Raw genomic sequence first — 51,610 nt, forward strand, 5'->3', positions numbered from 1 at the left:
ACGCCGCGGTGCTCGCCTGGAAGCCCTGGGTCGTCCCGGCGACCCGGGCGATCGGCGTTCTGTACGTCCTGCTCGCGCTGTTCGGGTGGCGCTCGAAAGAGGAAACGGGAAACGACTGAACCGGGCTACTCGACGGTGACGCTCTTCGCGAGGTTGCGGGGCTTGTCGATCGAGCGGTCGAGGCGGTTCGCGAGCCAGTAGGAGGCGAGCTGGAGCTGGATGTTCGCGAGGATCGGTCCTACCCGTCCATGCGTTTCGGGGATCGAGAGGACGTGATCCGCGTAGCGCTCGACGTCGGACTGGCCGTCGGTGACGGCGACGACGGGTGCGCCGCGGGCCTCGACCTCCTTGACGTTGCCGATGGTCTTGGTCGCCCGCTCGTCGTCGCCCGTGACCACGGCAAAGATCGGCGTGTTGCTCGTCACGAGCGCCAGCGGGCCGTGTTTGAGCTCGCCCGCGGCGAACCCCTCGGCGTGCTTGTAGGTGATCTCCTTCATCTTCAGCGCGCCCTCCAGCGCGACGGGGTAGTTGTAGCCCCGCCCGATGAAGAAGTAGGCGTCGCTGTCCTCGTACTCGGCGGCGATCTCGCGTGCATTCGACCCGTCGAGGATCGACTGGACGTGATCGGGCAGGTCCCGCAGGGCCGCGAGCACTTCTCGGCGCTCGCCGTCCTCGATGGCGTCCGCGAGCAGGGTCAGCGCGGTCTGCTGGCTCGCGAACGTCTTGGTGGCCGCGACGCCGATCTCCGGGCCGGCGCGGATGTACATCGTGTAGTCACACTCCCGGGAGGCCGAGGAGCCGACGACGTTGGTCACCGCGAGTGTCGTCGCGCCCGCCCGCCCGGCCTGCCGGAGCGCGCGCATCGTGTCGGCGGTCTCGCCGCTCTGGGTGACGCCGATCACCAGGGTGTCCTCGTCGATCGGCACCGAGGAGCGGTCGTACTCGCTGGCGAGGAACGTCTGGGTGTGGACGCCCCGCTCCCGGAGGGTGAGCTCGCCGTAGAGCGCGGCGTGATACGACGTTCCGCAGGCGACGAACTGCACCCGCTCGGGGGTGGGGAGGTCCTCGAGCTCCTCGATGGTGACCGTTCCCTCGAGCTCGTCGACCCGACCGCGAAGACACTGGCGCAGCGAGCGGGGCTGTTCGTTGATCTCCTTCAGCATGTAGTGGTCGTAGCCGCTCTTGCCGGCGTCCTCGGCGTCCCACTCGATGGTTTCTATCGAGGGGTCGAGCACCGTCCCGTCCGCGTCGGTGACGACGATCTCGTCGTCGCGCAGCGTGGCGAACTGGCCGTCCTCGAGGTAGATGACCTCGTCGGTGTACTGGATGAAGGCGGGGACGTCGCTCGCGAGGTAGGTGCCGTCGTCGGCCAGCCCGAGCACGAGCGGGGAGTCCTGGCGGGTGGCGTAGATCGTCTCCGAGCCGCGGAACACCGCCGCGAGCGCGTAGCTGCCCTCCAGCTGTTCGACGGCCTTGCGGAAGGCGGCTTCCTCGTCGAGACCCTGCTCGGTGTAGTGGTGGATCAGGTGGGGGACGACCTCCGTGTCGGTATCGCTCTCGAAGACGTAGCCCGCGGCCGAGAGCTCCTCGCGCAGGCTCTCGTAGTTCTCGATGATCCCGTTGTGGACGACCGCGACGGACGACTCGTTGTCGGTATGCGGATGGGCGTTGCGGTCGGAGGGCGGCCCGTGGGTGCTCCAGCGGGTGTGGCCGATCCCGACGGGGACGCTCGGGACGTCCTCCTCCTTGAGGATCGCCTCAAGCTCCTCGAGCTCGCCCTCGCTCTTATAGACCGAGATCGTCTCGTCGGCGAGCGCGACCCCCGCCGAGTCGTAGCCCCGATACTCCAGCCCCGACAGCCCCGTCAGCAGCACGTCGAGCACCTCCTTGTCGTATCCGTCGCCGGCGTAGCCGATGATTCCACACATTGTTATCGTACCTCCGTACCGTCCGTGATCGTTCCATCGATCCGTGCCCCCGATCGGATCGTCGCGTCCGACCCCACCATCGTCCCCGGGGCGAAGGTCGCCCCGCCGCCGACCTCGACCCGGTCGGCGAGCAGCGCGCCGAGGCGTTCGTGTTCGAACACCCGGTCGCCGATCCGGACGTCGCCGGGGCCGCCCGGGACGGTCGTGGCCGCCCCGATGTGGACGCCCTGGCCGGTGACGCAGTCGACGAGCGTCGCGTTCGGCCCCACCCTGGTGTCGGTATCGAGCAGCGAGCCCTCGACGACCGCCCCCGACTCGACGGTGACGTTCTCGCCCAGACAGCTGTAGGGCCCGAGGACGGCCCCCGGACCGACCTCCGCGTCGGCGCCGATCACGACCGGGTCGCGGATGGTCGCCGTCCCGTGGACGCTCGCGCTGTCGTCGATCCGCTCCTCGCGGCTCTCCCCGACGACCCCGGCCTTCGTCAGGTCGCGCGTCACCTCGAGCAGGTCCCACGGGTAGGTCGCGTCGACCCAGAGCCCGTCGGTGATCGTCCCACGAACCCCGTGCTCGGAGTCGACGAGCCAGGACAGCGCGTCGATCAACGAGTGCTCGCCGTCGCGGGGCTCGGCGCTGCGGATCGCCTCGAAGATCCGCGAATCGAGCCCGTAGACGCCGGCGTTGAGCCGGTACTCGCGCCCGTTCGTCGGGCGCTCGACGAGGTCGACGACCCGGTCGCCGTCCATGACGACGCCGCCGTAGTGCTCGACGCGGTTGTGATCGAGGACGCCGAGCGTGGCGGCCATCTCGGGAGTGGTGTTCTCCATCACGTCCTCGATGATCCGCGACTCGATGATCTGGTCGCCGTAGACGACGAGGAACGACTCGTCGAACTGCCCCTCGACCGCCAACAGTGCGTGGCCCGAGCCGAGCTGTTTCTCCTGGGTGACGTAGGTCAGGGGGACGTTCCGGTAGTTCGGGCCGAAGTGGTCCTGTACGCGGCTGCGGCCGTAGCCGACGACGACCGTGATGTCGCTGATCCCGGCCTCGATCAGGCCGTCGAAGACGTACGAGAGGATCGGTCTGTTCGCCGCGGGCAGCATCGGCTTGGGCCGATGGCGCGTCAGGGGGCGCAGACGGACCCCCTCCCCGGCGGCGAGGACGACCGCTGATGACGAGTCCATATACTTATCCATCGACGGACTGGCACTTATGTCTTTCATCCCACAACCCACGAACGCTGAACTCCCGTGGTGCTTCCCCGACGAAACGGGTGTTCGGTGGTTGATCGGACCATAACCGGTCGCCATCGCTCCGGCGTCGTGGCACGTCCCCGTTTCCCGATCCCGGGATCGCCGACCGTTCGGGCACTGCCGGCTCGAACAGGCTTTTCGGCCTCGGGCCCCTCCCTCGTGGTATGAGCGACTCCGACGTCCCCGAGACCGACGCCGAGTGGCGCGAGCGACTGACCGACGAGCAGTACCGGGTGCTTCGCGAGGAGGGGACCGAACGCCCCTTCACGGGCGAGTACGTCGACCGCTTCGACGACGGTACCTACCGGTGTGCGGGCTGTGGCGCACGGCTGTTCGACTCCGAGACGAAGTTCGACCACGGCTGTGGCTGGCCGAGCTTCTCGGACGCCGACGAGGACGCCGTCGAGTTCCGGGAGGACCGCAGCCACGGGATGGTCCGCACTGAGGTGGTCTGTGCGGAGTGTGGGGGCCACCTGGGCCACGTCTTCGATGACGGGCCCGAGCCCACGGGCCAGCGCTACTGCATCAACTCCGCGGCGCTGGAGTTCGACGATCAGTAAAGCGGCGGTTCCTCGCGCTCCTCGAGGACCCACTCGAGCTCCTCGATCGCGCGCAGCAACACCGCCTCCTGTTCGTCCTCCAGCGGCGAGGCCGGCGGGTCCTGTTCGTCGTAGGCCGATTCCAGCTCCCCGATACGCTCCCTGATCGCCTCGTTCGATCGCATGGAGGCCCTTCTCGAAGCGCGTACAAAACAACTACGACGGGGGATCGTACCGCCGCCAGAGCCACCCCAGTCCGGCGGTGAGAACGAGCATTCCCGCGAGCGCGTACCAGTAGTCGCCGTGGACCAGCGCGCTCGTGAGGTACAACGCCATGATCCCCAGACAGAGCGACAGCGACAGCCAGTAGGCCCGGTAGAACCCGAGGACGGTGCGAACCGACATTCCCCGGAGCTTCGGCCGCCGCCGGGATATACCCTGCGAGGCGTCCGACCGAACCGAGCGATTGAGGGGCCCGCGGGACATAGCGGGGATATGGTGGAGCTCTCGGGCAAGGCGGCGTTCGTCATCGTGCTGGTAACGGGCGTCGTCGTCCCCGGCGTGATGAACTACGTCCTCTCGGTCGTCCTCGGCCAGGAGGCGCTCGGGCGGCTCGTCTGGGTGCTCGGCTTCGGGCTGATGATCGGCGTGATCTGGTACGGCTGGCTGCGCCCGCTCGACTTCCAGGGGCCGGAACGCGAGCCCGAGGAGGCGGAGCGGAAGGTTAAAGATTGAATCGCTTCGAGTACCGGGTAGCATGATCGAGTTCGTCCCGCTAGACCTCTTCGACGACCTCATCCAGGACTACCACATCGGACAGGTTCTCGTGGGGCTGTTCGTCCTCGCCGTCCTCGGGTCGTTCGCGCTCTCGAAGAAGCTCCTCTCGCTGAACGTGATCCTCTTCGGGCTGCTGTTCCTGCTCATCCCCGAGGGGATCTCCTCGGTCGAGTACAAGCTCCTCGGGGTCGCGCTGGTCGTCATCGGGCCGGTCCTCTATACGACCGCCCGCAGCTGACCCGTTCGCCGTACCGTCCGCCGACAACGCGGGTGGTCCTCCACCCGCACACCCACTTACTCTCCCGCCGCCGACCCCAGCAGCTCGTCGTAGCGTGCGCCGGTCTGTTTCAACGTCTCCGTCGAGTAGAGCCGCTCGTGATCGAACGGGAGGTGCTCGCCCGCCAGTTCGTCGATCCGGGCGTCGACCGCCTCGGGCTCCCGGCCGTGGATCATGGTGAAGAGGTTGTACCCCCAGCCAAGCTCCTCCCGGCGGGGACGGTGATAACAGAGCGTGACGTACGGCAGGGCCCCGACCGCCCGACCGCGCTCGTCGAGCTCGTGGTCGGGGATGTCCCAGACGACCATACAGTTGGCGTCGAAGCCCGTCACGACGTGGTTGATCACGCAGCCGATCCGTTTGATACAGCCGTTCTCGAGCAGCCGCGAGACCGAGTCGATCACCTCGTCGGTCCCGCGTCCGATCGCCCGCGCCACGTCGGCATACGGGGTGAGCGAGAGCGGCAGCCCGTTCTGGATCCCGAGCAACACGGCGGCGTCGAGCTCCGAGAGCTCGCCCGTTGCCTCCTCGCTGATCGTCGTCGCCTCGACGCGCCCCGCCTCGGAGCTCGACTCGCGGGCGAAGCGGTCGGCGTTGACGACGGGGAACTCCAGGTCGATGTAGAAGTCGGTCAGCATCGGGAGGTTCAACACGGTGCAGCCGGTTCGTTCCTCGATCTCCGTGAGGATGCGATCGCGGGTCTCCCGGGAGCCCGCGGTGACGACGAACCAGGTGTTCCACTCGTGGTCCCGACGGTAGTTGTGGTTGACCTGCCGGTAGGAGTTGATCACGGCAGCGACCTCCTCGAAGCGCTCCTCGGGGGCCTTCACCGCTGCGAGCGTCGAGGAGCCGATCACCGGCGGGTTCAACACCGCGCCGAAGCGCCGGACGATCCCCCGCTCGGAGAGCGCCTCGACGCGGGCGAGCGCCTCGTCCTCGCTCACGCCGACCGCCTCGCCGATCGCCCGGAATGGGCGGGGTTCGACGGGCACGCCGCTCTGGTAGCCGTCGATGAGGGCGGCGTCGACGTCGTCGAGGTCGGCCCGCCAGTCGTCCTCCAGCGTCCTCATTGGTGGCGCTAGGGAGAGGCGGCAGGTATCGTTTTCGGGTCCGGCTCGCATGAGGGGTCCTCGACCGGCGAGCCGGGCGAATCCCGTCCGAGGGAACTGGAACGGAAGCGGTCGTCCTCGATCATCGACGGCGCGGTTGGAATCCGCTCGTGCGTCCAGAAACCGGGCCGAAGGCGAGCGTTTTTGCGCCCGCCGTCCCAAGACGCTCCTATGGCACAAGCGACCCAGGAGTACGGCGAATGGCCGCTCAAGCGGCTGATGAGCGAGGTCGTCGGCTCGGGACACAAGTCCGCCGACGACATGGACTACGACCAGGCCGCCGAAGCGTTCCGGCGGATCCTCGACGGCGAGCCCGACCACACCACGCTGGGGGCGTTCTGGCTCGCGAACCGCTGGAAGCGAAACACCGCCGAGGAACTGGCGGCCTTGACCGACGTGATGCGCGAGTCGGTTCGCACCGCGGAACCCGACTGCGATCCCGTCGACTGCGGGGCGAACTACGACGGCAAGCACAGCTCCGCGCTGTTGGGCGTCGCCGCGGGCGTCGTCGCCGCCGGCGCGGGCACGCCCGTCGTGACCCATTCGGGCGACCGGGTTCCGACCCAGAAGGCGACCGCCTACAAACACGTCCTCGACGCGCTCGACGTCCGAACGGAGATCAGTCCGGAGGAAAGCGCCGAGATGGTCGACGAGACGGGCTTCGGCTTCTACTACCAGCCCGAGTTCAACCCCGGGATCGGGAACCTCTTCGAGCGCCGGGACAACATGGGCGTGCGCACGTTCGTCAACACCATCGAGACGCTCGCGAACCCCGCGAACGCCGACGTCCATCTCGGGAGCTTCTATCACCTCCCGTTCGCGAAACGCATCGTCGAGACCTTCGACCAGAGCGACCAGCAGCTCTCGCGGGTGCTCATGTTCCAGGGGATGGAGGGCTATGACGACGTCCGACCCGGCCTGACGAAGGTCGCCGAATGGGACTCGGGCGAGTTCTCCGACTTCGAGATCGAGACCGGAGAGTACGGCATGGACTTCGAGAGCGAGGACCTCGAGGTCGAGGACGTCGAAAGCGACTCCGCGCGGATCACCCGCGAGGTCGTCGCCGGCGAGCGCGAGGGCCGCTTTGCGGACGCGGTCGCGCTCAACGCCGCGCTGCGGATCTACGCCCGCGGGGACTGCGAATCGATCGACGAGGGCCTCGATCTGGCCCGCGAATCGATCGACGACGGCAGCGCCGAGGCGGTGCTCTCGGAGCTGCAGGCGTTCTGAGCACCGACAGCGTATTCGGTCCCGGCCGACTCCTCGTCGGTATGAGCGAGCCGCCGGGGATGGCCGTCGGGATGGAGATCGAGTACTGGGTGGTCGACTCCGACGGGCGGCCGTGTGCCGGCGAGGAGGTCGTCGCCGCCCACGACCGGATCTGCCACGCGAGGACGTCGCCGCGCTCTAATCCAGGGGCAGTGCGACGTTCGCGAGCTTCTCGCCGCCGGTGACGGTCGCCTCCCGGGTCAGCGCGTAGAGGATCCCGTCGCGGTCGGCGACCGCCTCCTGGAGCACCTCGTAACTCGTCGGGTCGTAGAGCGTTCCCAGGTGGGCGCCGGCCTCGATCTCGTCGCCCAGTTCGAGGTCGGGATCGGCACGAAAGAGCCCCGAGTCGGTCGCGGTGACGCGCCCGAGGTGGTTGCGCGCGAGCCGGCGTTTCCCGGTGGGTTCGGGATCACCGCCGAGCACCCCCTGATCGCGAAGGACGTTCAGGGTGCCCTCGACGCCGGCCTCGACCGCGCTTTCGACGATCTGCTTGTTGTGGGCGAGCTCGGGCGTGATCGAGGGGATCCCCGCCCGTGTGGCCGCGACCCGGAGCTTGCCGGCGAACCCCCGCTGGTCCCACTCCTCGTCGGCCTCCTCGCCCGCGCGCTCGGCCAGCAGCAGGTCGGTCCCGAACGCCTCGGCGAGCGCTCTGGACTCCTCGTTGCCCTTCATGAAGACGACGTGGGTCATCATCAGGGGGCTGCCGGTGTGGAGGTCGACGATGGCGTCGGCCTCGCGGGCCTCGCTCCAGAGGGTCGCGGCCATGCGCTCGTGGATCGTTCCGTCCGAATCGCCAGGCCACGCCCGGTTCATGTTGGCGTTGACGCTGTCGATGATCTCGGGGGTGGTGTAGGAGACCCGGTCGAAGGTCAGCGGGTCGGCGACGGGGACGGCGATCACCTCGCCGGCCAGCTCGGCCGAGACGAGCCGGTCGTGGAGCCGTCTGAGGACCTCGGTGCCGTTGATCTCGCGGCCGTGCTGGGCGGCCTGGAGGTAGATCGTCGGCCCGCTTCGCCCGCCGCGATAACGGTGGATCGTCGTCTCGATCTCGGTCCCGGACGGGAGGCGGGCGAGCGTCGTGCGCTCGGCGCTGTGGGTGGCCATGGTGGCCCTGCGGGCGGCGGCTACATCAATCTCGGTACTCCGGGCAGGATTTTTGTGAATCCACCACGAATAATACGACGAGGTGAGACCGATGAGTGGAGAGACACACCAGCGACACGGTTTCGGACCCCGTCCCGGTCCCGTCTCGCGGTACGACCTCGTGCTGTGGCTCATCCCGGCGGCGTTCGTCCTCGCGCTGGCCCTGAGCACGCTGTCGGCGATCAGCACGCATACGGCGATCGTCGGGGCTTCCCTGTTGGGGCTGTTCGCCATCGTCGACGCCGTCGCACTGCACCCGCCACGGGCGGGATAGCCGGCGACCACCAGCGTTTTACGCGGGCTCGACGACTGACCAGCCATGACTACAGCGACGCTGCACACGACCGAGGGCGACATCGAGATCGAGCTGTACGACGAGCGCGCGCCCCGTACGGTCGAGAACTTCCTGAACCTCGCCGAACACGACCCGGCCGCGAACGACGAGCCCGCCCCCGACACCACGACGTGGGAGGACCCCGAAAGCGGCGAGGTCCGGGGCGACGGCCTCTACAACGGCGTCGAGTTCCACCGGATCATCGACGAGTTCATGATCCAGACCGGCGACCCGACCGGCACCGGGCGGGGCGGGCCGGGCTACAGCTTCGACGACGAGTTCCACGACGAGCTGCGCCACGACTCGGCGGGGACCGTCTCGATGGCCAACAGCGGCCCCGACACCAACGGCTCGCAGTTCTTCATCACGCTCGCGCCCACCCCGCATCTCGACGACCGCCACGCCGTCTTCGGCGAGGTCGTCGACGGGATGGACGTCGTCGAGGAGATCGGGAGCGCCGATACCGACGCCCAGGACAAGCCGACGACGACCATCGAGATCGAGTCGGTCTCGATCGAGCACTGAGTCAGCCGTAGCGGCTCGCGCCGACGACCATCCGGAGCGACACCAGGCTCGTCACGGCGACGAAGACGGGCGCGAACCACCCGCCCCAGTGGCGCGCCGGAACGAACCCGCTCGCGACGATCACGGCCCCGAGGTAGATCGTCCAGCGGCCGACGAACGCGACGAGCTTCTCCGGGTCGGCGGCCGTCTCGGGGTCGTAGCCCGCGATCAGTTCGGGGTAGCCGTTTCGGATCAGCAGGCCGAGCCCGACGAGGACGAACCCGCTGATCCAGAGTACCACGGCCAGTTCGGGGGCCATATCCGATATCCTCTACGGGCCGGCATATCGCTACCGGCCGCGAAACCGTAAACCGCAAGCCTGCCGGCTCCGTAACGCCGGTATGAGCGACTCGGACGAGCAGGACGTGATCCGCGCGAGCGAGATCGGCGAGAGCGACGCCCCGCCGGTCGAGGAGAAGCCCTACAAGATCGTCTTCGAGGCCAACAAATGCTTCGGCGCCGGGAAGTGTGCCGAGGCCTCCCGGAACTGGGAGCTCGACCTCGAGACGGGCATCGCCAAGCCGAACTCGTATTTCATCACCGAGGAGGAGCTCGACGAGAACGTCCGCGCGGCGGAGCTCTGTCCCGCGAAGAAGGACCGCGGCGTGATCCACGTCGTCGACCGGCGAACCGACGAGGAGATCGCTCCCGATCCCCACGGCGACGGCACGCTCAGCGTGGACTGGTGATCGAGCCGCTCGGAGAGGGCCGTTCGTGGGCGGCGAGCCGCCCGCTCACTCGGGTCTGCTGATCGACGGCTGCTCGCTCCGTTCGGCGTTCGAGCCCGTGAGCGCGCGCTCGACCAGGCTCTTGTGGGCCCGCCGGAGGCGCTCGGAGAGCGCCTGATGCGAGACGTCGAGCGCGTCGGCGAGCTCGGACATGGTGGCCTCCCGGGGGACGTCGTAGTAGCCCATCTCCCTCGCCTCCATGAGCGTCGTGTACTGTGACTCGGTCAGCCCGAACCGCGAGTTGTCGTTGCTGTCGAGGCTGTAGATCGAGTCGACGGTCAGCGAGAGCCCGTTCTCCTCGCAGAACTCGTAGGTCCGCGACAGCGAGTCGTGATCCGGGAACATGACCTGCATGTTCCACGAGCCGTTGGCCACGTGAGCCCGCGTGATCGCTCCGTCCTCCTCGAGCAGCAGGTGGATCACGAGCTCGACCTCGTCGATCCAGTTCATCCGGTAGAAACGCTCGCCGTCGAACGACGCGAGCACCGTAAACTCCTCGACGGAGGGGTCGTCGGCCAGTGCCGCCTCGAACTCATCGAGGTCGTCGGCCGTCACCCAGACGAACGACATGGTCGAGTCCTCACCCTGTGCGGCGAAGCGCTCGACCTCCACGTACGGATCCGAGACCCGGGCGACCGTGTCCGCCAGGGCGAACTGATCGATCGGCACCTGGAAGTCAACTATCGTTGCCATGCTACATCGAACGCCCGTGGTATTGATAGCGGTTTCTACCCTGAACGGCCCCGCGGCCCCCCCTGTCGCCCTCAGAGGTAGCCGCCGTCCCACTCGTCGGGCTTGTTCAGGTTGCCACAGGTCCCACACTCGATGCGGTCCATGCTGTCGACGGCCTCGACCATCGAGTCGCAGTTGCCACAGTAGAAGCCGTACTGCTCCTCGTACTCCTCGTCGCTGTAGGCGACGAAGAAGGGGCCGCTCTCGCCGGGCAGCTCCTCGTCGCGGTCGATGTGGACGGTGCCGTCGTCGGTTTCGATGGTCCCCTGGGGTTCGACGTCGGTCTGGTCCTCGCCGTCGGTCTCGGCCTCGTTCTCGGCGTAGATCTCGACGATCAGCTCCTCGCTCGCGATCTCGACGCGCTCCTGCTCGGCCTTCTCGAAGCCGAAGGACTCGAAGAAACCCTGACCCTCGGCGTTGTCGGCCAGCTCGCGGGCGCGGACGCTCTCGACGCCCTCCTCGTGGAGCCGGTCGCGGGCGGCCTCGAACAGCCCCGAGCCCATCCCCATCCCGCGGAACTCGGTGGCGACGTGCAGCCAGTGGAGGGTGCCCTCCTCGCCGTCGATCTCGGCCTCGGCGAACCCCCCGAGATGGCCCTCGTCCTTCGCGACGAGCAATACGCTGTCCTCGTCGTCGACCAGGTCGGCCAGCCGGTCGGGGTTGAACTGGTCGTCGAGGATGCCCTCGATCGTGTCGGGGCTGACGGCGTAGGAGGCCTCCATCGAGCGCTGTGCGACCTCCCTGATACTCTCGGCGTCCTCCGCGGTGGCGTCCGTGATCTCCATACCCCACCTTCGACACCCGACCGGATAAAAGGGCCACCCGCCGGCAGTCCGTTCCGACTTCCCTATCCGTCGGGGTATTTGGGCTCGCGCCGTTCGGCGCGTTCGAGCGCGCGCTCGATCACCGCCCGGACGTCGCCGTGGAACGTCCCGCCGTGGCCCGCGTACATCGAGTCGACGCCCTCGGGGAGTCGATCGAGGATCCGCCGGATGCTCTCGATCAGCTCCTCCCGGGACTGGCCGGCCATGTCGGTGCGCCCGAAGCTGCCGTCGTCGAACGCGCCGTCGTCGTGGACCACGACGTCGCCGCTGTAGATCGTCGAGTCGCTCACGAACGCGAGGTGGTCGTCGGCGTGGCCCGGCGTGTGGATCGCCTCGCAGTCCTCGTCGCCGATCGCAACGGTGTCGCCGTCCGATAGCTCGTGGGTCCGGCCGGGGTGGTCGTCGTAGGCGTGGAGCTCGGGATCGAACGCCTCCATGACGGCGTCGAGCTGCTCGACGTGGTCGCCGTGTTGATGGGTGAGGACGACCCGGTCGAGCTCGTCGATCGCGTCGACGATCCCCGACATGGCGCCCGCATCGACGAGCGTCGTGACCTCGCCGGTGACGAGGTAGGCGTTGCAGGTGAACGTCTCCGCGTCGGCGGTCAGGTTGTGGACGGCCATGGCGGTATCTCGACGGCCGTTCGTATAAGGGTTGTACTGCCCGTCGCCGGCCCTCGATGACCGTCCGTACCGTAGTCACGACGATCGGACCGCCGTAGATCTTTAGTGACAGGCTACACTACGAGGTAGTGTATGGGCTTTGGGAGCTACGATGAATCCGAACAGGAGAACCAGGACTACGACACCGACTTCGAGGACGGCGACGGTGTCGATACGAACGAGAAGACCCACGACGGCGCGATCACGTTCGACAACGGCGCCTCGAACGACGAGCTGCTCTCCAAGCTCGAGGAGATCAAGGACGACGACTGAATGAAGCCCGGGAGCCGGGTGCTGGGCGTCGCCGAGTCCTACCGCGGCGGGCGCTCGCCCGGCGACCCGAGCACGCTCGCGGGCGCGGTCGTGCGCGCCGACCGATCCGTCGACGGCCTCGTTTTCGGCTCGCTCGCCGTCGGCGGGACCGACGCCACCGACGCTCTCATCGAGCTCTTCTCCGAACTGGACCGCGAGGACGTTCAGTACCTTCTCGTGGCCGGGATCGCCCCCGCCTGGTACAACCTGCTTGACCTGCACGAGCTGTCGGCGGCGGTCGAGAGGCCGGTCTGTTCGGTGAGCTTCGAGGACAGCGCGGGCCTCGAAGCCCCCCTCAGGGAGGCCTTTTCGGGCGAAGAACTCGAACGCCGGCTCGCGGTCTACGAGCGCCAGCCCCCACGGAAGCGAATGGAGGTCAACGGCCACGGGCTGTACTGGCGGGGCATCGGGATCGATCCCGGGGAGGCCCGCGAGCTGCTTTCGACCCTGACCCCCGAGGGTGGCCGTCCCGAGCCACTTAGGGTGGCGCGGCTCGCGGCGCGGGCGGCAGACCGGTTCCGAGGGGATTTGTAGCCGGCCGTCGAAGCCCGCCCATGGAGAACATGGACGGGCCTCGGGTGACCGAGTGCGAGCGCTGCCCCGCGCTCGTCGAGTCCCGGTCGCGGATCGTCAACGGGACCGGGCCGGAGGACGCCGACCTGCTGATCGTCGGGGAGGCGCCGGGCGAACAGGAGGACCGCGAGGGCGAGCCCTTCGTCGGGCGAAGCGGCAGCGAGCTCGACGAGAAGCTCCGCGAACACGCCATTCCCCGCGAGGAGGTCCGGATCACCAACTGCGTGCGCTGTCGCCCGCCGGAGAACCGCGACCCGACCAAGGAGGAACTCGAGAACTGTCGGGGCTACCTCGAACGGGAGGTCGACATCGTCGACCCCGACCTGATCATGACCGTCGGCAAGGTGCCCACCGAACACCTGCTGGAGCGCGACGTCGCGGTGACCAAGGAGGCCGGAACCGTCGAGGAACGCCGCATCGGCGAGACCTCCCGCCGGGTGCTGATCAGCGTCCATCCGGCGGCGATGCTCTACGACCGCTCCCAGGAGGAGACCCTCGACGCGACGATCGGGGAGGCGGCCTCGCTGATCGGCGCGGACGGGAACGGAAACGACCAGTCCCGGCTCGACTCCTTCTAACGGCGCTCTTCGAGCCCCACCGACGCGTCGGAGCGGATCCACGCCCGGTGGCCGCCCCGGTGGACCACGAGCGACTCGCCGGCCCGGAACGCGCCGCCCTCGGAGCGGCCCCGCAGGCTAAAGGGCGGATCGAGCGGGGACGGCGGGTAGTTCTGATCGATCACACCCGAATATATATCCAAGAATACATAAAATTTTCTACTAATGATTGCCGAAGACGGAAAGCGCCTTTAGCCCGAGCCGACTACACCGTAGTATGAGCACGAGCACGCAGGCCCCGCGGGCGCCCACGACGCTCGCGGAGGTCGTCGTCGTCGATTACGGACTGGGGAACCTCCGCAGCGTCACCCGTGGATTGGAGCGCGCGGGGGCCGAAGTAGAGATCACCGACGATCCCGAGGCCTTCGCCGAGGCCGACGGGATCGTCCTCCCGGGCGTGGGCGCGTTCCGCGAGGGCGTCGAGAACGCCGGGCCGTACCGCGAGCCGCTTCTGGAGGCCGCGGAGCGCGGCCAGCCGGTCTTCGGGATCTGTCTCGGCATGCAGATGCTGCTGACCGACAGCGAGGAGGCCGCCCACGACGGCGAGGGCGACGTCGAAGGGCTCGACCTGATTCCCGGGACGAACGTCCGGTTCGACCAGGGTCAGAAGGTCCCCCACATGGGCTGGAACGAGCTGAACGTCGAGCGCGAGCACCCGCTGGTCGAGGGTGTGGATGGCGAGTACGCCTACTTCGTCCACTCCTACTACGCCGAACCCGAGGACCCTACCAGCGTGGTCGCGACCACCGACTACGGGATCGAGTTCCCCGCGATCGTCGCCAACGAGGCGGGCAACGTCTTCGGCACCCAGTTCCACCCCGAGAAATCGGGCGAGACGGGGCTGGCGATCCTGCGGAACTTCGTCGGGATCTGCGCCGAATCGTAGGCTGGTCGGAACGGCTCGATCCTCGTCCGCCCGGATCGATGGACGGACGGTTCTGTCCAACACCGCAGACGGAGATAGTTCTAGCGACCTGACTACAGGGCGCGTATCGGTCACCCGACGTCCTCGATATCGGTGTTTCGGAGCGTACAGATAGCCTCGGCTAGAACGTGTAACCGTCTGAAAAATCGAGAGTAGCGTTCGTCGCTGTGAGCGACGAGTGTGTCTCGGTATTACTGTCGGACGACGTTCGCCGCTCGAGGCCCCTTGGGCGAGGACTCGATGTCGAACTCGACCTCAGTACCTTCCGTCAGGTCCTCCCCGCCGACGTCCTCCATGTGGAAGAAGACGTCTTCGTCCTCGTCGAGGTCGCCGTCGTCAGTCGAAATGAAACCGTAGCCGCCAGTGTCGTTGAAGAAATCAACCTTTCCGTTTGCCATTGCAAACAAACGTAGTCCCCTGCGACTGATAACGCTTCCGAGCGTCGCGGTACCACGGCCCCCGTTTTACTACACGCGTGGAACGGGTGGTCGTGCGTACAGTTCGTTCGGGTTTCAGCAGTCAGTTCGGTTTCGGGGCAGGTATTTACCGTGCGGTCACGAGGTATAATACGCATCGCTATGAAACCATGCCAGAACTGCCAGACGGTCATCGACGAGTATCTCCTCGATAAACAGCTCGAACCCCTGCGCGAACTCACGGTCGACGACTTCAGCGTCTGTGCGGACTGCGCGACCATCGTCGCGGATGCGTGCGTGAAATGTGGCGGCGCCGTCTACGTCCCCCGAGGCGAATCCGTCACCCCTGACTACTGTCCGGCGTGCCGGTCCGATATCATAGACCGCACCGGCCACGACCCTGGTTGGACGCGTGGCAACGTGTCCACCTGAACGGCGGTCGCTCTCGAACGGTGTTTTCGTCGAGGCGACCGTTCGATAGACACATACTGAGCGTCGGTTCAGTGGTAAACGTCTGAAAGAGACGAGGTCGTCGTGCTGACTGCACGCTGTTCCTGACACGGCCGAGGGTTCAAGGACCCATACGGAGATATACCATGGCGTATGAAGCGGAGCGTGCCCTATCTCGGTGCGTTCATGCTGTTGATCGTCGGGCTCTATTTCCTCGCGTTTCCCGATGCGCTTACCGATCCGACCACGCTCGTCTCAATGGGTTCGATAGCGATCGCGGCGACGCTGCTGATCGCCGGCGCGCTCCGTGACTCGTTTCGGATCGGGTCCCGGGAGTTCGACTGGAACGTCCCCGTCGGTATCGCGTTCGTGCTGCTCGGCGTTTCGGTCGGTGGGTCCATGGTCCGAACCGCGCTCGCCGCGTCCGGCGCGATGGGATGGGTGCTCGGGGTCGGCGCGATCGTCGGCTTCGGTTCGCTCGTCTGGTTCGGCGTCCAGATCGCCCGCGACACCCGCCACGTGGATCTGGGTGCCGAGCCGTCGAACGCCCGGGCCGTCGGGGTCGTGCTGTTCGCCGTCGTGTCGTTTCTCGCCGGTGTGGCCGTCTGGTCGGTCGTCCTCTGAGGAAGGATCCGGTTGGCCGGTGCCGTTATTAGATTCCGACTGAACCAGTAGCCATGAGGAAGTTCAACACCGTCTCCGGGATCGCGCTTCTCGGTTTCTTCGTGTCGTTCTCGGTCTTCGGCGACCCCTTCGCCGAACCGCTGCTCGCCGTTCTCGTCCTCGCGTTCGGGCTCGCCGGGGCGCTGTTTCTCCTCGGCGGTCTCATCGACGGGTTCTCGCTGGCCGGATATCGGGTTCACTGGTACGTCTTTTCGGGATCGGCGACGGCGATCGTCGGGCTTTCGCTCTCGGTCAGCCTGTTCCTCGAGCCGTCGCTCGACGGGGCGGGAGCGGTGTTCATCCGGATCGTTGCGGTCGCGAACGCGCTGCTCTTCGGCTATATGGGGTTCGATATGGTTCGTGGCGGGGGACGTGCCGATCCGTGGACATCGCAGGAATCGAGCGAGTAGCTACTCAGCGCGTTCGGAACCGATTTCGAGGGTAGTGCTCCTCCCGAGCCATTCGTTCGTGAAGCGTCTGTCGACCATCGGTCGGAGAGGGTGGTCGAACGATCCGGGTCGCCCACTCGAACGGCCGTCCCCTTTCGCTTTCCGACGGACCGTTCGTGGAGTCGCCAGCCGGGGGTAACCCGGACACGATCCCGGGTCCGGCGGATCGATACGTCGCAACGGAAACCCTTAGAACCGCCAGGGCTGCTATTCCCGTACGTGAACGGGTCGAACTCGAACGACGACGGCATCCTCGGCGCGAACGCACCCGACGGCGACGGGATCGGCGCGGCCGACCGGACGGACGTCAGCCCGGACGACGGCGGGCGCTTCGACTACCCCTGGCAGTTCATCGGGCGGCGATCGGCGGTGATGGCACGAAACGGCATGGTCGCGACCAGCCATCCCCTCGCCGCCCAGACGGGCCTCCAGGTCCTCCGGGAGGGTGGCAACGCCGTCGACGCGGCAGTCGCCACGGCCGTCGAGCTGAACCTGGTCGAGCCCCACATGACGACCATCGGCGGGGACGTCACCGCGATGGTCCACTTCGACGGGGAGTTCGAGGGCCTGAACGCGAGCGGCCCCGCGCCCGCCGGGGCCGACGTCGAGACCTACCGCGAGCGAACCGACGAGAGCGAGGACGGGACGCCGACGGTCCCCACGGAAGGCCCCCTCGCCGTGACGGTACCGGGCGCGCTCGACGGCCTCCACGAGCTCGCCGGGCGCTATGGCTCCCGGGAGTTCGGGGAGCTGCTCCGGCCGACGATCGAGCACGCCCGCGAGGGCGTCGCCGTCACCGAGTACGTCGCCAGCCAATGGGAGACCGCCGCCCCGCGGGTCGACGGGTTCGAGAGCTTCCGGGAGACCTTCCTCGAAGACGGCCAGAGCCCGCCGCCGGGAGCGGTCTTCGAGAACCCCGCCTTCGCCGACTCGCTCGAGCGGATCGCCGAGGAAGGGATCGGGACGTTCTACGGCGGCGAGCTCGGCGAGGAGATCGTCGAGCTCGTACAGGATCACGACGGGCTGCTCGAGCTCTCGGATCTCGAGGAGTACGAAAGCGAGTGGGTCGACCCGATCAGCACCACCTACCGCGGGCTCGAGGTGCTCGAACTGCCCCCCAACACCGTCGGCCCGGTCGCCCTCGAGGCGCTCAACATCGTCGAGAACTTCGACCTGCCGGCGGAGCCGACCGACCCCGAGCGCCTCCACCGGCTGATCGAGGCGATCAAGATCGCCTACACCGACGCCCACCGCCACATCGGCGACCCGGACCTCGAACGGATCCCGCTCGAGACCAAGCTCTCGAAGGAGTACGCCGGCGAGCGCGCCGCCCAGATCGAGGAGGAGGTCGGCGACTACGAGCCCCGGGCGGGCGAAATGAGCGCGATGAGCGAGGAGGGCGATACGGTCTATCTCACGGTCGTCGACGGCGACGGCAACGCCGTCTCGATGCTGAAAAGCGGCTACAAGCCGTTCGGGAGCGGGCTGACCGTCGGGGGCTTTACCCTCCAGAACCACGCGGCGGGTTTCACCCTCGAACCCGGCGACCCGAACGTGATCGAGCCGGGCAAACGCCCCTTCCACACGCTCATTCCCGCGATGTTGCGCGAGGACGGGGACTTTCGCGCCTCCTTCGGCGTCATGGGCGGTCGGATGATGCCCCAGGGCCACCTCCAGCTGCTCGCGAACATGGCCGACTCGGAGCTGAACCCCCAGGCCGCCATCGACGTCCCCCGGTTCCGGTTCCAGAAGGGCCACGAGGTCGCCCTCGAGACCACGCGGATGCCCGACGAGACCGTCGAGGAGCTCCGCGAACGGGGTCACGAGGTGATCCCCGAGGCGGAGTTCTTCGTCCCCGATGCCGACCACTACGGCGGCGCACAGTTCATCTACCGCGACGACGAGGGCACCCTGATCGGCGGCTCGGAGCCGCGACGCGACGGGCACGCGGTCGGCTTCTAGCGAAAGCCCTCAGCGCTCCTTGGCAGTCGCGCTTCGCCCTTTGCATTTCCGGCCAGGTGCCGCCGAGTCGCGGGGGGGGGGGGGNTCAGGCGGTCGCCGGAGGTGGCGACCGCCCTCGCGCCGGCCACCGCTCCGTTTCGTCACGCGACCCGGTTCCTCCCGGTCTCCTCGCGCTCGCCGACGATCTCGACGGCATCGCCCACCTCGATCTCCCCCGCACCGTCCTCCGGAACGCGGGTGTTGACCATCAGCCGGAACTGGTGGTCGAACCGATCGGAATCGGTCCATTCGGGCAGCGTCTTCCCTCGTTTCTCGATGAATCGCTCGCGAAAGCCCTCGAACTCCTCGCCGGTGTCGGGGTCCCGCGAGGGGACCACGCAGCGCTGACAGGGATTGACGCCCGCGAGACGGACGCCTCCGATTGAGAAGTCGACGACGCGACCCTGATCCGAGAACAGTCGATCCTCCCAGAACGCCGGCACGCCCTCGATCTCGAGGTTCGCGCGAAAGCGCCGCCGGACGTTTTCGGGAGCGAGGCCGAACCAGGAGGCCACCTCCTCGATCGTCGCGGTGCTGATCACGGTCGGGCCCGGGATCTCCGTGTCGTCGGGCATTCCGGTGTCGTCCCGGATCAGCTCGACGGGATAACCGAACTGCTCGGAGAGGTGCTCGGCGAGTTCCTCGCGGTCGGTCGTGAGATCGAACTCGTCGGCGTCGCTTTCGGGCGTCGAGAACTCGACCCGGTCGGGATCGTCGTAGCTCGCCCGCAGGCGGTGAACTGCCGCGGTTCGTTTGCCGTTGACGTACTCGCCCTCGGCGTCGACCATCGCGTAGCGTCTGTCGCCCGCGATGGGGCCGACGGGGGTGATCGTCGCGCGCTCGGGCTCGAAGGCGTCGAGGGACTTGATCGGGAACAGCGAGATCCGCGCGAGCCGTGGGTTCATATCGGGGACTGGGTGTCGGGGAGCTTCACGCTTGCCGAATCCGGCGCCGATTTGCCCGTACCTGATCTATACACGGTATGGAACCACGCCACTTCCTCCGTCTCGAAGGCCTCGTCGTCCTCGTGGTCACGCTGGGGGCCTATCTCTGGCTCGGCGGCCCGCTCTGGCTGCTGGCCGTCCTGGCGCTCGCGCCCGACCTCTCGATGCTGGGCTATCTCGCTGGTCCCCGCGTCGGAAGTCTGACGTACAACGTCGTCCACACCTACGCGCTCCCGCTGGCACTCGGCGCGGCAAGTCTGTGGCTCGCCAGTCAGCTCGCTCTGCTGGTCGCGCTCGTCTGGATCGGCCACATCGGGGCCGACCGGCTGTTCGGCTACGGGCTCAAGTTCGAGTCGGGGTTCACGGACACCCATCTGTCGACCCAGCCGGTTCCCGCTCCGCTACGGGACGAATCGGGATAGCTGCTTTCGGTCCCATCGGGGCGGTGGCCGGCGCGAGGGCGGTCGCCACCTCCGGCGACCGCCTGAGCGGGGCGGGGAAGGGCTGGCGTCCCTGAGAGCAGTCGTCCGATCGGACGACTGCGATGCGGGCTTGGTGGTCCTCAGAAATCTTTGATTTCTGGGATCTCGCGGGAACGGGGTTCCCGCGGACCTCGCGGCGACGTCGTCGCCGCTCAGCCCGAAAAGACCGCGAAGCGGTCTTTTCTTGGGACATGCAAAGGGCGAGCAATCGCTGCCAAGCGATTGCGAGGGCTTTCAGAGGAAGCTCCGGACCTCGGAGTACCACATGTCGTGTTCGTCGACGTTGCCGGTCGCCTCGGCGATGGTCACCGCGAGCGCGTGCCAGCAGCGTTCCGTGGGGTCCTCGGGATCGAGGTTGTACTCGCTGTCCTTGCAGGTACAGCCCCCGTCCTCGACGACGTACTCCTCGTCGTGGCCGACGACGACGGTGAAGTCGCGGTACTGCTTGACCCGGCCCTCGGTGACGGCCTCGATGGCCCGCACCCCCCGATCGCCGTGGGGCCCGATGATCCGTTCCGCGACGGGGCCGGTGAGCTGGCCGGCCTCCTCGAGGTCCGCTCGCCAGGGATCGACCGGGTCTGTCACACCCGTCCTTGGGAGGGGCGGGGCTAAACCGGTTCGGTTCCGCCCGGCGGATCGCATGGCTTTTCCCCCGCTCGTCGCCGAGATACGGGCATGCGCGTACGCGAGGGCGGGGTCGAGATCGAGACCGGAGAGGCCTTTTACAACCCCGATCAGGAGCTGAACCGCGACCTGACGATCGCCGTCCTCCGGGCCTATCGCGACCGGGAGCCTCGCGCCGAGCGGTATCTCGACGCCATGGGCGCCTCGGGCATCAGGGGCGCACGGGCCGCCGCGGACGGCTGGGACGCCACCCTCTGTGATTACAAGGCCGAGAACGCCGAGCTCTGCCGGGCGAACCTCGAGCGGAACGGGCTCGACGGGGCGGTGGTGAACCGTGACGCCAACGCCCTGCTTCACGAGGAGCTGTTCGACGTGGTCGACCTCGACCCCTACGGCACGCCGATCCCCTTCGCCGACGCCGCCTTCGCGAACGCCCGCAACATGGTCTGTGTCACCGCGACCGACACCGCCCCGCTGTGTGGTGCCCACTTCGACAGCGGCGTCCGCAAGTACAGTGCGGTCCCGCAGAACACCGACTACCACCCCGAGATGGGTCTCAGGATACTGCTGTCGGCGCTCGCGCGCACCGCCGCGCGCTACGACGTCGGGATCGTCCCTGTCTTCAGCCACGTGACCCGCCACTACGTGCGCACCTACCTCGATCTGGAACACAGCGCGACCGACGGGAACCGCGCGATCGACGAGCTCGGCTACCTCGATCACTGCGAGGACTGCCTGCATCGCGAGGCGACGGAGGGGATGATCGCCGACCCATGGGAGGCCTGCCCGCTGTGTGGCTCCGAGCGCGTCTTGACGGCGGGGCCGGTCTGGCTGGGTCCGACCCACGACCGGGGGTTCGCCGAGCGGGTCGGCGAGGCGATCGACGAGGAGTGGGGGAGCGCGAAGCGCGCCGGTCGGCTGGTCGAGACCCTCTCCGAGGAGCTCGACCGCCCGACCCACTACGACCACCACCGCCTCTGCAAGGAGTGGGGCCGGCCCGCCGAATCGATGGACGAGTTCCTCGGAACGCTCCGCGAGGCCGGCTTCGAGGCCTCGCGGGCACACTACCACGGGACGGCGTTCAAGACACCGGCGACCGTCCGGGAGATCCGCGAGGCGGTCGGGGCGGCGGGGGCTTGCGAATGACATCCCCCGAGTATTTGTAGCTGCCCGACCCAATCCCGGTGTGAATCGCCGCATAGGGAACACCGTCGACATCGGCCGTGCCGTCGTCGAGGAGGTGCAGGAGAACGAGGCCACGTTTCTGGCGGCGAGCATCGCGTACTACGCGTTCGTTTCGCTCATCCCGCTGCTCGCGTTCGTCTTCATCGTCGCGAGCGTCGTCGGGGGCCAGGAGCTCGCAAACCAGATCGTCGCGGAGTCCGGCGAGTACCTCGCCCCTGCGGGCCAGGACGCGCTCGACGACGCGATCACCGCCGAAGCCGGCCGTGGGGGGGCGACCGTCGTCAGCGTCGTCGTCCTGCTGTGGAGCGCGCTGAAGCTGTTTCGCGGGCTCGACACGGCGTTCTCGCTGATCTACGGCGCCGGGCTCGACAAGTCGATCGTCGGCCAGGTGATCAACGCGGTGATCGTCTTCGGGGCGATCATCGTCGCCGCCATCGGGATGATCGGGCTCGGGGCGCTTCTCGTCTTCCTTCCCGACTTCCCCTTCGGCCTCCTCACCCCGCTGTTCCTGATCGCGGGCCTCTCGCTGGTCTTCCTCCCGATGTACTACGTGCTCCCGGACGTCGAGGATCTCTCGATCAAGCAGGCACTGCCCGGCGCGGCGTTCGCCGCGTTCGGCTGGGCGCTTTTGCACACGTTCTTCGGGCTGTACGCCTCGAACGCCGGCCAGTACGACGCCTACGGCGCGATCGGCGGGATCCTCCTCCTTCTCACCTGGCTCTACATCGGCGGCGTCGTTATCATTCTCGGTGGTGTGGTCAACTACGTACTCATGGAACGAAACAACGACACGAGCGACAGTGACGTCGAAGAGGACGAATCGAAGGCCACGCGGGCGACACCGGGCACGCCGTCCGCGGAGGACGGGACGGCCGACGTCGCGTCCGAGGCGACCTCGGACGAGGACTCGTCGGAGCCGTCGGGCTCCGGGACGACGCGCGCGGCGACCGACTCGCCGCGCGGGCCGAGCCCCGAGATCGGCGCCGAGACCGAGGAGGCGACCGATTCGACCCGGACCGCGAGCGAGGAGGCCGCCACCGGAACGCGCGGACCCGCGCCCGACGTCGTCGGGCTCCAGGACGAGGTCCGCTCGCTCCGGGCCGACCTCGACACCTTCAGAGCCGACATCGAGTCGAAAACCGTCGGCAAGGAGGAGGTCGAGTCCGACCTGAAGAAGTACGTCAGAAAGCGAATCAGGCGGGGCCACGCGACCGGGTGGGGGCCGTATCTCGTCCTGCTCTACGGGACGATCATGACGCTCGGGGCCTTCTTCTTCCTCTCGGGAGGGTGGGCGATCGCCGCGATGATCGTCCTCTGGCTCTCGACGCTCGGACTCTACGCCGTGATGGTCACCGTCGGCGCCGGGCTCGGGGTGCTCGGCTTCCCCGGCCGGATCAACGACGCGATCCGCAACTGGCGCGGGAACTGATCCGGGCCTCCAGCCGGTTGACGACGGCGTCGGCCGGCCGAGGGGGAACGGACCGACAGGTCCCGACGGGGTTCAGACGCCCAGCGCGACGACCATCGCCGTCGTCGCGACGAACCCGAGCCCGAACCCGCCGCCGAGCTCGCTTCGGCCCCGTCCGGCGAGCGCCGCGCCGTGTTCGAGCCCGGCGGGGACGAACTCGGTCGCCAGCAGATACAACAGCGCGCCCGCCGCGAACCCGAACGCGACCGGCAACAGCCCCTCCAGGGCGTTGACGAAGTAGTACGCGAGGACCGCGCCGATCGGCTGTGGGAGTCCCGAGACGATCGCCCAGCCGACGATCTTCGTGCGACGAACCCCGAGCGAGACCAGCGGGATCGCGAGCGCGAGCCCCTCGGGAACGTTCAGGACCGAGATCGCGACCGCCATGAACGCCGCCAGCTCGGGCATCTCGATGCCGGCGATAGCGACGTTCTCGGCCGTCTCTGCCATCTCGGTGAACGCGACGCCGACGGCGATCCCCTCCGGAACGCTGTGAACCGTCAGGACGCCGACCGTGAGCGCCGCCGTTCGGTAGTCGACCGCCGACCCCATCGCGGGTGTGAACTCGTAGCCCCCGATCAGCCGGTCGGCGGCGTACACCAGCGCGGCCCCGAGACAGAGTCCCAGCGAGACCAGCAGTACGGAGCCCTCCGCGAGCCCCTCGGCGAGCAGCCCGAAGACGGAGGCAGAAAGCATGATGCCCGCGGCGAGCCCCCAGAGGGCGACGAGCCACCGATCGGGGATCTCCTCGACCAGGAAGAAGGGGAGCACGCCGAGCCCGGTCGCGAGCCCGGTCACGAGGCCGACCACGAACACGAGCGGTGCCCCGTCGAGGAGCCACATAGGCTCCACTCGGCGGGAGGGGAGGAACACTCTGGCGGTTCGGTGTCGTCGCTCGGGGTCGCTGCGCTGCTCGCGTGGCGCGCGAAAGAAAGGATCGCGTCGGCGGTCAGCGGCTCAGAACTTCTCGAGGTAGCGCTCGGTCTCCCAGCTGCTGACGTGGGTCTTGTAGTCGGCGTAGTTCGCGCGTTTCGCCTGGAGGAACTTCTCGGTGACGTGCTCGCCGAGCGCCTCGGTGATCACTTCGTCGTTTTCGAGGGCGTCGGCCGCGCGATCGAGGTTCGGCGGCAGCGTCGTGATGCCGTACTCCTCGCGTTTCTCGTCGTCGAACTCGTAGATGTCCTCGCGGACCGGCTCGCCGGGATCGGCGTCGGTCTCGATGCCGTGCAGGCCCGCGCCGATAACCGCCGCTAGCGCCAGGTAGGGGTTGCACGACGGGTCGGGGTTGCGGATCTCGAAGCGCGCGCTGGTGCCCGCGGCGTCGGGCACGCGGACGAGCGCCGAGCGGTTCGTGTCCGACCAGGCGACGTAGACGGGCGCCTCGTAGCCCGGGACCAGCCGTTTGTAGGAGTTCACCGTCGGGTTGGTGACCGCGGCGAACGCCTCGGCGTGGTTCAGGATGCCGCCCATGAACTTGTAGGCGAGTTCGGAGAGGTTGAACTCGTCGGAGTCGTCGGCGAAGGCGTTGCCGTCCTCGTCGAACAGCGAGATGTGGCTGTGCATCCCCGAGCCGTTGATCTCCGCGATCGGCTTGGGCATGAAGGTGGCGTGCAGGTCGTTCTGTGCGGCGACCGCACGGACGACCGAGCGGAACGTCGCGATGTTGTCCGCGGCGCCCAGCGCGTCGTCGTACTTGAAGTTGATCTCGTGTTGACCCTCGGCGACCTCGTGGTGGCTGGCCTCGATCTCGAAGCCCATGTCCTCGAGGGTGAAGATGATCTCCTTGCGGACGTCGCTCGCGAGGTCCTTGGGCGCCAGATCGAAGTAGCCGCCCTTGTCGTGGGGGATCGTCGTCGCGTTGCCCTCCTCGTCGGTCTTGAAGAGGAAGAACTCGGGCTCGGGGCCGATCGAGACCGTATAGCCCATCTCCTCGACGCGCTCGAGGACGCTCTTCAGCACCTGCCGCGGGCCGCCCGCGAAGGGCGTGCCGTCGGTGTGAGCGACGTCACAGATCAGGCGTGCGCTCGCGTAGTCGCTGTTCGAACGCCAGGGCAGCACCGCGAACGTCTCCGGGTCGGGCTCCAGGCGCATGTCCGACTCCTGGATGCGGACGAACCCCTCGATCGACGACCCGTCGAACCAGATCCCCTCCTCGAAGGCCTTCTCGGCCTGACTGGCCGGGACTGCGACGTTCTTGACCGTACCGGTGATGTCGGTGAACTGCAGGCGGAGGAACTTGACGTCCTCTTCCTCGATCTGCTGCAGTACCGACTGCTCCTCGGATGTAATGTTTCCGTTTGCCATCGTTCTCGACACTCTCCCTGAACATGGTCGCGACTAAAATACTATCGTTCTTCGCAAGTATTCCGCTGCCCAAATAGAACTGGATATTCGTAAACTTCTAAAGGGTAGGGCGGGTGAGTAGACGTGATGACGTACGAAAACCTTGACTCGAAGTTAGTGAACGCGCTACTGGACGACGGACGGGCGAGCCTGCGAAGCCTCGCGGAGGAGCTCGACGTCTCCGTGACGACCATCTCGAACCACCTCTCGGACCTCGAGGAGGGGGGCGCGATCACCGGCTACACCCCGAAGGTCGACTACGGGATGCTCGGCTACGACGTGACCGCGATCCTCCAGCTCAAGGTCGAGGGTAACGCCCTGCCCGACGTAACCGAACGACTGGAGAACCACGAGCGGATGATCAGCGTCTACGAGGTCACCGGCGACCACGACATCATCGCCGTCGGCAAGTTCACCGACACCGACGAGATGAACGAGGGGATCAAGTCCCTGCTGGTCGACCCCGACATCCGCGAGTCCAACACCAGCGTCGTGCTCAACGCCGCCGTCGAGAACCGCCAGTTCCCCCTCGACCTCGAGGAGGAGTAGCGCACGACCCGGGAGCGACCCCGCCGACCGACTCCTGCCGGCCCCTACCTACATAGCCGTCCGGTTCGTTCGCCCGACCTATGAGAGGACTGGCCTTCCGGGCGGGGATCACCGCGCTGCTGCTCGCGACCGTGGGACTGCTCGCACTGTTCGCGCTGTTCCCGACGCTCCCGTTTTCGGCGTGTACTGAGATCCCGGCTGCGAGCGATGCATCCGGCTGGCCGGCGTTCTACGCGATCGAGGGAAGCGAACTCGTCTACACGCCGGACGGCACGAACGAGTGTTCGACCCACGCCGCCGTGCCCGGAACCCCGGTCGCGTTGCTGCTCGTCGGCGGGCTGCTGGTCGCCGGTTCGGTGCTTCGGGAGTAGGTCCCGACGGCCGGAACGGATATGACGAACGACGAGAGTTCCGGGATCTGCTCGGCTCTTCCGCTGGGGATCGATCGCGTTCGTCTTCGTCGCCGGAGCGGCCTACGTCGGTGTACTGCGGGCGCTAGACGTCTATTTCAGTGAGGACGGGACTAGCTGGTTCCTCGACGACGATACGCGGCGCTGATCGGCCGGAAACGGGAAGAAAGCGGTTCGTTCGTCGGGTGGATAGTGGTGGAGGCGTTAGGGCCTGCTCTACATCGGCGGGCGAAGCAGAGCTTCGCTGCCTCCGTGAGACGAATTCCCTTCGTCTCACATAGCGCCGCCCATGCCGCCCATACCGCCCATGCCACCCATGCCGCCGCCCATACCGCCGCCGCCCGGCGGCATGTCCATGTCGTCGCCGCCGTCGTCGGCGTCGACCTGGCCGCCCGAGAGGTCGCCCGCGGCGATCACGTCGTCGATCCGGAGGATCATGACCGCGGCCTCGGTGGCGCTCTCGATGGCCTGGGTCTTGACGCGTCGCGGCTCGACGACGCCCTCCTCTTCCATGTCGATGACGTCGCCGGTGTAGGCGTCCAGCCCGGCGCCCTGTGCGCCGCCGTCGTGCTGGCTGCGCAGCTCGACCAGCGAGTCGATCGAATCGAGGCCCGCGTTCTCCGCGAGCGTGCGCGGGTTGACCTCGAGCGCGTCGGCGAACGCCTCGACGGCGAGCTGCTCGCGGCCGCCGACCGAGTCGGCGAAGTCACGCAGCGCGAGCGCGAGCTCGATCTCGGGGGCGCCGCCGCCGGGCAGCACCTCGCCGTCCTCGAGAGTCACGCGCACGACGCCCATCGAGTCCTCGATGGCGCGCTCGACCTCGTCGACGACGTGCTCGGTGCCGCCGCGCAGGACGAGGGTGACGCTCTTTGCGTCCTCGACGTCCTCGACGAAGATGCGCTGGTCGCCGCCGATGTCCTTCTGGGCGACCGAGCCGGCGTAGCCCAGGTCGTCCTCGTCGAGGTCGTCGACGCTCGAGACGACGCTGCCGCCCGTCGAGCGGGCGAGCCGCGAGAGATCGGAGTCCTTCGCGCGTCGGACGGCGATGATGCCCTCCTGTGCGAGGAAGTGCTGGGCCATGTCGTCGATGCCGCTGCCGACGAAGACGACGTCGGCGCCAACCGACTTGATCTGCTGGACCATTTCCTCGAGCTGCTGTTCCTCCTGGTCGAGGAACTGCTGGAGCTGGTCGGGATCGGTGACGTTGACCTCGGCGTCGATCTCGGTCTCCTTGACCTCCAGTGCGCCGTCGAGCAGCGCGACGTTGGCGTCCTCGGCGAAGTAGGGCATGTTGTCGTGGACGCGCTCCTTGTCCACGATGACGCCCTCGATCAGCTCGGACTCGCTGGTCGCCCCGCCGACGACCTTCTCGACCTTGACGTTCTCGGTGTCGATCCCGTCCTCGTCGGCGACCGCGCGAACGGCGTCGACGACGAGCTCGGCGAGCACGTCGCGGGCGTTCTCCGCGCCCTTGCCCGTCATCGCGGTCGAGGCGATCTGGGTCAGGACCTCGGTGTCGTCGGCATCGACCTCGATCGCGATGTCGTCGAGGACCTCCTTGGCTCGCTCCGCGGCCTGTCGGTAGCCCTGGGCGAGCGTGGTCGCGTGGATGTCCTGATCGAGCAGCTCCTCGGCCTGCTTGAGGAGCTCGCCCGCGACGACGACCGCCGAGGTGGTCCCGTCGCCGACCTCGTCCTCCTGGGTCTGGGCGACCTCGACGATCATGTTCGCGGCGGGGTGCTCGATGTCCATCTCCTTCAGGATGGTCACGCCGTCGTTCGTGACGACGACGCCGCCCGAGGAGTCGACGAGCATCTTGTCCATCCCCTTCGGGCCGAGGGTGGTCCGTACGGCCTCGGCGACCGCCTTCCCGGCCGAGATGTTCATCGACTGTGCGTCCCGCCCGGACGTCCGCTGACTGTCGTCCGACATCACGATGAGGGGCTGGTTACCCATCTGCTGAGCCATAGTCAAGAGAAGGATTGTTTGCCATTCTATATAAATCTACTGGAAACGGCCTCGCGATACGCGCCAGTCACCCTCGGCCGGCGTTATGTTACCCCTTCTCACATTCGTTTATATACCGTTACGCCGACCCGCCGCCCGAGAAGCGGTGGTAGCTGAGCTCCTCGCGCTTTCGTTCGTTGTGCTTGCGCTCGAGGAAGGAGTAGGCCGCACCGTGGGGGGCGCCCTCGAGCAGCATCTCGGCGGCCTCGCGGACCATCGAGACCGCCTCGGGCTGGCCGATGACGCCCATGGTCGAGCCGTAGATGACGACGCTCGCGCCCGAGAGCTCCTCCATGATCTCGCGGGTCCGGCCGCCCTCGCCGATGAGGCGGCCCTTCTTCCGCTGGAGGTCCTTCTTGTTGCGGGCGGCGGCGTCGATGTCGATCAGGTCGAACAGCATCGCGTCGTCCTCGAGCAGCGCGAGGGCGTCCTCGGGCGGGAACCCGCGGCCGATCGCGCGGACGATCTCGGGGCCCTTCAGCCCCGTGACGGGGTCGCCGACGCTCTCGACGCGCACCGAGCCGTTCTCCGAGTCGACGTCGAGGCGGACCTCCGCGCGCTCCTCGATCTCGCGCAGCGTCTCACCGCCGGCACCGATCACCGCACCGATGCGGTCCTGCGGAATCTTCACGTGGTTCATGGCCGTGTTACTGGCTCCGATAGGTTAAGCGTTCGGCCATCATCCGATGGCTTCGACTGTTCCCGTCGGTTTGACGCCGGTGACGACAGTAACGACAGTCTCGTACATACGTTAACTGGACTGAAACGGCTCCGCTGAGCCGATGGAACTCCTGCGTGCTCGGCTCGAAGCCCTCCTCGTGACGGTCCTCTGGTCGAGTTCGTACGTCCTGATCGCGATCGGCCTCGAGACCATCCCCTCGCTTACCTTCGCCGGCCTGCGCTACGGGCTCGCGACGCTCGTGCTCGTCCCCCTCCTCCTCGTTCGGGGCCGTCACCACGAGATCCGTCGGCTCTCGGCGCGCGAATGGGGTCGGTTCGCGCTGCTGGGCGTCCTCCTCTATGCACTCACCCAGGGCGCGCAGTTCGCCGCGCTAGTGGTGCTGCGGGCGGCGACCGTGAGCCTCGTCCTGAGCGCGACCCCGCTGCTCGTGGCGCTCTCGGCCCGTGCTCTCGGCGAGTCGATCACCCCCCGACAGTGGGTCGCGATCGGCCTCGTGACCGCCGGGGCCGTGGCCTACTTCGGGCCCAGGACCCTCCCGAACGCGCAGGTCGTCGGGCTCGCGATCATGGCGATCGGCCTGCTCGCGAACGCGGGCGGCGCGCTCGTCGGCCGGGCCGTCAACGCCTCGCGGGCCCACCCGCCCCTGGTGGTCACCGTCTGTAGTATGGCGATCGGCGCAGCCCTCCTGCTCGCGACCGGCCTCGCGGTCCAGGGACTGCCCGCGCTCGCGCCGGTCGAGTGGGCGATCGTCGCCTGGCTCGCGGTCGTCAACACGGCGTTCGCCTTCACGCTCTGGAACCGCACCCTCAGGGAGCTCTCGGCGACCGAAGCGAGCCTCATCAACAACACGATGCTCGTTCAGGTCGCGCTGCTGGGCTGGCTCGCGCTCGACGAGTCGCTCGTGGGGATCGAAGTCGCAGGCCTTCTGATCGTGCTCGCGGGAACGCTCCTCTTTCAGCTCGCGGAACAGTACTGACGTTCTTCTACTATCGCGATCAATGAGAACCATGACCGATCCACCGATCGCCCAGCGGGTCCAGATCGTACCGCTCGGTTTCGAGTACGCCCGCTTGCGCGAGCCGATCATGGAGTGGAAGGCCGATCGGGTGGTGCTGATCGGGCACGTCGAGGACGAGGGGATCACCTATCTCGAGGCGCTCCGCGAGGAACTGGCCGAAAGCGATCGGATCGAGCTCGACTCGCGGACCTGCGATGTCTTCGACCTGTACGACGCGCTCGGGGCCATCGCGGGCGCGATCGCCGACCATCCCGACGACGAGGTCTACGTCAACCTCTCGGCCGGCAGCAAGATCACCGCCATCGCGGGGATGATCGCCTGCATGACCGCCGGTGCGACGCCGATCTACGCCCGGCCCGACTACGGGCCCGAAGGGCGGGCGATACCCGACGAACCGCTCCACGACGCCGTCGCCGAGACGTTCGCGTTACCGGCCTATCCGATCGACCGGCCGTCCGGGACCGAGGTCGCCTATCTGGCCTTCCTCGCGGACGCCGACGGGGAGGGAGAGGGTCGGTATCGGGGCGCGAGCAAGAAGGAGCTGATCGCGTTCGGTGAGGAGGAGGGGTTCGAGTTCATCGCGCGCTCGAACGCGAGCACCCGAAAGGGGCTCTATCGCGTGCTCGACACCCACGTGATCGACCCGCTCTCCGAACGGGGCTACATTCGGGTCGAGGCGGTCGGTCGGACGAAGTACGTCTCGCTGACTGAAGACGGGGAAAACGCGCTGCGGGCGTTCGCACACGCCCGGTGAGGCCCTGCCGGCACCGAAGGACCCACAACGGTCGGACGCCTCCAGTGAGACGCGATGACTTCCGACACGACCGACGGCGACCGGGTACGGGGCAACGAACTGCGCGCGACCGTCGAGGACGGCGGGGTCGCGCTGGGGGTGCTCGACGACCTCTACAGTCCGGAGATGGTCGAGATCTACGGCGGGCTGGGCTTCGACTTCGTCTGGCACGACCTCGAGCACGGCGGCCCGTCGCCGCGCGACGCCGACGCGCTGGCGGGGCTGCTCCGCGCGGCCGACCTCGCCGGTACCGAACTCCTCGTCCGGGTTCCCTCGCCCGACCCGGCGACGATCCGCAAGGCGCTCGACGCCGGGGTCAGGAACCTGTTCGTCTCGCACGTCGAGTCCGCAGAGGAGGTCCGGCGGGCGGTCGAGGCCGCCCGCTTCGAGTACGACGGCGCGCCCGGGAAGCGGGGCTTCGCGAACCCGCGGGCGAGTCGCTGGGGCCGTACCGAGGACTACGCCGCGAGCGAGGACCGCGAGACGATGATCGGCGTGACGGTCGAGGAGCCGGCGGCCGTCGAGCAAATAGAGGAGATCCTCGCGGTCCCCGAGCTGGGCTTCGTCTTCCTCGGGCCGCTCGATCTGGCGGTGGCGATGGGCCATCCGGGCGAACCCGATCACCCCGAGGTCCAGGAGGCCGTCGAGACGGTCGTGTCGGCCGCCCGTGAGGCCGACGTGGCGATCGGCGGGCTGGGCTTCGGCGAGGAGGACGTCGAGGAGAAGATCGACGCGGGCTATCAGATCCTCCATACGGGTTCGACGACCGGCGCCGCGGCGGGCGCGCTCGAGTCCTGGCCCGAGGAGTTCGGGGATTGCTGACTACGACTCGCCGGTAACGAAGGCGTAGAGGTCGTCGGCGTCGGTCTCGAGCCCCTGACGGGCGAAGAAGTTCGCGACGTTTTCACAATCGCGCCGGAGGAACGCCTCGGAGTTGGGGTGATGAACGGTGACGGCTTGGCCCATGTCGAGGAAGACCAGCTGGCCCTCGTCGAAGACGATGTTGTACTCCGAGAGGTCGCCGTGGATCAGCCCCGATTCGTTGAGCCGGCGCATGTACTCGCGGACGACGCTGAAGGCGGTCTCGGGGTTCTCGATCTCGACCTCGTTGAGCCGTTTCGCGCGCTCGCCGTCGGTCGCGATGTACTCCATTACTAGTACGTTCCTCTCGACGGCGATCGGCTTCGGCACCCGAACGCCCGCCTTCCGCGCGCGTTCGAGGTTCGCGTACTCCTTTCGGGTCCAGGCGAGCACGACCCGCTTCTTGTCGCCGCCGAGCTCCTCGAATCGCGGGTCGCCGATGAGGTACTCGCGCATGTCCTTGAAGTCGCTGGCGTTGATCCGGTAGACCTTCACCGCGACCTGCTCCTCGGCACCCATCGCCTCGTAGACGTTCGCCTCCTTTCCGGTGGAGATCGGCCCGCCGAACGCCTGGAGGTGGCCGTGATGGACCAGCTGGTAGAGCGCAAGCAGCGTCGCCTCGTCGAACACCGACGCCTCGACCTTGAACTGGTCGGCGTCCTTGATGCGCTTTCTGAACTGGTTGAACTCCCGGTCGCGCTTCCTGGCGACGCGGTCCTCCTCGGTGTCCGAGACGTCGATCTCCTCCCACTCGTCGCCGACCCCGTCGGCACCCTCCGGGTCGAGCAGCCCGAACTCGCCCTCGATGTCGCTCATACTCCCCCTACAGCTGCCAGGGGTAAAAGTCCGAGTTCGAACCGTGGGCGCTACACGGCGAGGTGCGAGGCGACCGCGTCGCGCTCGACGCTCGAGAGCTCCTCGACGACGCGGCCCTTCTCCATGACGTAACAGCGCTCCGCGAGCGCGTCGATCACCGAGAGGTTCTGCTCGACGAACAGCACGGTCGTTCCCAGCTCGTCGCTGATCCGCCTGATCGTCCCGCTCATCTCGGAGACGATCGAGGGCTGGACCCCCTCGCTGGGCTCGTCGAGCAACAGGAGGTCGGGATCGCCCACGAGCGCCCGGCCGACCGCGAGCATCTGCTGTTGGCCGCCGCTCATCGTCCCGGCCGTCTGGTCGCGGCGCTCCTCGAGGATCGGGAAGTAGTCGTAGACCGCGTCGTAGCGCGCCTCGCCGTCCTCGTTGATCGACTCGCCCATCCGGAGGTTCTCCGCGACGGTCAGGGAGGGAAAGACGTCCCGTCCCTGTGGGATGTAGCCCATGCCGCCGCGGGCACGGGCGTCGGCGGGCTCGGCGGTGACGTCCCGGCCGTCGAACCGGACCGTCCCCGAGTCGGGCTCCAGAAGGCCGATGACGCTCTTCATCAGCGTCGTCTTGCCCGCGCCGTTCTTCCCGATCACGCCCACGACCTCGCCTTCCCCGACCTCCAGGTCGACCCCGCGAAGGACCGGCGTCGACTCGTAGGAGGCGTGGAGGTCCTCGATCGCGAGCATCAGACCTCCTCCCCCAGGTAGACGTCCCGGACGGTCGGATCGTTCGCGACCGCCTCCATCTCGCCCTCGGTGAGGATCGACCCCTGATGGAGCACGGTCACCCGTTCGGCGATCGCACGGACGAACGCCATGTCGTGTTCGATGACGAGCAGCGCGACGCCCGCGGACTCGTTGAGCTCGATCAGCAGGTCGGCGATCCGCTCGGTCTCCTCGACCGAGAGGCCCGCGACGGGCTCGTCGAGCAGCAAGAGTGCGGGGTCGAGCGCGCTCGCCATCGCGATCTCGAGGCGCTGTTTCTCGCCATGGGAGAGCGCGTCCGCCCGGATCCCCGCCTCCTCCGTGAGATCGAACCGCTCGAGCGATGCGTCGATCGCCTCTTTGAGCGCCTCGCCCGACTGCCGGCGCTGGAGCGCGAGCCGGAGGTTTTCCCTCGTACTGAACTCGCCGTAGACGCTCGGCACCTGGAACTTCACGCTGAGGCCGCGATCGACCCGTTCGTGGGGCGAGAGCCCATCGATCCCCTCGCCGGCGAAGCGGATCGAGCCCGCCGTCGGGTCGAGCTGGCCGGTGATCAGCGAGACCAGCGTCGACTTGCCCGCGCCGTTCGGCCCGATCAGACAGCGGCGCTCGCCGGGCGAGACGGTCAGCGAGACGTCGTCGGTCGCGACCAGCCCGCCGAACTCCTTTCGGAGCGCGTCGGTCGATAGGAGAGGTTCGGGTTCGGCGGCCATCAGTCGGCCACCTCCTCGTGGCCGCGGGCGGCCGGATCGGTCCGGGCGTCGTCCAGCCAGTCGGCCACGGCTGGAGCGACGCCCTCGGGTAGCCAGAGGATCGTCACCAGGAGCAGGGCGCCGACGACGACCAGCGCGTACTCGCTGCCGGTGATCGAGAGCTGCTGGGAGAACCACTCGATGACGTAGGTCGCGCCGATCGCGCCCAACAGGGAGTCGCGGCCGCCGACGCTGACCCATACCACGGGGAGGGCGGCGAAGGTGATCCCGAAGACGGCGGGGTTCATGTAGTTGCCCCAGGAGGCGTAGAGAACGCCCGAGAGGCCCGCCAGCGCCCCGCCGAGCGTGAAGACGAGCAGCTTGATCCGTTTGGTGTCGTAGCCAAGGAGCTCGGTGCGCTCCTCGTCCTCGCGGACGGCGACCATCGCGCGGCCGAAGTCGCTGTTGACCAGCGCGCGCAGCCCGAGATACGTACAGAGCAGGGTGATCAGCACGGCGTAGTAGAAGGCGGTCTCGACGAGGACGACCCCTCCAAGGGCGAGGTCGGGGATGCCGGTCATCCCGTCGAAGCCTCCGAGGGCGGCCTCGCCGATCGCCCACTCGCTGCCGGCGGTCTGGCCCATGAACGTGTGGATCACGAGCGCGACGACCAGCGTCATGATGGTGACGTAGACGTCGCGAACCCCGCCGTAGAACATGAAGTAGCCGAGCACGAACGAGAACAGGGTGGCGACTCCGACGCCCGCGAGCAGGCCCAGCGCCGCGCCAGTAGTCGTAGAGAGGTTGATGCCGACGATCCCGAAGGCGTAGCCGCCGACGCCGAAGAAGGCGACCTGCCCGAAGCTGAGGATCCCGCAGTAGCCCCAGATCACACAGAGGCTGAGGCCGAGGATCCCGTACAGCAGGAAGAGCGAGGCGTTGGCGACCGCGTACGTCGAGGCCACCAGCGGGTAGAGTGCGAGCGCGAACACCGCGAGCCCGAACCCCGTCCAGAAGCGATCGGAGGTCCCGCGGGTGTTCGGCCCGTCGAGAACCCCGCGGAGGTCGGTCGGGTTCATTCGCCGCCCTCCGCGCGTTTCGCGCGCCACGATTCGAGCAGTCCGGTGATCCCGCCCGGCAGCAGCCGGATGGCGAGGATCGCCGCGAGCAGCATCGCGACCTGGCCGATGAACGTCCCCGCGAGGTTGGTGAAGGTGGCATTGACCAGTCCGAGAAGGCCGCCGGCGAGGGAGGTTCCCGCGAGTACCGAGGGGCCGCCGACGACCACGGTGACGAACGCCTCGACGAGGAACGTCGCGCCGAGCTCGGGCGTCATCGTGACCGTCGGGGCGTAGAGCGCCCCCGTCAGCCCGGCGAGCGCCGAACCCAGCCCGAAGGTCCCGAGATAGACCCGGTCGGTATCGACGCCCATCGAGCGCGCAGTGGGCTCGTCCTCCATCGTCGCGCGGGCCTGCGTGCCGAACTCGGTGTACATGAACAGCCAGTACAATCCACCGAGGACCGCGATCGCGACGCCCGCGAGGAGGACGCGGTAGGCCGAGTAGGAGAACGCGCCATAGGTAATGCTCCCCAGCGGCGTGCCGATCTGGGACAGCGAGTTGCCGAAGACGATCCGCGAGAGCTGGATGACGACGAGGCTCAGGCCCCAGGTCGCGACCATCGAGTCCAGCGGGCGGTGATAGAGCCGTCTCACTACCGTGCGTTCGAGAACGAGCCCGAAGACGGTCGTCGCGAGGACGCCGACGCCCATCGCGACCGGGAGGGGCAGGCCCGCGCCGTCCCGTAGGCGCCCACGAGGATGAACTCGCCGTGTGCGAGGTTGATGATGCCCATCATGCCGAAGATGACCGCCAGGCCGACGGTCGCGAGCACGATGAAGGCGAAGCTATCCAGGAACTGGAACAGCAGGCTGAGTGCGTCGTATATCATAGGTCGTACTCCTCCTCGGGGAGGTACTGGGTCGTTTCGGGCTCGTCGGGCAGCGAACAGCCGACCTCTTCGAGGAAGCCCGCGCCGATGTACTGCTCCTCGCCGAAGGTGAGCTCGTGGTTCGCGTCCGCGTGGCCGATCCGCATGTGGTGGTTCATGTGGTGGGTGTCGCCGTCGAGCTCGATCGTGCCCTCCGGGGCGTCGATCGTGACGCCCTTCTCTAACTCCTCGATCACCGCCTCCTGGTCCGTCGTGCCGGCGCGTTCCGCGGCCTCGGCGTACATGTGGATCGAGAAGTAGTTGTTCTGGGCCTCCTGGTTGAGATAGGGCGCGTCGGGCCAGCGGTCGTAGAAGCGGGAGACGAACTCGTCGCTCTCGGGGGTACCGATCTCCTCCATGTAGTTGACCCCGACGTACATGTCCGAAAGGGCGGGCGGGCCGAGCCGGCGGTGCTCGTATCCCTGGGCCATCGTCGTCGAGCTCCCGATCGGTACGTCGAGACCCGCCGAGGCGCGCTGGTCGTAGAAGGAGGTGTGGTTCTGGCCGACCAGCATCGACATCACGAAGTCGGGGTCGGCCTGCTGGATCCGGTTGATCGTCGCGCCGAACTGTGAGACGTCGAGGGGAATGAACTCCTCGCCGATCACCTCGGCGCCGTTCTCCTCGGCGAGGATGCGCACCCAGTCGCCGGAGATCTGCCCGAAGTTGTAGTCGGCGGCGATCGTGTAGATCCGGGGGCCGTACTCCTCGATCAGATAGGGAACCACCGCGCCGAGCTGCTGGCGGGCGGTCGCGCCGACGGGGAAGATCGTCGAGTCACAGACCCCGCCCTCGTACTGGGTGGTGTAGAAGTAGAGCTGGTCGTGCTGGTTGATCAGCGGGCGGATCGTCTCGCGGGCGGCACTGGAGTAGCCCGCCCAGAGCGCGTCGACGTTCTCCCGTTGGATCAGCCGGCGGGTCAGCTCCTGGTAGCGCTGGTTGTCGGACTGGGGGTCGGGGTCGAACAGCTCGATTTCCTTTCCCAGAATCCCGCCCGACTCGTTTATCTCCTCGACGGCGAGCACGCTGGTCTGCCACTTCGAGGTGCCGTTGAGCGCGAAGTCGCCCGATCGGTCCTCGAGCACGCCGATCCTGACGACGTCGTCGCCCCCGTCGGCGCTGCCCGTACAGCCGGCCGTCGCGGCCAGCCCCGCGGCCCCCGCCGCGAGGAACCCTCGGCGGGTGGATGAACGACCGCTTCTGGACGGGAACTCAGTCCCCATATCCCCTAATACACTCTATCGGTGATTGTTCGTCCATTCGTCGTTGACGTGGATCGGTTCCGATACGGGCGTAAAAACCTTTCCCGTGGAGCCTTCCGCATTCATTAATCCTCACTACAGCGTATAATGATCCCCGTCTGTTCGGAAACCAACCAGACGTCCGTCGGGAAACGGGAGAGTGGCGAGGTTGAAACCGAACGACCGTAACGAGGCTCCGAGCAGTGCTGATGGGACTGGACGTTCGTCCACGAGGACTGCCCGTGCCGTCGGGCGTATGATCGAGCGGTCACATGTCGTCCGAATACGAGCCCATAAGACGACCGCAGCGGCGCGAACTGGACAAATATTTCATCGACGGCAACCCCTATACGAGGGCTCCCGAAAGGGAGCGGCATGAACGACCGACGGCGGAGGCGGGGGCGATGAAGCCCGGGGAGCTGTTCCCGGCCGAGGGGCCGGTACGGATCAACGAGGGCCGCGAGACGGCGACGGTCGCCGTCGAGAACACGGGCGACCGTCCGGTGCAGGTCGGCTCGCACTTCCACTTCTTCGAGGTCAACCCCGCACTGGAGTTCGACCGCGAGGCGAGTTACGGAACCCGTCTCGACGTGCCCGCGGGCACCGCGATCCGGTTCGAGCCGGGCGACCGCCAGGAGGTCCCGCTGGTGGCGATCGGTGGGGATCGAGTGATCCACGGGATGCACGGGCTCGTCGACGGCGATCTCGACGACGAACGCGAGGACGCGCTCGAACGCGCCCGCGAGGGCGGCTTCGGGGGGATCGACTGATGCGGGAGATCGACCGCGATCGCTACACCCGGCTGTACGGCCCCACGGAGGGCGATCGGCTCCGGCTCGCCGACACCGACCTGATCGCGGAGGTCGAGCGCGATCACACCGAAAAGGGCGACGAGAGCGTCTTCGGCGGCGGGAAGACCCTGAGAGACGGCATGGGGATGTCCTCCGGGGTCACCAGCGAGGAGGGCGCGCTCGACTGGGTGCTGACCAACGTGACGGTGATCGATCCCGTGCTCGGGATCGAGAAGGGCGATCTCGGCATCAAGGACGGTCGGATCGCCGGCCTCGGCTCGGCGGGCAACCCCGAGACGATGGACGGGGTGAGCGAGGAGCTGATCGTCGGCCCGGGCACCGACTCGATCCCCGGCGAGGGCCTCATCGCGACCCCGGGCGCGCTCGACATCCACGTCCATTTCAACACGCCCCAGCTCGCGGATCACGCCATCGCCAGCGGGGTCACCACGATGATGGGCGGCGGGTTCGGTGGGGGTGCGACGACCGCGACCCCGGGCCCCCGAAACGTCGAGATGCTGTTGCGGGCGGCCGACGAGTGGCCCGTCAACGTCGGCGTCTACGGCAAGGGCAGCGCAAGCCGGCCCGCTCCCTTGAGAGAACAGATCGAGGCCGGCGCCTGCGGGCTGAAGGTCCACGAGGACTGGGGGGCGACCCCCGCCGCGATCGACACCTGTCTCGAGGTCGCCGGCGAGACCGATATCCAGGTCTGCCTCCATACCGACACCCTCAACGAGTCGGGCTTCGTCGAGGAGACCTTCGACGCGATCGACGGGCGGACGATTCACACCTTCCACATCGAGGGCGCGGGCGGGGGCCACGCCCCGGACGTCCTCGAACTGGTCAGCCACCCCCACATGCTGCCCTCCTCGACGAACCCCTCGATGCCTTTCACCGAGAACACGTTCGACGAGCACCTCGACATGGTGATGGTCTGTCACCACCTCAACCCCGACGTCCCGGAGGACGTCGCGTTCGCCGAGTCGCGCATCCGCGCGGAGACGCTCGGCGCCGAGGACGTGCTCCACGACCGGGGCGCGATCAGCATGATGGCGACCGACTCGATGGCGATGGGACGCCAGGCCGAACTGATAAACCGCACCTGGCAGACCGCCCACAAGATGAAACGCCAGCGCGGGCCGTTGCCGGGCGACGAGGGGACGGACAACGACAACTCTCGGATCCTGCGATACATCGCGAAGTACACCATCAACCCCGCGATCACGGCGGGGATCAGTTCTCATGTCGGGTCGCTCGAACCCGGCAAGCTCGCGGACGTCGTCCTCTGGAAGCCCGACTTCTTCGGGGCCAAACCCGAGTGGGTCCTGAAGGGGGGCTACCCCGCATCGGCGAACATGGGCGAGGCCAACGGCTCGCTGATGACCTGCGAGCCAAAGCGCCAGCGTCCCTGGTTCGGTGCCGAAGGAACGGCCCGCCACGCCACCAGCATGACGTTCGTCAGCAACGCGGCCGCGGAGGCCGGCGTCGGCGACGAGTACGACCTCCAGTCGGCGGTCGTTCCGGTGGAGGACACCCGCCCGCTGTCGAAGGAGGACATGGTCCGCAACACGTACTGCCCCGAGGACCTCGAGGTCGATTCGGAGACGTTCGAGGTGTTCATCGACGGCGAGCCGGTGACCTCCGAGCCCGCGGAGGAACTGCCCCTGACCCAGCGCTACCTGCTCTGAAACCTCCCACTACCCACCCACTGCAACATGAACCTAACACCCAAGGAGGAAGAACGCGTTCAGCTCTTCAACGTCGCACAGATGGCCCGCCGGCGCAAGGAGCGCGGCGTGTCGCTCAACCACCCCGAATCCGTCGCCTACATCGCCGACTGGGTCTGCGAGGGCGCCCGCGAGGGGAAAAGCGTCGCCGAACTGCGCTCGGAGGCGACCCAACTGCTCACCCGCGAGGACGTCATGGAGGGCGTCCCCGAGATGATCGACATGGTGCAGGTCGAGCCCGTCTTCCCCGACGGGACGAAGCTCGTGACTGTCCACGATCCCATCCGATTGGACGACGCCGAGGAGGGATCGCGAGAATGAGTAGCCAACCCACCCACCGGGACGTACCCACCGTGGGGATCGGCGGGCCCGTCGGCTCCGGAAAGACCGCCCTCATAAAACGGCTCGTCCCGAAGCTCAAGGACTCCGGGTTGAAGATCGGCGTGATCGCCAACGACATCCTCACCCAGGAGGACGCGGAGCAGTTCAAGCGAGCCTTCGCCGGCGAGATCCCCGAGGACCTCGTCGTCGGCGTCGAGACCGGCGCCTGCCCCCATACGGGAATCCGCGAGGACCCCTCGATGAACCTCGCGGCGATCGACTCGTTTCTCAAGGAGTACCCCGATCTCGACCTCGTCATCCTCGAGAGCGGCGGGGACAACCTCGCGGCGACGTTCAACCCCGAGCTCGCCGACTACTACGCGTTCGTCATCTCGACCGCCGAGGGCGACGACATCCCCCGGAAACGCGGGCCGGGGGTCGTCGAGGCCGACCTGCTCGTGATCAACAAGACCGACCTCGCCGAGCACGTCGGGGCGGATCTGGACGTGATGCGGGCGGACGCGGCCGACGTGCGCGAGGGGCCGTCGATCTTCACGAACTGCAAGACGGGCGACGGGATCGACGACGTGGTCGAGGACATCTCCGACCGGGTGCTGTTCTGATGGCCGCGGAGTCGCTGCCCGCCGCTTTCGAGGGCTACGCCGCGGAGGAGACCTCGACCCCTGCGGCATCGCCCGGCAAGGACGGCCGGCTCGAACTCACGTTCGCGCCCGATTCCTCGGGGGTGACCCGTTCGATCCGTGAGTACGTCGAGGTCCCCTTCCACCTGACCCGCGGGCTGTACCACGACCCCGAGCCGGGGTTGGTGACGCGCTGTGTCCAGACGCCGACCGGCGGGGTCGCACAGGGGGACCGCCATCGGACCGAGATCGTCGCGAAACCGGGCGCGAAGGCCCACGTCACCGGCCAGAGCGCGACGAAGGTCCAGTCGATGGACCGCAACTACGCCGGCATCTCGGTCGACCTCGAGGTCGGGGAGGGTGCGTACCTCGAGCACCTCCCCGAGCCGCTGATCCTCCACGAGGGGACTCGCTGTCTGCAGACCGCCGACGTGACGCTGCACGAGGGCGGCACGCTCCTGTTCACCGACGTCGTCGTTCCCGGACGCCTGGCCCGCGGCGAGCGCTTCGCCTACGACCGCTATCGCTCCCGGTTTCACGCCGAGGCGCCCAACGGGACGCCCCTCCTTCGGGACGACATCGACCTCGCGCCCGACGACCGATCGCCCGAATCGCCTGGCGTGCTCGGCGAGTACGCGGTCGTCGGCTCGCTGTATGCGCTGGGAATCGACGGGCCCGAGTCGCTCACCGACGCGATCCACGACCGCCTCGCTGGCGAGGCCCACGTCGGCGTGACGCTCGCCCCCGACGACCGGGGCGTGATCGTCCGCGCGCTCGCGGATCGACGCGCGCCCGTGACCGACGCGCTCCGGGGGGCGTGGGCGGCCGTCCGCGAGGCGAACCTGGGATCGGAGATCCCGGAGGCCCGCCCGTGATCGTGAGCCGCGAGGTGCTCGGCACCATCGAGGAACTGGCCGAGGAGCGTGCGGTTCACGAGGAGCAGGGGACTCTCGAAACGGTCTCGGTGAGCGAGCGCGAGCGCAACCGCTCGCGGTTCAAGACGGAGCTCGGGGACGGCACCGAGCTCGGGGTGGTGCTCGGGGACCGCGAGCTCTCGCCGGGCGACGTCCTCGTCGAGGACGACGAGCGGATGGTCGTCGTCGAGTTCGAACGCCGGGAGGTGCTCGTGGTCTCGGTCCCCGAGATGAGTTGGAGAGAAGCGCTCGAGCTGGGCCACCACATGGGCAACCAGCACTGGGAGCTCGCGATCCGCGGCGACGAGCTGCTGGTCCCGATCGCCGGGGAGCGCCGGCTGATGGAGCGGACCCTCCGTGAGGAGCTGCCGGACGGTGCGGAGATCGGCGTCGAGTCGGTCGACCCGGAGCTGTTCGACGACGCTGACCGTGACCACGACCACTCCCACGGGGGCGACGACCACGGACGCTCGCACGATCACGATCACGGACGTAACCACGGCTCGGCACACGCCCACGGGGAGCACTGATGGCCGGGAACGACGGCGGGCTGCTCGCGGCGCTCCGGCTGGCCGATTCCTTCCTCCCCGTGGGCTCCTACACCCTCTCGTACGGTCTCGAGTCGTTCGTCGAGGAGGACCGGGTCGAGGACGGCGACGACCTTCGAGAACTCCTCGCGGACTACCTCCGCGGGCAGGTCGGCCCCTGTGACATGGTCGCGCTGTCGGCGGCCCACCGGGCGGCCCGCGAGGAGGACCTCGAGCGCCTCGCGCGGGTCGACGACCGGCTCCACGCGACGCTGCTCCCCAGCGAGTCCCGCGAGAGCTCGCTGACCTCGGGCCGGCGGTTGCTCGACGTCGTCGGGGGCGAGGACGGGTTCGTCGATCGCTATGCCGACGACGTCGACGGTTCGGTCCGCGGCCACCACCCGGTCGCGATGGGCGTCGTGACCGCTGCGAAGGGGATCTCGGAGCGAGAGGCGCGGCTCGTCTTCGGCTACGCCTTCGTCACCGGGCTGTTGGGTGCGGCCCAGCGGCTCCTTCGACTCGGCCACACCGAGATCCAGGTCATCCTCCACGACCTCTTTCCCGTGATCGAGGAGGTCGAGCGGGAGGCCGCGGGGAGGGAGCTGGCGGAGCTCCGCTCGACCGTACCGCTGATCGACGTCGAGGGGATGCGCCACGAACGGGCCGAGCGGCGGCTGTTCGTCAGCTAGGGATGTGACCTTCCTCGCGCAGCTGCTCGGCCTCGCTCTGCTCGTAGCGATGGGTCACGTCGGCCTTCTCGTCCTGCCAGTCCCAGGGCTCGACCAACACGACGTCGTCCTCGCGGATCCAGACGCGCTTTCGCATCCGGCCCGGGATCCGCGCGGTCCGCTCCTGCCCGTCGGCACACCGGACTTCGATCCGGTTGGCGCCGAGCATCTCGGTCACGGCGGCGAACACCTCACCGTCCTCGGGCATGCGGAGGTCCGTCCGTCCCCCGCTCTCGTCGTCGCTCATCGCCACGATTTCGACCGGATCGTTTTTAAATCCGACGCCGACGCGCGCCGGGGTCAGGGGATTTATGCCGGGTGCGGACCCAGCCACGCCATGTTCGACAGACTCGACGCCGTCGGTGTCTTCGGCCTCCTGCTCGTGCTCGCCGGGCTCGCGCTCGTCGCCCTCGAGAACCTCCTGATCGCCGGCGGGCTCGTGCTCGTCCTTCTCGGGCTGGGGCTCGCCGTGAAGTCGCTGGTCTCGGGGATGCTCTCGGCGTTCGGGATGGGCGGGATGTTCTAGCTCCCCTCGGCGCGGTGCTCGCTGATCACCTGATCGACCATCGAGGCGTTCCGATCGCGCCGTCGCTCCTCGGCCCGCTCGCCCCAGCCCTCGATCACCGCCTCGACCTCGCTCTCGCGGGCCACGGCGAGCTCGTCGACCTCCCGGATCGTCACCTCGTCGGCGGCACCCACAGGGATTTCCTCCTCGAAGAGCACCTCGTCGGCGGCCTCCGAGAGCCCGCCGTGTTTGAGCACGACCCGCGGCGAGGTCTCGGCGAGGCGTTCGGCCGTGCGGGGTCCGGCGCCGCTTGCGTCCCGCAGCAGGATCACGTCGCCCGCCGCAAGCCCATACGAGTCCTCGGCGGCCTCGATCGCGCCCACCGTGAACTTCTCGATGGGTTTGACGGGGACGAGGTCGCGCTCCTCGCCCTCGACGTCCGCGAAGTTCGAGTGGTCGAGCTTCCAGAGGGCCTTGAGCCGGTCGAGCTTGCCCGAGAGCGCGTCGCGCTCCTCGCGGGCCTCGTCGCGCTCGCGTTCGAGCCGGTCGGTCTCGCGCTTCAGGCGGGTGACCTCGCGGTCCTTTCGGACCTCCGTTCGCTCCTCGCTGCGGCGCTTCGTGAGCTCGCCCTCGAGCTCGTCGATCCGCTCGTCGCGCTCCTCGACGGTTCCCTTGAGCTCGTCGGCGTGTTCCTTGAGCCGCTCGACCCGGCTCTCGAGCTCCGCGATCCGCTTCTGCTCGGGGCTGCGTTCGGGTTCGGAGTGCTCGGTCGAGTCCCCACCGTCCCCGCCGTCGTCGTCGGCGTAGCTCTCGAGGACGGCCTCGACGCTCTCGCCGCCGACGACCTCGGCGATCACCTCGCCGCTGTCGATCGGTGCGGGCACCTTTCGGGCGACCCGCTCGAACTGCTCGGCGTGGTCGTCGTGGGCGAACAGCGCCGCGGCGATCGCGTCGCGCTCGTGGTCGTTGTCGTAGCCCACCTCGCGGGTGCGGTGCTGTTTCTCGTCGACCGGCAGGTCGGTTCCGGGCACCCAGCTGGCCGCGTCGAAGCTCCGGCGGATCTTCTCGACGGTGTTGGGCATCGGCCGGACGTCCGCCGCGACGAGGAACGGTCGGCCGCGCTCGACGATCCACTCGATGACGTCGGCGGTGTCGGCGGTTCTCGTGCTCAGGACGTCGAGCAGCTCGCCGTCGATGCCGACGATCGCCACCGCGGTGGTCGTCCCGGGGTCGATTCCCACCAGCACGTGGTCGCGCCGTTTCGCGAGCGGCTCGAACTCGATGCCGTCGGTGCGTTCCCGCTCCATTTCGACGCGGGTGTCGCCGGCCCGGCCCGTCGAGACGGGGATCTCGCCGGGATCGGCCTCGACGGTGAAGACGGCGTTCGAGTAGCCGCCGTACTTCTCGGTCGGGCTCACCTCGTAGTCGAGGCCCGCCCCGTCGAGATCCGACTCGATCTCGCGCGAGCGCTTCTTCACCGCGCCGTGGATCCGGCGGGTGTAGCGGTCGGCGCTCCAGCCGCCCTTCCCGGTCGAGCGCCCGCGCGAGACCTTGATCCGGGTGGTGTTGGTGAAGGCCCTGACCTCCTGGCCGACGTTGCCCGCCGCGAGCCGGGCGGCGGCTTCCGCCTCCTTCATCGGCTTCTTGCCGTAGGGAACGCCGTGGCGGGAGGCAACTCTGGAAAGGGGTTCGGGCCGTTCGGCGCCGGTGACCTGTACGAGCTTCGTCCCGCTCGGCAGCTCCCGGAGGAAGCCGACGAGGGCGTCCTTGTTCTCGGCCAGCTCGTAGACGTTGTCGGTCGCGACGATCGCCGGCTCCTCCCTCCCTATCAGCCGTCGGAGCTTCCGGTAGGAGACCACGTCGCGGTCGACGTTCTCGCCGTCGAACGCCACGACGGCATACGAGGGCGCGTCGCCCCGGACGTCGCCGCTCTGGATGTCGACGCCGAGGATCAACGAATCGAGGGCACTCGTTCGCGCGCTCACGCGGGTCGCTAGGGTGGCTGCCGGCATAAATCCACGGCGGGGGCCGGCTCACAATGACTGTCCGGTCCGTTCGTCGTCTCGCTGTCGGGCTCCCCGTTCGTTCCTCAACCGGGGAACGGGACCTCGATCTCCCGGCCGTCCTCCGCGACGAAGGCGTCCTCGAACTCCTCGTTCGCCTCGCGGGCGAGCCGGGAGGCGTCGCCGGCGTACCGCGAGGAGATATGCGTCAGCGCGAGGCGCTTCGCTCCCGCCCGATCGGCGATCTCGCCGGCCTCGCGGGCGGTCGCGTGGCCCGTCTCGCCGGCGCGCTCGGCCCAGTCGTCGCCGAAGGTCGCGTCGTGGATCAGCAGGTCCGCGTCCTCCGCGGCCTCGACGGTCTCCTCGGTCGGGCGGGTGTCACCAGTATAGACGACCCGCCGGCCGGGGCGGGGCTCGCCGACGACCTGCTCGGGTTCGATCACGGTGCCGTCCGCGAGCTCGACGGCCTCCCCCGCGTGCAGCCGGCCGAACTCCGGGCCGACGGGAACGCCGAGCTCCTCGGCGCGCTCGCGGTCGAACCGGCCTTTCCTGTCCGATTCGACCAGCGCGTAGCCGACCGACCGGGTGCGGTGGTCCGTCCGGAACGTCCGGATCCCGTACTCCTCGCCTTCGTGGACGGCCTCGCCGGGGCCGACTTCGCGGACCTCGACGGGGAAACCGAGCCGGGCGTCGAGCGCGCCGACGAGCTTCTCGACCGTTCGTCGGGTACCGCGGGGCGTGTGGATCGTGAGGGGCTCGGCCCGGTCGTTGAAGTCGAGCGTCTGGAGCAGGCCCGGCAACCCGAGGACGTGGTCGCCGTGAACGTGCGTGAGGAGGATCGCCGAGATCGAGAAGCCGGTGCCGAAGCGCATCATCTGGCGCTGGGTGCCCTCGCCGCAGTCGAACAGCAGCTCCTCGCCCTCACGGTTGACGTAGATCCCGCTGGGGTTGCGCCGCGCCGTGGGGACCGCGCCGCTGGTCCCGAGAAAGGTCACGCGTAAAGTCATACCACGGGGTTGTGGGCGGTGTGCCTAAACGGGTTCGCATCCCGGACGGGCGCCGATCACGCCCGCCAGTCGCGGTGTTCGCCGTCAAGCGCCTCGAACGAGAGGCCGAGGACCAGCCCGTAGACGAGATGCGCCAGGAGGCTGGCCGCGATGAAGGGGAAGAGCTCCGTCACGTCGAACGCCGGGACCAGTGCGACGAAGAACGCGATCCAGAGCAACAGCGCCAGGACGACCCCACGCATCCCCTCGCGCGTCGGGGCGAGGTTCTCGCCGACGATGAGGAAGACGGTCGGCCAGACGAGGACCCCGAACGCGACGAACACCACGAGCCCGACGGTCTCGGGGATCGTTACGACCCCGCCGAACAGCTGATAGACGAGGACGCGGTAGCCGGCGACGACCTCGGCGAGGTACACCGCCGCGAGCATCGCGGCCGTCGCGAGCGCGCCGCTTACGAGCGCCGTGATCCGGTCGTCCATGGGGGCGCTACGCGGACCGATCCCAAAAAGGGTGGCTCGTCGATGCCACCTATCGGTCGCCGTTGGACTCCGTCTTGAGCGAGCCCAGATCTTGTCCTCGCGGTGGTCGTGCCAACCATCCGCCGCCAGCCTTCGTCAGTGAGTTCGGTATAGAAGATCCGACTAGACGAGGGAGGTCAGTTTTCGGTTCGCGGTGAGGGTAATGGGCGGGTAACTACTCCTACTCATACAACCGGTGGAGGAGGTAAATGAACGCCGCCATCCCGAGCGCGAGCGCCAGAACCCCTGGGTAGAACGAGAACTTCTCCTGCGGAATGAAGTAGGAATTGACGACGAGGTGGGCATAGAAAAAGCTCACTAAGATGGTCATGATTCCGATACCCCCTTGCAGTGCGATGATGAGGGTAACTAGGGAGTCCTCAAATCGGCCCGCCGGGAACTTCAGCTTCGGATCTGCTTGGTTTGTGGACATGATTAACCAAGCTATCGGGACTATATTAAGTGTTGCTGATATTTCAGTCAATCATGAAGACCGAACCTACGGTAAACGGCGGGCATGGACCACATACAAGAGAAAACCAATTCAGAGGAACCCCCTGTAGGACTGATGACCCTTACTACCCGTTGAACTCCGCCTTGAGCGAGCCCAGCTCCGCGACCCGCTCGGCGTGGGCGTTGTGCTGGTGGATCGACTCGTCGTTCGACTGTTTCATCGTCACGACCGCGTCGTCGGGCAGGTCGGGGAACTCCCGGATGACGCCCTCGGCCATCGCGCGCACGCAGTCCTCGACGAACTTCGCGTCGGCGTGGCTCTCGTAGGTCATGTGGTCCTCGTCGGGCCGCTTCGCGAGGTTGTAGATCCGCGCGCTCATCGAGTCCCGGGCGACGTCGATCAGCTCGCGGAGGTCGACCTCCGGCGCGCCCTCGCTCTCGACGGTCAGCGTGGCGTGACCGCGCTGGGAGTGGCCCGGCTGGGGCACCCGGTCGAGGAACTCGGTAATGGTGTCGTCGTCGACCTCGAGCTCCTCGAGCGTGTTCCGAGCCCGGGCCGCGGACATCCCCTGCGAGCAGGGGCAGACGGTCATGCCGGTGACGCGGGTGCCGATCTCCTCGCGGGTGCCCTCCTCGGTCGCGGTGGCGCCGGCGATGATATCGACGGTGCCCTGGGTCTCGCGGTCGCTTTCCGGAGTTCGGTCCCGGGTCATGTACTCCGCCTCCATCGAGACCTCCGCCCGGCTGGTGTAGTCGTGCCGGGAGAGCAGCCGTTCGGCGGCGTCGCCACAGACGTCCTCGACCCGGTAGCTCGGCTCGCTGACGGCGTCCTCGAGGATCTCGTTGATGACCTCCATGTTCCGGCTCATGTCCGCGCCCTTGCGCCAGGAGGGGAGGTCGACGAACACCTCGAACTCGGCCATCAGGACGATCGGGCGGTCGTCGGGCCGTGCGATCTTGACGAGCTTCTCGACGCCGGTGACGCCGACCTGGCTCAGTCCGACCGTCACGTCGGGCTGTCCGGCTTGTACGTCCGGCAGTTGCTTGCTCATTGTATATGCCTAGTGGGCCGGCGCGATTCAACGTTTTCATCTCGGCCGGTCAGTCGAGCTTGCCGAGCGCCTCGAAGAAGTCCACCGACGGCCCCGCGAGGTGGGCCGGTTCGTCCGCAAGCCCGATCTCGACGCTCGTCGGCGGTTCGATCGTCCGCTGGTCCTTCCCGTCGCTGATGGCGTAGGCGTGGCTCGCGTCGTCGACCCGGACCGTGAGGCGTTTCTCGGGGTCGACCACCAGCGACGGCATCGCCTCGGTCGCACACATCTCGGTGATGACGACCCCCGGGACGCCCGGGTGTACGAGGGGACCGCCCTCGCTCAGGTTGTAGGCGGTGCTGCCCGTCGGCGTCGAGAGCAACACGCCGTCGGCGTGCCCGCCCGTGTAGAGCGAGCCGTCGACGCGGACCTCGATCGTACAGCCCTGGCCGCGACCCCGCTGGGGCCCCTGGACCACGACCTCGTTGAGCGCGGGCGTGAGCGACCAGTCCTCGCCGCGGGCCTCCAGACGGGGGACCGACCGCGAGCGGACGGTACCGGTCCGGCGGGCGTACTCGATCTCCTCGAGCACCGACGAGACGGCCTCGTCCGGTGCAACGGCGTTGAGAAAGCCGACCTCGCCGAGGTTCACGCCGAGGATCGGGGTCGCGCCGACCCCGCGGGCGGTGAAGAGAAAGGTGCCGTCGCCGCCGATGCTCACGACCAGGTCGCACTCGCGCATCGCGGTCGGATCGACGCCCGAAAGCGAGAGCGCCTCCGCGGTCGCGTCGTCGACCTGGACGGCCACCTCGACCTCGCGGAGGGTTTCCCTGATCTCGTCGGCCAGGTTCGTCGCGCGGGCGTTGTCCTTCTGTGCGACGATGCCGACGTCCATACCGACCCTGCGCCCCCGCCCCCTAAAAACGCCTCGCCCGCGAGACGGCTCACTCGATGCGCCACTCCCGACACCGGACCGATCCGTCCTCGACGACCAGCAGCTCGCCCAGATGGGCAGCGGGCAGGTCGCGCTCCTCGATGTAGCCGGCGGCCTCGGCGAGGACCGACCGTAACTCCTCCCGTTCGGGGACCTCCCCGAGCCTGTCAACGTAGACGCCCTCCTCGCGCTCGGCCCGACAGACGACCCGCCAGCCGTCCCGATCGTCGCGCCCGTCGCGCTCGCCGAGCAGGCTCGGGCCGTCGGGACGACCGAGTTCGAGCCGATTGGACTTCCGCCGGACCCACTCCCACCCCGTGGGGAGCTCGTTCGACCTGTCGGTGGGCATACCCGGTCCTTCGGTACGGGCCGCCCTCCCTGTTGGCCCTGCCTGTGCGCGCCCACTATATCGGCAAATAAAGCCGCGAGCTCCCCGCCGCCCTCCCCGCGATTCGCCCGCAACGCCCCGCCCTCGCGGGCGACGAACACGTTACCTATCCATTAATTCAAACCGTAGCCAAAATACTTTTATCTGATACGTTCGGATACTGTCATGGAGGTGAACGATGATCCCCGTACAGACGATGACGCTGTTGGTCCCGCTGGTCGCCGGACTGATGATCGCGGAAGTAGCGGCGTCGTGGTATCTCCGGCTCCGTAGACGCCGTCCCTGGTGATCGGCGTCCGCAGGTTTATGGCCCATGGGGCGGGCAAGCGGGGTGATGTCCCCCACAAACCCCCATCGACGCACCGCCCTCCGAACGCTGCTCTCGCTCGGCGCCGTCCTCGCGGTGCCCTCGGCGATCGCGCGCGGCGAGGACGCTCCTTCTGACTGTCCCGCTACCTCCGTCGCGGTCGTCGATCGGATCGTCGACGGCCGGTTCGTCGTGCTCCTGCTCGAGGACGAGGGCGAGGTCGTCGACCAGCTCGTCGTCCCTCGTGAGGAGCTCCCTACGGTCGAGGAGAGCGACGTGCTGTGTGTCGTCGTCGAGGACGGCGAACTGCTCGACGGCGAGCCGCTGGAGGAGGAGACGGAACGACGTCGGGAACGGGCCAGGGAGCGATTTTCGGAGCTCTCGGTCTAACCATACTGACACTTATATATACGACCACATAGAAATTGACTATTATACGATACTGGGCAAGCGGGCCAATGTACGAACTGACAGGACTATTTATAAGTGATTAGAAAAGACTTTAGCTTAACGAAAGGCAAAAATGCTCAGAAATCGGCTCAATCAGAATCTCAAAGATAACGACTTAGTTTTAGCTGTTTTACTATTTATTACTTCTATCCTTTCTATCGCGATAATATATAACTTGACGCAAGAACCCACAACTCAATCCAATATATTTGAGGGAATTGGAGTTGTTGTCGCTCTTCTCAGTATTTGTGCAAGCCATTACCAGATGAAAACAAAACAGGAGAGCACTGAAAGGCAAATCAGAGAACTTCAAAAAAAGCGCCTACAGCCGGAATATGAGGAGCGTGTCGAAATCATAGACAATTCTATAGCCAAAGCCAGTCAAAATATCGAATGCCTAACTGGAAAAGGCTTCACGGGAAATATAGACACAATATTTGAACTTGAAAATATAGAACCCTATCACCAAAATATTTCGAAGAAAATCACACAGAATTTATTGATAGCTTGGGTAAACATCGAGAACTACTCCGGCAGCTAGAGAGAAAACAACGAGAAGCGCGAAGAGAACTGCAGAATCATCCAGAGGTAGAATTATTTGTAGACGAACACTCTACAGAGGGAGCCGATCCAATTGATTGGTTGATTGATCAAATTGTATCCTTCTCCGATACTAGCTGGGAGGAGATTGAAGAACACTTTGGCATTCAAAGAGATAGTTCTAAAATTCCTGTGCAAAACGCTATATCTGCCACACAGAGATGTAATGTGTCTGGTATATTTTATCACAAACCACAGCCAGACTGGATGCAGGAATACATAGATAAGAAAGAAGAGACTGTTGAATATTTCAAACACCAAAGAGAAATGCTAAACGATATTAGATATCAACAGCAAATCTAACAGCATAACCCATTATGGATACAATATTTGGCAATAGTACTATAATATATAATATAAA

General features: G+C 67.2%; 67 protein-coding genes and 1 pseudogene (1 of these 68 only partly in view). 36 read left to right on the top strand and 32 right to left on the bottom strand.

Annotated elements, in window-relative coordinates; translation table 11 throughout:
* Positions 1–119 carry the 3' end of a hypothetical protein gene (locus tag WOA58_RS12070; protein WP_340604463.1) on the top strand. Its footprint begins 283 nt before the window's first position, so 119 of the gene's 402 nt are visible here — the last part of the coding sequence; its start codon lies beyond the left edge, outside the window; the stop codon is at positions 117–119.
* 6 nt (positions 120–125) lie between these two features.
* Here the strand turns inward: WOA58_RS12070 and glmS are convergent, their stop codons facing one another.
* Both glmS and WOA58_RS12080 read right to left on the bottom strand, forming a co-directional pair.
* Entirely contained in the window at positions 126–1,928 is a 1,803-nt protein-coding gene (gene glmS, locus WOA58_RS12075; RefSeq protein WP_340604464.1) for a glutamine--fructose-6-phosphate transaminase (isomerizing), read from the bottom strand.
* A gap of 2 nt (positions 1,929–1,930) precedes the next feature.
* Positions 1,931–3,112, bottom strand: coding sequence for a sugar phosphate nucleotidyltransferase (locus WOA58_RS12080; RefSeq protein ID WP_340604465.1), 1,182 nt, complete (start codon positions 3,110–3,112; stop codon positions 1,931–1,933).
* 233 nt (positions 3,113–3,345) lie between these two features.
* Between WOA58_RS12080 and msrB the strand changes: the two genes are divergently transcribed.
* Entirely contained in the window at positions 3,346–3,741 is a 396-nt protein-coding gene (msrB, locus tag WOA58_RS12085) for a peptide-methionine (R)-S-oxide reductase MsrB (protein ID WP_340604466.1), read from the top strand.
* Here the strand turns inward: msrB and WOA58_RS12090 are convergent.
* Both WOA58_RS12090 and WOA58_RS12095 read right to left on the bottom strand, forming a co-directional pair.
* Positions 3,735–3,905 carry a hypothetical protein gene (locus WOA58_RS12090; RefSeq protein WP_340604467.1) on the bottom strand — a complete coding sequence of 57 codons (171 nt, stop codon included), beginning with the start codon at positions 3,903–3,905 and terminating at the stop codon, positions 3,735–3,737. The genes msrB and WOA58_RS12090 overlap by 7 nt on opposite strands.
* 31 nt (positions 3,906–3,936) lie before the next feature.
* Positions 3,937–4,125, bottom strand: a complete 189-nt coding sequence (locus WOA58_RS12095) for an LPXTG cell wall anchor domain-containing protein (protein ID WP_340604468.1) — start codon at positions 4,123–4,125, stop codon at positions 3,937–3,939.
* Positions 4,126–4,215: 90 nt separating this feature from the next.
* Here WOA58_RS12095 and WOA58_RS12100 point away from each other — a divergent pair, with 90 nt between their 5' ends.
* Both WOA58_RS12100 and WOA58_RS12105 read left to right on the top strand, forming a co-directional pair.
* Entirely contained in the window at positions 4,216–4,455 is a 240-nt protein-coding gene (locus tag WOA58_RS12100; protein ID WP_340604469.1) for a hypothetical protein, read from the top strand.
* A 22-nt stretch (positions 4,456–4,477) separates the two neighbouring features.
* A complete protein-coding gene (locus tag WOA58_RS12105; protein WP_340604470.1) occupies positions 4,478–4,735 on the top strand; it encodes a hypothetical protein in 258 nt (85 codons plus the stop codon).
* 56 nt (positions 4,736–4,791) lie between these two features.
* Here WOA58_RS12105 and ahbB read toward each other — a convergent pair whose 3' ends face one another.
* Positions 4,792–5,844, bottom strand: coding sequence for a siroheme decarboxylase subunit beta (gene ahbB / locus WOA58_RS12110; protein ID WP_340604471.1), 1,053 nt, complete (start codon positions 5,842–5,844; stop codon positions 4,792–4,794).
* A gap of 210 nt (positions 5,845–6,054) precedes the next feature.
* Between ahbB and WOA58_RS12115 the strand changes: the two genes are divergently transcribed.
* Both WOA58_RS12115 and WOA58_RS12120 read left to right on the top strand, forming a co-directional pair.
* Positions 6,055–7,113 (top strand): anthranilate phosphoribosyltransferase, encoded by a 1,059-nt coding sequence (locus WOA58_RS12115; protein WP_340604472.1) that lies wholly within the window; start codon positions 6,055–6,057, stop codon positions 7,111–7,113.
* Between the two features lie 41 nt (positions 7,114–7,154).
* Positions 7,155–7,337, top strand: coding sequence for a hypothetical protein (locus WOA58_RS12120; RefSeq protein WP_340604473.1), 183 nt, complete (start codon positions 7,155–7,157; stop codon positions 7,335–7,337).
* On the opposite strand, the gene WOA58_RS12125 is transcribed toward WOA58_RS12120, so the two are convergent.
* Positions 7,291–8,256: a succinylglutamate desuccinylase/aspartoacylase family protein gene (locus WOA58_RS12125; protein WP_340604474.1), complete on the bottom strand. Its 966-nt coding sequence runs from the start codon at positions 8,254–8,256 to the stop codon at positions 7,291–7,293. The two genes, WOA58_RS12120 and WOA58_RS12125, sit on opposite strands and share 47 nt — an antisense overlap.
* A gap of 91 nt (positions 8,257–8,347) precedes the next feature.
* On the opposite strand from WOA58_RS12125, the gene WOA58_RS12130 reads away from it, so the two are divergent.
* Both WOA58_RS12130 and WOA58_RS12135 read left to right on the top strand, forming a co-directional pair.
* A complete protein-coding gene (locus WOA58_RS12130) occupies positions 8,348–8,569 on the top strand; it encodes a hypothetical protein (protein ID WP_340604475.1) in 222 nt (73 codons plus the stop codon).
* Positions 8,570–8,614: 45 nt separating this feature from the next.
* Positions 8,615–9,154 carry a peptidylprolyl isomerase gene (locus WOA58_RS12135; protein WP_340604476.1) on the top strand — a complete coding sequence of 180 codons (540 nt, stop codon included), beginning with the start codon at positions 8,615–8,617 and terminating at the stop codon, positions 9,152–9,154.
* Position 9,155: 1 nt separating this feature from the next.
* Here the strand turns inward: WOA58_RS12135 and WOA58_RS12140 are convergent, their stop codons facing one another.
* Positions 9,156–9,452, bottom strand: coding sequence for a DUF3784 domain-containing protein (locus tag WOA58_RS12140; protein WP_340604477.1), 297 nt, complete (start codon positions 9,450–9,452; stop codon positions 9,156–9,158).
* An 82-nt stretch (positions 9,453–9,534) separates the two neighbouring features.
* Here WOA58_RS12140 and WOA58_RS12145 point away from each other — a divergent pair, with 82 nt between their 5' ends.
* Positions 9,535–9,882 carry a ferredoxin gene (locus WOA58_RS12145; RefSeq protein ID WP_340604478.1) on the top strand — a complete coding sequence of 116 codons (348 nt, stop codon included), beginning with the start codon at positions 9,535–9,537 and terminating at the stop codon, positions 9,880–9,882.
* 45 nt (positions 9,883–9,927) lie between these two features.
* Here WOA58_RS12145 and WOA58_RS12150 read toward each other — a convergent pair whose 3' ends face one another.
* From WOA58_RS12150 to WOA58_RS12160, 3 genes are all read right to left on the bottom strand, one after another.
* Positions 9,928–10,614, bottom strand: a complete 687-nt coding sequence (locus WOA58_RS12150) for a helix-turn-helix domain-containing protein (RefSeq protein WP_340604479.1) — start codon at positions 10,612–10,614, stop codon at positions 9,928–9,930.
* 71 nt (positions 10,615–10,685) lie between these two features.
* Positions 10,686–11,438: a GNAT family N-acetyltransferase gene (locus WOA58_RS12155; RefSeq protein WP_340604480.1), complete on the bottom strand. Its 753-nt coding sequence runs from the start codon at positions 11,436–11,438 to the stop codon at positions 10,686–10,688.
* A 62-nt stretch (positions 11,439–11,500) separates the two neighbouring features.
* Positions 11,501–12,100 (bottom strand): MBL fold metallo-hydrolase, encoded by a 600-nt coding sequence (locus tag WOA58_RS12160; protein WP_340604481.1) that lies wholly within the window; start codon positions 12,098–12,100, stop codon positions 11,501–11,503.
* Positions 12,101–12,232: 132 nt separating this feature from the next.
* Here WOA58_RS12160 and WOA58_RS12165 point away from each other — a divergent pair, with 132 nt between their 5' ends.
* The 3 genes from WOA58_RS12165 to WOA58_RS12175 are packed head-to-tail and all read left to right on the top strand — an operon-like array spanning position 12,233 to position 13,602.
* Positions 12,233–12,412, top strand: a complete 180-nt coding sequence (locus WOA58_RS12165; protein ID WP_340604482.1) for a DUF5786 family protein — start codon at positions 12,233–12,235, stop codon at positions 12,410–12,412.
* Positions 12,413–12,985 carry an endonuclease dU gene (locus WOA58_RS12170; protein WP_340604483.1) on the top strand — a complete coding sequence of 191 codons (573 nt, stop codon included), beginning with the start codon at positions 12,413–12,415 and terminating at the stop codon, positions 12,983–12,985.
* 20 nt (positions 12,986–13,005) lie between these two features.
* A complete protein-coding gene (locus tag WOA58_RS12175) occupies positions 13,006–13,602 on the top strand; it encodes a uracil-DNA glycosylase (protein WP_340604484.1) in 597 nt (198 codons plus the stop codon).
* Here WOA58_RS12175 and WOA58_RS12180 read toward each other — a convergent pair.
* On the bottom strand, positions 13,599–13,766 hold the full coding sequence (locus tag WOA58_RS12180; RefSeq protein ID WP_340604485.1) for a hypothetical protein: 168 nt from the start codon (positions 13,764–13,766) through the stop codon (positions 13,599–13,601). The genes WOA58_RS12175 and WOA58_RS12180 overlap by 4 nt on opposite strands.
* Before the next feature lie 92 nt (positions 13,767–13,858).
* On the opposite strand from WOA58_RS12180, the gene hisH reads away from it, so the two are divergent.
* On the top strand, positions 13,859–14,527 hold the full coding sequence (gene hisH / locus WOA58_RS12185; RefSeq protein ID WP_340604486.1) for an imidazole glycerol phosphate synthase subunit HisH: 669 nt from the start codon (positions 13,859–13,861) through the stop codon (positions 14,525–14,527).
* A 230-nt stretch (positions 14,528–14,757) separates the two neighbouring features.
* On the opposite strand, the gene WOA58_RS12190 is transcribed toward hisH, so the two are convergent.
* Positions 14,758–14,964 carry a cold-shock protein gene (locus tag WOA58_RS12190; protein WP_340604487.1) on the bottom strand — a complete coding sequence of 69 codons (207 nt, stop codon included), beginning with the start codon at positions 14,962–14,964 and terminating at the stop codon, positions 14,758–14,760.
* Positions 14,965–15,144: 180 nt separating this feature from the next.
* Between WOA58_RS12190 and WOA58_RS12195 the strand changes: the two genes are divergently transcribed.
* The 4 genes from WOA58_RS12195 (at position 15,145) to WOA58_RS12210 (ending at position 18,506) form a co-directional block, all read left to right on the top strand.
* Positions 15,145–15,414, top strand: coding sequence for a DUF7571 family protein (locus WOA58_RS12195; RefSeq protein WP_340604488.1), 270 nt, complete (start codon positions 15,145–15,147; stop codon positions 15,412–15,414).
* Between the two features lie 171 nt (positions 15,415–15,585).
* The gene (locus tag WOA58_RS12200; RefSeq protein ID WP_340604489.1) at positions 15,586–16,056 is read left to right on the top strand and encodes a hypothetical protein; all 471 of its coding nucleotides are present in this window, start codon (positions 15,586–15,588) and stop codon (positions 16,054–16,056) included.
* A gap of 53 nt (positions 16,057–16,109) precedes the next feature.
* Positions 16,110–16,505 (top strand): hypothetical protein, encoded by a 396-nt coding sequence (locus WOA58_RS12205; RefSeq protein ID WP_340604490.1) that lies wholly within the window; start codon positions 16,110–16,112, stop codon positions 16,503–16,505.
* Positions 16,506–16,763: 258 nt separating this feature from the next.
* Entirely contained in the window at positions 16,764–18,506 is a 1,743-nt protein-coding gene (locus WOA58_RS12210; RefSeq protein ID WP_340604491.1) for a gamma-glutamyltransferase family protein, read from the top strand.
* A 140-nt stretch (positions 18,507–18,646) separates the two neighbouring features.
* Here WOA58_RS12210 and WOA58_RS12215 read toward each other — a convergent pair whose 3' ends face one another.
* A complete protein-coding gene (locus WOA58_RS12215; RefSeq protein ID WP_340604492.1) occupies positions 18,647–19,450 on the bottom strand; it encodes an MOSC domain-containing protein in 804 nt (267 codons plus the stop codon).
* Between the two features lie 77 nt (positions 19,451–19,527).
* Here WOA58_RS12215 and WOA58_RS12220 point away from each other — a divergent pair, with 77 nt between their 5' ends.
* Positions 19,528–19,911, top strand: coding sequence for a DUF4260 domain-containing protein (locus tag WOA58_RS12220; protein ID WP_340604493.1), 384 nt, complete (start codon positions 19,528–19,530; stop codon positions 19,909–19,911).
* Positions 19,912–20,205: 294 nt separating this feature from the next.
* Here WOA58_RS12220 and WOA58_RS12225 read toward each other — a convergent pair whose 3' ends face one another.
* Positions 20,206–20,556 carry a hypothetical protein gene (locus WOA58_RS12225; RefSeq protein ID WP_340604494.1) on the bottom strand — a complete coding sequence of 117 codons (351 nt, stop codon included), beginning with the start codon at positions 20,554–20,556 and terminating at the stop codon, positions 20,206–20,208.
* A gap of 90 nt (positions 20,557–20,646) precedes the next feature.
* On the opposite strand from WOA58_RS12225, the gene WOA58_RS12230 reads away from it, so the two are divergent.
* Together WOA58_RS12230 and WOA58_RS12235 are read left to right on the top strand one after the other, a co-directional pair.
* The gene (locus WOA58_RS12230) at positions 20,647–21,741 is read left to right on the top strand and encodes a tRNA (guanine(26)-N(2))-dimethyltransferase (protein ID WP_340604495.1); all 1,095 of its coding nucleotides are present in this window, start codon (positions 20,647–20,649) and stop codon (positions 21,739–21,741) included.
* A 40-nt stretch (positions 21,742–21,781) separates the two neighbouring features.
* On the top strand, positions 21,782–23,209 hold the full coding sequence (locus WOA58_RS12235) for a YhjD/YihY/BrkB family envelope integrity protein (protein ID WP_340604496.1): 1,428 nt from the start codon (positions 21,782–21,784) through the stop codon (positions 23,207–23,209).
* A gap of 72 nt (positions 23,210–23,281) precedes the next feature.
* Here WOA58_RS12235 and WOA58_RS12240 read toward each other — a convergent pair whose 3' ends face one another.
* Together WOA58_RS12240 and glnA are read right to left on the bottom strand one after the other, a co-directional pair.
* Positions 23,282–24,091 carry a ZIP family metal transporter gene (locus WOA58_RS12240; protein ID WP_340604497.1) on the bottom strand — a complete coding sequence of 270 codons (810 nt, stop codon included), beginning with the start codon at positions 24,089–24,091 and terminating at the stop codon, positions 23,282–23,284.
* A 114-nt stretch (positions 24,092–24,205) separates the two neighbouring features.
* A complete protein-coding gene (gene glnA / locus WOA58_RS12245) occupies positions 24,206–25,552 on the bottom strand; it encodes a type I glutamate--ammonia ligase (protein WP_340604498.1) in 1,347 nt (448 codons plus the stop codon).
* 126 nt (positions 25,553–25,678) lie between these two features.
* Between glnA and lrp the strand changes: the two genes are divergently transcribed.
* Both lrp and WOA58_RS12255 read left to right on the top strand, forming a co-directional pair.
* A complete protein-coding gene (gene lrp, locus WOA58_RS12250) occupies positions 25,679–26,140 on the top strand; it encodes an HTH-type transcriptional regulator Lrp (protein ID WP_340604499.1) in 462 nt (153 codons plus the stop codon).
* An 80-nt stretch (positions 26,141–26,220) separates the two neighbouring features.
* Positions 26,221–26,511 carry a hypothetical protein gene (locus WOA58_RS12255; protein WP_340604500.1) on the top strand — a complete coding sequence of 97 codons (291 nt, stop codon included), beginning with the start codon at positions 26,221–26,223 and terminating at the stop codon, positions 26,509–26,511.
* A 312-nt stretch (positions 26,512–26,823) separates the two neighbouring features.
* On the opposite strand, the gene thsA is transcribed toward WOA58_RS12255, so the two are convergent.
* Both thsA and WOA58_RS12265 read right to left on the bottom strand, forming a co-directional pair.
* Entirely contained in the window at positions 26,824–28,506 is a 1,683-nt protein-coding gene (gene thsA, locus WOA58_RS12260; protein ID WP_340604598.1) for a thermosome subunit alpha, read from the bottom strand.
* A 130-nt stretch (positions 28,507–28,636) separates the two neighbouring features.
* Positions 28,637–29,197: a KH domain-containing protein gene (locus WOA58_RS12265; protein ID WP_340604501.1), complete on the bottom strand. Its 561-nt coding sequence runs from the start codon at positions 29,195–29,197 to the stop codon at positions 28,637–28,639.
* A 142-nt stretch (positions 29,198–29,339) separates the two neighbouring features.
* Here WOA58_RS12265 and WOA58_RS12270 point away from each other — a divergent pair, with 142 nt between their 5' ends.
* The 3 genes from WOA58_RS12270 to WOA58_RS12280 are packed head-to-tail and all read left to right on the top strand — an operon-like array spanning position 29,340 to position 31,872.
* Positions 29,340–30,215, top strand: a complete 876-nt coding sequence (locus WOA58_RS12270; RefSeq protein WP_340604502.1) for a DMT family transporter — start codon at positions 29,340–29,342, stop codon at positions 30,213–30,215.
* Positions 30,216–30,246: 31 nt separating this feature from the next.
* On the top strand, positions 30,247–31,011 hold the full coding sequence (locus WOA58_RS12275; protein ID WP_340604503.1) for an HFX_2341 family transcriptional regulator domain-containing protein: 765 nt from the start codon (positions 30,247–30,249) through the stop codon (positions 31,009–31,011).
* Between the two features lie 54 nt (positions 31,012–31,065).
* Positions 31,066–31,872: an HpcH/HpaI aldolase family protein gene (locus WOA58_RS12280; RefSeq protein ID WP_340604504.1), complete on the top strand. Its 807-nt coding sequence runs from the start codon at positions 31,066–31,068 to the stop codon at positions 31,870–31,872.
* On the opposite strand, the gene rio1 is transcribed toward WOA58_RS12280, so the two are convergent.
* The 6 genes and pseudogenes from rio1 to WOA58_RS12310 all read right to left on the bottom strand — a co-directional run bounded on the left by rio1 (position 31,873) and on the right by WOA58_RS12310 (position 37,386).
* Positions 31,873–32,727: a serine/threonine-protein kinase Rio1 gene (gene rio1 / locus WOA58_RS12285; protein WP_340604505.1), complete on the bottom strand. Its 855-nt coding sequence runs from the start codon at positions 32,725–32,727 to the stop codon at positions 31,873–31,875.
* A 50-nt stretch (positions 32,728–32,777) separates the two neighbouring features.
* Complete coding sequence (locus WOA58_RS12290) at positions 32,778–33,464, bottom strand: ABC transporter ATP-binding protein (protein WP_340604506.1); 687 nt, start codon at positions 33,462–33,464, stop codon at positions 32,778–32,780.
* Entirely contained in the window at positions 33,464–34,195 is a 732-nt protein-coding gene (locus WOA58_RS12295) for an ABC transporter ATP-binding protein (RefSeq protein ID WP_340604507.1), read from the bottom strand. The genes WOA58_RS12290 and WOA58_RS12295 overlap by 1 nt, the downstream gene beginning before the upstream one ends.
* A complete protein-coding gene (locus tag WOA58_RS12300; RefSeq protein ID WP_340604508.1) occupies positions 34,195–35,253 on the bottom strand; it encodes an ABC transporter permease subunit in 1,059 nt (352 codons plus the stop codon). Before WOA58_RS12300 ends, WOA58_RS12295 begins: the two co-directional genes overlap by 1 nt.
* A pseudogene (gene urtB / locus WOA58_RS12305) lies at positions 35,250–36,124 on the bottom strand (urea ABC transporter, permease protein UrtB). Before urtB ends, WOA58_RS12300 begins: the two are co-directional and overlap by 4 nt.
* On the bottom strand, positions 36,121–37,386 hold the full coding sequence (locus WOA58_RS12310; RefSeq protein ID WP_340604509.1) for an urea ABC transporter substrate-binding protein: 1,266 nt from the start codon (positions 37,384–37,386) through the stop codon (positions 36,121–36,123). Before WOA58_RS12310 ends, urtB begins: the two are co-directional and overlap by 4 nt.
* A gap of 422 nt (positions 37,387–37,808) precedes the next feature.
* On the opposite strand from WOA58_RS12310, the gene WOA58_RS12315 reads away from it, so the two are divergent.
* From WOA58_RS12315 to WOA58_RS12345, 7 genes are read left to right on the top strand one after another with little or no spacing between them, the layout of a single operon-like run.
* A complete protein-coding gene (locus WOA58_RS12315; protein WP_340604510.1) occupies positions 37,809–38,174 on the top strand; it encodes an urease subunit beta in 366 nt (121 codons plus the stop codon).
* Entirely contained in the window at positions 38,171–39,883 is a 1,713-nt protein-coding gene (ureC, locus tag WOA58_RS12320) for an urease subunit alpha (RefSeq protein ID WP_340604599.1), read from the top strand. Before WOA58_RS12315 ends, ureC begins: the two co-directional genes overlap by 4 nt.
* A 27-nt stretch (positions 39,884–39,910) precedes the next feature.
* A complete protein-coding gene (locus WOA58_RS12325; RefSeq protein WP_340604511.1) occupies positions 39,911–40,243 on the top strand; it encodes an urease subunit gamma in 333 nt (110 codons plus the stop codon).
* Positions 40,240–40,866 (top strand): urease accessory protein UreG, encoded by a 627-nt coding sequence (gene ureG / locus WOA58_RS12330; protein WP_340604512.1) that lies wholly within the window; start codon positions 40,240–40,242, stop codon positions 40,864–40,866. The genes WOA58_RS12325 and ureG overlap by 4 nt, the downstream gene beginning before the upstream one ends.
* A complete protein-coding gene (locus WOA58_RS12335; protein WP_340604513.1) occupies positions 40,866–41,759 on the top strand; it encodes an urease accessory protein UreD in 894 nt (297 codons plus the stop codon). Before ureG ends, WOA58_RS12335 begins: the two co-directional genes overlap by 1 nt.
* Positions 41,760–41,761: 2 nt before the next feature.
* Positions 41,762–42,328, top strand: coding sequence for an urease accessory protein UreE (locus tag WOA58_RS12340; protein ID WP_340604514.1), 567 nt, complete (start codon positions 41,762–41,764; stop codon positions 42,326–42,328).
* The gene (locus WOA58_RS12345) at positions 42,328–43,014 is read left to right on the top strand and encodes an urease accessory protein UreF (protein WP_340604515.1); all 687 of its coding nucleotides are present in this window, start codon (positions 42,328–42,330) and stop codon (positions 43,012–43,014) included. Before WOA58_RS12340 ends, WOA58_RS12345 begins: the two co-directional genes overlap by 1 nt.
* Here WOA58_RS12345 and eif1A read toward each other — a convergent pair.
* A complete protein-coding gene (gene eif1A / locus WOA58_RS12350) occupies positions 43,007–43,300 on the bottom strand; it encodes a translation initiation factor eIF-1A (protein ID WP_340604517.1) in 294 nt (97 codons plus the stop codon). The genes WOA58_RS12345 and eif1A overlap by 8 nt on opposite strands.
* Positions 43,301–43,390: 90 nt before the next feature.
* Between eif1A and WOA58_RS12355 the strand changes: the two genes are divergently transcribed.
* The gene (locus tag WOA58_RS12355; protein WP_340604518.1) at positions 43,391–43,579 is read left to right on the top strand and encodes a DUF7470 family protein; all 189 of its coding nucleotides are present in this window, start codon (positions 43,391–43,393) and stop codon (positions 43,577–43,579) included.
* Here WOA58_RS12355 and WOA58_RS12360 read toward each other — a convergent pair.
* From WOA58_RS12360 to WOA58_RS12390, 7 genes are all read right to left on the bottom strand, one after another.
* Positions 43,576–45,543: a DUF460 domain-containing protein gene (locus WOA58_RS12360; protein ID WP_340604519.1), complete on the bottom strand. Its 1,968-nt coding sequence runs from the start codon at positions 45,541–45,543 to the stop codon at positions 43,576–43,578. The two genes, WOA58_RS12355 and WOA58_RS12360, sit on opposite strands and share 4 nt — an antisense overlap.
* A gap of 104 nt (positions 45,544–45,647) precedes the next feature.
* Positions 45,648–46,568, bottom strand: a complete 921-nt coding sequence (rnz, locus tag WOA58_RS12365) for a ribonuclease Z (RefSeq protein WP_340604520.1) — start codon at positions 46,566–46,568, stop codon at positions 45,648–45,650.
* 56 nt (positions 46,569–46,624) lie between these two features.
* Positions 46,625–47,047, bottom strand: a complete 423-nt coding sequence (locus WOA58_RS12370; protein ID WP_340604522.1) for a DUF6789 family protein — start codon at positions 47,045–47,047, stop codon at positions 46,625–46,627.
* Positions 47,048–47,267: 220 nt separating this feature from the next.
* Positions 47,268–47,519, bottom strand: coding sequence for a hypothetical protein (locus tag WOA58_RS12375; RefSeq protein ID WP_340604523.1), 252 nt, complete (start codon positions 47,517–47,519; stop codon positions 47,268–47,270).
* Positions 47,520–47,664: 145 nt separating this feature from the next.
* Positions 47,665–48,591: a GTP cyclohydrolase MptA gene (gene mptA, locus WOA58_RS12380; protein ID WP_340604524.1), complete on the bottom strand. Its 927-nt coding sequence runs from the start codon at positions 48,589–48,591 to the stop codon at positions 47,665–47,667.
* 49 nt (positions 48,592–48,640) lie between these two features.
* A complete protein-coding gene (locus WOA58_RS12385; protein ID WP_340604525.1) occupies positions 48,641–49,465 on the bottom strand; it encodes an NAD(+)/NADH kinase in 825 nt (274 codons plus the stop codon).
* Positions 49,466–49,514: 49 nt separating this feature from the next.
* Positions 49,515–49,853, bottom strand: a complete 339-nt coding sequence (locus WOA58_RS12390) for a hypothetical protein (protein WP_340604526.1) — start codon at positions 49,851–49,853, stop codon at positions 49,515–49,517.
* 373 nt (positions 49,854–50,226) lie between these two features.
* Here WOA58_RS12390 and WOA58_RS12395 point away from each other — a divergent pair, with 373 nt between their 5' ends.
* The 3 genes from WOA58_RS12395 (at position 50,227) to WOA58_RS12405 (ending at position 51,552) form a co-directional block, all read left to right on the top strand.
* Positions 50,227–50,589 (top strand): DUF3006 family protein, encoded by a 363-nt coding sequence (locus WOA58_RS12395; RefSeq protein ID WP_340604527.1) that lies wholly within the window; start codon positions 50,227–50,229, stop codon positions 50,587–50,589.
* 235 nt (positions 50,590–50,824) lie between these two features.
* Positions 50,825–51,190, top strand: a complete 366-nt coding sequence (locus WOA58_RS12400) for a hypothetical protein (protein WP_340604528.1) — start codon at positions 50,825–50,827, stop codon at positions 51,188–51,190.
* Positions 51,157–51,552, top strand: a complete 396-nt coding sequence (locus WOA58_RS12405) for a hypothetical protein (protein ID WP_340604529.1) — start codon at positions 51,157–51,159, stop codon at positions 51,550–51,552. The genes WOA58_RS12400 and WOA58_RS12405 overlap by 34 nt, the downstream gene beginning before the upstream one ends.
* Positions 51,553–51,610: the final 58 nt, after the last annotated feature.

Origin of the sequence: Halalkalicoccus tibetensis, assembly GCF_037996645.1 — an archaeon.
GTDB classification, from domain to species: Archaea; Halobacteriota; Halobacteria; order Halobacteriales; family Halalkalicoccaceae; genus Halalkalicoccus; species Halalkalicoccus tibetensis.

Coding starts and splice junctions, on each gene's coding strand:
- WOA58_RS12190 (WP_340604487.1), bottom strand. CDS start 14,964: ATGGCAAACGGAAAGGTTGATTTCTTCAACGACACTGGCGGCTACGGT.
- WOA58_RS12255 (WP_340604500.1), top strand. CDS start 26,221: ATGAGAGGACTGGCCTTCCGGGCGGGGATCACCGCGCTGCTGCTCGCG.
- WOA58_RS12315 (WP_340604510.1), top strand. CDS start 37,809: ATGAAGCCCGGGGAGCTGTTCCCGGCCGAGGGGCCGGTACGGATCAAC.
- WOA58_RS12335 (WP_340604513.1), top strand. CDS start 40,866: ATGGCCGCGGAGTCGCTGCCCGCCGCTTTCGAGGGCTACGCCGCGGAG.
- WOA58_RS12290 (WP_340604506.1), bottom strand. CDS start 33,464: ATGCTCGCGATCGAGGACCTCCACGCCTCCTACGAGTCGACGCCGGTC.
- WOA58_RS12275 (WP_340604503.1), top strand. CDS start 30,247: ATGACCGATCCACCGATCGCCCAGCGGGTCCAGATCGTACCGCTCGGT.
- WOA58_RS12115 (WP_340604472.1), top strand. CDS start 6,055: ATGGCACAAGCGACCCAGGAGTACGGCGAATGGCCGCTCAAGCGGCTG.
- WOA58_RS12100 (WP_340604469.1), top strand. CDS start 4,216: ATGGTGGAGCTCTCGGGCAAGGCGGCGTTCGTCATCGTGCTGGTAACG.
- WOA58_RS12205 (WP_340604490.1), top strand. CDS start 16,110: ATGAGGAAGTTCAACACCGTCTCCGGGATCGCGCTTCTCGGTTTCTTC.
- WOA58_RS12310 (WP_340604509.1), bottom strand. CDS start 37,386: ATGGGGACTGAGTTCCCGTCCAGAAGCGGTCGTTCATCCACCCGCCGA.
- thsA (WP_340604598.1), bottom strand. CDS start 28,506: ATGGGTAACCAGCCCCTCATCGTGATGTCGGACGACAGTCAGCGGACG.
- glnA (WP_340604498.1), bottom strand. CDS start 25,552: ATGGCAAACGGAAACATTACATCCGAGGAGCAGTCGGTACTGCAGCAG.
- WOA58_RS12175 (WP_340604484.1), top strand. CDS start 13,006: ATGGAGAACATGGACGGGCCTCGGGTGACCGAGTGCGAGCGCTGCCCC.
- WOA58_RS12295 (WP_340604507.1), bottom strand. CDS start 34,195: ATGGCCGCCGAACCCGAACCTCTCCTATCGACCGACGCGCTCCGAAAG.
- WOA58_RS12125 (WP_340604474.1), bottom strand. CDS start 8,256: ATGGCCACCCACAGCGCCGAGCGCACGACGCTCGCCCGCCTCCCGTCC.
- WOA58_RS12090 (WP_340604467.1), bottom strand. CDS start 3,905: ATGCGATCGAACGAGGCGATCAGGGAGCGTATCGGGGAGCTGGAATCG.
- WOA58_RS12150 (WP_340604479.1), bottom strand. CDS start 10,614: ATGGCAACGATAGTTGACTTCCAGGTGCCGATCGATCAGTTCGCCCTG.
- WOA58_RS12325 (WP_340604511.1), top strand. CDS start 39,911: ATGAACCTAACACCCAAGGAGGAAGAACGCGTTCAGCTCTTCAACGTC.
- glmS (WP_340604464.1), bottom strand. CDS start 1,928: ATGTGTGGAATCATCGGCTACGCCGGCGACGGATACGACAAGGAGGTG.
- WOA58_RS12130 (WP_340604475.1), top strand. CDS start 8,348: ATGAGTGGAGAGACACACCAGCGACACGGTTTCGGACCCCGTCCCGGT.
- WOA58_RS12370 (WP_340604522.1), bottom strand. CDS start 47,047: ATGGACGACCGGATCACGGCGCTCGTAAGCGGCGCGCTCGCGACGGCC.
- WOA58_RS12080 (WP_340604465.1), bottom strand. CDS start 3,112: ATGGACTCGTCATCAGCGGTCGTCCTCGCCGCCGGGGAGGGGGTCCGT.
- WOA58_RS12155 (WP_340604480.1), bottom strand. CDS start 11,438: ATGGAGATCACGGACGCCACCGCGGAGGACGCCGAGAGTATCAGGGAG.
- WOA58_RS12195 (WP_340604488.1), top strand. CDS start 15,145: ATGAAACCATGCCAGAACTGCCAGACGGTCATCGACGAGTATCTCCTC.
- WOA58_RS12395 (WP_340604527.1), top strand. CDS start 50,227: ATGTCCCCCACAAACCCCCATCGACGCACCGCCCTCCGAACGCTGCTC.
- mptA (WP_340604524.1), bottom strand. CDS start 48,591: ATGAGCAAGCAACTGCCGGACGTACAAGCCGGACAGCCCGACGTGACG.
- rnz (WP_340604520.1), bottom strand. CDS start 46,568: ATGACTTTACGCGTGACCTTTCTCGGGACCAGCGGCGCGGTCCCCACG.
- WOA58_RS12355 (WP_340604518.1), top strand. CDS start 43,391: ATGTTCGACAGACTCGACGCCGTCGGTGTCTTCGGCCTCCTGCTCGTG.
- msrB (WP_340604466.1), top strand. CDS start 3,346: ATGAGCGACTCCGACGTCCCCGAGACCGACGCCGAGTGGCGCGAGCGA.
- eif1A (WP_340604517.1), bottom strand. CDS start 43,300: ATGAGCGACGACGAGAGCGGGGGACGGACGGACCTCCGCATGCCCGAG.
- WOA58_RS12220 (WP_340604493.1), top strand. CDS start 19,528: ATGGAACCACGCCACTTCCTCCGTCTCGAAGGCCTCGTCGTCCTCGTG.
- WOA58_RS12215 (WP_340604492.1), bottom strand. CDS start 19,450: ATGAACCCACGGCTCGCGCGGATCTCGCTGTTCCCGATCAAGTCCCTC.
- WOA58_RS12390 (WP_340604526.1), bottom strand. CDS start 49,853: ATGCCCACCGACAGGTCGAACGAGCTCCCCACGGGGTGGGAGTGGGTC.
- ahbB (WP_340604471.1), bottom strand. CDS start 5,844: ATGAGGACGCTGGAGGACGACTGGCGGGCCGACCTCGACGACGTCGAC.
- WOA58_RS12145 (WP_340604478.1), top strand. CDS start 9,535: ATGAGCGACTCGGACGAGCAGGACGTGATCCGCGCGAGCGAGATCGGC.
- WOA58_RS12385 (WP_340604525.1), bottom strand. CDS start 49,465: ATGGACGTCGGCATCGTCGCACAGAAGGACAACGCCCGCGCGACGAAC.
- WOA58_RS12095 (WP_340604468.1), bottom strand. CDS start 4,125: ATGTCGGTTCGCACCGTCCTCGGGTTCTACCGGGCCTACTGGCTGTCG.
- WOA58_RS12280 (WP_340604504.1), top strand. CDS start 31,066: ATGACTTCCGACACGACCGACGGCGACCGGGTACGGGGCAACGAACTG.
- rio1 (WP_340604505.1), bottom strand. CDS start 32,727: ATGAGCGACATCGAGGGCGAGTTCGGGCTGCTCGACCCGGAGGGTGCC.
- WOA58_RS12230 (WP_340604495.1), top strand. CDS start 20,647: ATGCGCGTACGCGAGGGCGGGGTCGAGATCGAGACCGGAGAGGCCTTT.
- WOA58_RS12265 (WP_340604501.1), bottom strand. CDS start 29,197: ATGAACCACGTGAAGATTCCGCAGGACCGCATCGGTGCGGTGATCGGT.
- WOA58_RS12300 (WP_340604508.1), bottom strand. CDS start 35,253: ATGAACCCGACCGACCTCCGCGGGGTTCTCGACGGGCCGAACACCCGC.
- WOA58_RS12120 (WP_340604473.1), top strand. CDS start 7,155: ATGAGCGAGCCGCCGGGGATGGCCGTCGGGATGGAGATCGAGTACTGG.
- WOA58_RS12160 (WP_340604481.1), bottom strand. CDS start 12,100: ATGGCCGTCCACAACCTGACCGCCGACGCGGAGACGTTCACCTGCAAC.
- WOA58_RS12105 (WP_340604470.1), top strand. CDS start 4,478: ATGATCGAGTTCGTCCCGCTAGACCTCTTCGACGACCTCATCCAGGAC.
- WOA58_RS12270 (WP_340604502.1), top strand. CDS start 29,340: ATGGAACTCCTGCGTGCTCGGCTCGAAGCCCTCCTCGTGACGGTCCTC.
- WOA58_RS12170 (WP_340604483.1), top strand. CDS start 12,413: ATGAAGCCCGGGAGCCGGGTGCTGGGCGTCGCCGAGTCCTACCGCGGC.
- ureG (WP_340604512.1), top strand. CDS start 40,240: ATGAGTAGCCAACCCACCCACCGGGACGTACCCACCGTGGGGATCGGC.
- hisH (WP_340604486.1), top strand. CDS start 13,859: ATGAGCACGAGCACGCAGGCCCCGCGGGCGCCCACGACGCTCGCGGAG.
- WOA58_RS12240 (WP_340604497.1), bottom strand. CDS start 24,091: ATGTGGCTCCTCGACGGGGCACCGCTCGTGTTCGTGGTCGGCCTCGTG.
- WOA58_RS12165 (WP_340604482.1), top strand. CDS start 12,233: ATGGGCTTTGGGAGCTACGATGAATCCGAACAGGAGAACCAGGACTAC.
- WOA58_RS12345 (WP_340604515.1), top strand. CDS start 42,328: ATGGCCGGGAACGACGGCGGGCTGCTCGCGGCGCTCCGGCTGGCCGAT.
- WOA58_RS12200 (WP_340604489.1), top strand. CDS start 15,586: ATGAAGCGGAGCGTGCCCTATCTCGGTGCGTTCATGCTGTTGATCGTC.
- WOA58_RS12140 (WP_340604477.1), bottom strand. CDS start 9,452: ATGGCCCCCGAACTGGCCGTGGTACTCTGGATCAGCGGGTTCGTCCTC.
- WOA58_RS12135 (WP_340604476.1), top strand. CDS start 8,615: ATGACTACAGCGACGCTGCACACGACCGAGGGCGACATCGAGATCGAG.
- lrp (WP_340604499.1), top strand. CDS start 25,679: ATGACGTACGAAAACCTTGACTCGAAGTTAGTGAACGCGCTACTGGAC.
- WOA58_RS12375 (WP_340604523.1), bottom strand. CDS start 47,519: ATGTCCACAAACCAAGCAGATCCGAAGCTGAAGTTCCCGGCGGGCCGA.